Origin of the sequence: Psychrobacter sp. AOP7-A1-24, from assembly GCF_052376235.1 — a bacterium.
Taxonomy (GTDB): Bacteria; Pseudomonadota; Gammaproteobacteria; order Pseudomonadales; family Moraxellaceae; genus Psychrobacter.
This window is the reverse complement of sequence record NZ_JBQSVM010000017.1, coordinates 1-57671: the sequence shown is the minus strand read 5'-3', so window position 1 is coordinate 57671 and position 57671 is coordinate 1. Positions and strand designations below refer to the sequence as shown.

At 42.1% G+C, this 57671-nt stretch carries 53 protein-coding genes and 1 pseudogene (1 of these 54 running past the window's edge); 31 read left to right on the top strand and 23 right to left on the bottom strand.

The genetic code is table 11. The features are described 5' to 3' along the window. The 4 genes from ACT3QQ_RS07760 to ACT3QQ_RS07745 all read left to right on the top strand — a co-directional run. A protein-coding gene (locus ACT3QQ_RS07760) for an SDR family NAD(P)-dependent oxidoreductase (protein ID WP_444527551.1) crosses the window boundary here: on the top strand, positions 1-681 show its 3' portion. The gene continues 57 nt to the left of window position 1, outside the view; only the last 681 of its 738 coding nucleotides appear in the window; the start codon falls outside the window, past its left edge; it ends in the stop codon at positions 679-681. Between the two features lie 61 nt (positions 682-742). Further along, positions 743-2461, top strand: coding sequence for an NAD(P)/FAD-dependent oxidoreductase (locus ACT3QQ_RS07755; protein WP_444527550.1), 1719 nt, complete (start codon positions 743-745; stop codon positions 2459-2461). An 83-nt stretch (positions 2462-2544) separates the two neighbouring features. Then, positions 2545-3573: a DUF1365 domain-containing protein gene (locus ACT3QQ_RS07750; protein WP_444527549.1), complete on the top strand. Its 1029-nt coding sequence runs from the start codon at positions 2545-2547 to the stop codon at positions 3571-3573. 115 nt (positions 3574-3688) lie between these two features. Further along, complete coding sequence (locus ACT3QQ_RS07745; protein ID WP_444527548.1) at positions 3689-5143, top strand: class I SAM-dependent methyltransferase; 1455 nt, start codon at positions 3689-3691, stop codon at positions 5141-5143. Between the two features lie 101 nt (positions 5144-5244). Here the strand turns inward: ACT3QQ_RS07745 and ACT3QQ_RS07740 are convergent, their stop codons facing one another. Together ACT3QQ_RS07740 and ACT3QQ_RS07735 are read right to left on the bottom strand one after the other, a co-directional pair. Then, positions 5245-5757 carry an MFS transporter gene (locus ACT3QQ_RS07740; protein WP_444527561.1) on the bottom strand — a complete coding sequence of 171 codons (513 nt, stop codon included), beginning with the start codon at positions 5755-5757 and terminating at the stop codon, positions 5245-5247. After that, positions 5648-6238, bottom strand: coding sequence for an MFS transporter (locus ACT3QQ_RS07735; RefSeq protein ID WP_444527547.1), 591 nt, complete (start codon positions 6236-6238; stop codon positions 5648-5650). The genes ACT3QQ_RS07740 and ACT3QQ_RS07735 overlap by 110 nt, the downstream gene beginning before the upstream one ends. Before the next feature lie 105 nt (positions 6239-6343). Between ACT3QQ_RS07735 and ACT3QQ_RS07730 the strand changes: the two genes are divergently transcribed. From ACT3QQ_RS07730 to ACT3QQ_RS07710, 5 genes are all read left to right on the top strand, one after another. After that, positions 6344-7234, top strand: a complete 891-nt coding sequence (locus ACT3QQ_RS07730; protein ID WP_444527546.1) for a LysR family transcriptional regulator — start codon at positions 6344-6346, stop codon at positions 7232-7234. A 39-nt stretch (positions 7235-7273) separates the two neighbouring features. Next, entirely contained in the window at positions 7274-7684 is a 411-nt protein-coding gene (locus ACT3QQ_RS07725; protein ID WP_057760908.1) for a DUF2177 family protein, read from the top strand. Between the two features lie 151 nt (positions 7685-7835). Further along, a complete protein-coding gene (locus tag ACT3QQ_RS07720) occupies positions 7836-8387 on the top strand; it encodes an acyl-CoA thioesterase (RefSeq protein ID WP_444527545.1) in 552 nt (183 codons plus the stop codon). 177 nt (positions 8388-8564) lie between these two features. Further along, positions 8565-9665, top strand: coding sequence for a cation diffusion facilitator family transporter (locus tag ACT3QQ_RS07715; RefSeq protein ID WP_444527544.1), 1101 nt, complete (start codon positions 8565-8567; stop codon positions 9663-9665). Between the two features lie 130 nt (positions 9666-9795). Beyond that, positions 9796-10374 carry a DUF2059 domain-containing protein gene (locus tag ACT3QQ_RS07710; RefSeq protein ID WP_444521290.1) on the top strand — a complete coding sequence of 193 codons (579 nt, stop codon included), beginning with the start codon at positions 9796-9798 and terminating at the stop codon, positions 10372-10374. Positions 10375-10501: 127 nt separating this feature from the next. Here the strand turns inward: ACT3QQ_RS07710 and dps are convergent, their stop codons facing one another. Continuing rightward, a complete protein-coding gene (gene dps, locus ACT3QQ_RS07705; protein ID WP_444527543.1) occupies positions 10502-10984 on the bottom strand; it encodes a DNA starvation/stationary phase protection protein Dps in 483 nt (160 codons plus the stop codon). A gap of 469 nt (positions 10985-11453) precedes the next feature. Here dps and uvrB point away from each other — a divergent pair, with 469 nt between their 5' ends. From uvrB to ACT3QQ_RS07690, 3 genes are all read left to right on the top strand, one after another. After that, a complete protein-coding gene (uvrB, locus tag ACT3QQ_RS07700; protein WP_444527542.1) occupies positions 11454-13565 on the top strand; it encodes an excinuclease ABC subunit UvrB in 2112 nt (703 codons plus the stop codon). Between the two features lie 282 nt (positions 13566-13847). Further along, positions 13848-14900 (top strand): pyridoxal phosphate-dependent aminotransferase, encoded by a 1053-nt coding sequence (locus ACT3QQ_RS07695; protein ID WP_444527541.1) that lies wholly within the window; start codon positions 13848-13850, stop codon positions 14898-14900. A gap of 296 nt (positions 14901-15196) precedes the next feature. Beyond that, positions 15197-15574 (top strand): hypothetical protein, encoded by a 378-nt coding sequence (locus ACT3QQ_RS07690; protein ID WP_444527540.1) that lies wholly within the window; start codon positions 15197-15199, stop codon positions 15572-15574. Between the two features lie 101 nt (positions 15575-15675). On the opposite strand, the gene ACT3QQ_RS07685 is transcribed toward ACT3QQ_RS07690, so the two are convergent. Together ACT3QQ_RS07685 and ACT3QQ_RS07680 are read right to left on the bottom strand one after the other, a co-directional pair. Beyond that, on the bottom strand, positions 15676-16080 hold the full coding sequence (locus ACT3QQ_RS07685; protein WP_444527539.1) for a hypothetical protein: 405 nt from the start codon (positions 16078-16080) through the stop codon (positions 15676-15678). Positions 16081-16252: 172 nt separating this feature from the next. Beyond that, the gene (locus ACT3QQ_RS07680; RefSeq protein WP_444521297.1) at positions 16253-16768 is read right to left on the bottom strand and encodes a hypothetical protein; all 516 of its coding nucleotides are present in this window, start codon (positions 16766-16768) and stop codon (positions 16253-16255) included. A 317-nt stretch (positions 16769-17085) separates the two neighbouring features. On the opposite strand from ACT3QQ_RS07680, the gene recJ reads away from it, so the two are divergent. Continuing rightward, positions 17086-18915, top strand: coding sequence for a single-stranded-DNA-specific exonuclease RecJ (gene recJ / locus ACT3QQ_RS07675; RefSeq protein WP_444527538.1), 1830 nt, complete (start codon positions 17086-17088; stop codon positions 18913-18915). An 86-nt stretch (positions 18916-19001) separates the two neighbouring features. Here the strand turns inward: recJ and ACT3QQ_RS07670 are convergent, their stop codons facing one another. The 6 genes and pseudogenes from ACT3QQ_RS07670 to ACT3QQ_RS07645 all read right to left on the bottom strand — a co-directional run bounded on the left by ACT3QQ_RS07670 (position 19002) and on the right by ACT3QQ_RS07645 (position 23666). Then, positions 19002-19667: a trimeric intracellular cation channel family protein gene (locus tag ACT3QQ_RS07670; protein ID WP_444523222.1), complete on the bottom strand. Its 666-nt coding sequence runs from the start codon at positions 19665-19667 to the stop codon at positions 19002-19004. A gap of 75 nt (positions 19668-19742) precedes the next feature. After that, entirely contained in the window at positions 19743-20378 is a 636-nt protein-coding gene (locus ACT3QQ_RS07665) for a trimeric intracellular cation channel family protein (RefSeq protein WP_444527537.1), read from the bottom strand. 47 nt (positions 20379-20425) lie between these two features. Further along, positions 20426-20647: pseudogene (locus tag ACT3QQ_RS07660) on the bottom strand (multidrug resistance efflux transporter family protein); the annotation flags it as partial. Positions 20648-20703: 56 nt separating this feature from the next. After that, a complete protein-coding gene (queE, locus tag ACT3QQ_RS07655) occupies positions 20704-21435 on the bottom strand; it encodes a 7-carboxy-7-deazaguanine synthase QueE (protein WP_444527536.1) in 732 nt (243 codons plus the stop codon). 226 nt (positions 21436-21661) lie between these two features. Beyond that, entirely contained in the window at positions 21662-22483 is an 822-nt protein-coding gene (gene dapD, locus ACT3QQ_RS07650) for a 2,3,4,5-tetrahydropyridine-2,6-dicarboxylate N-succinyltransferase (RefSeq protein WP_444527535.1), read from the bottom strand. Between the two features lie 226 nt (positions 22484-22709). Continuing rightward, positions 22710-23666 (bottom strand): alpha/beta fold hydrolase, encoded by a 957-nt coding sequence (locus ACT3QQ_RS07645; RefSeq protein ID WP_444527534.1) that lies wholly within the window; start codon positions 23664-23666, stop codon positions 22710-22712. Positions 23667-24028: 362 nt separating this feature from the next. On the opposite strand from ACT3QQ_RS07645, the gene ACT3QQ_RS07640 reads away from it, so the two are divergent. The 6 genes from ACT3QQ_RS07640 (at position 24029) to ACT3QQ_RS07615 (ending at position 29994) form a co-directional block, all read left to right on the top strand. After that, the gene (locus tag ACT3QQ_RS07640; RefSeq protein WP_444527533.1) at positions 24029-25228 is read left to right on the top strand and encodes an FAD-dependent oxidoreductase; all 1200 of its coding nucleotides are present in this window, start codon (positions 24029-24031) and stop codon (positions 25226-25228) included. 232 nt (positions 25229-25460) lie between these two features. Beyond that, entirely contained in the window at positions 25461-26450 is a 990-nt protein-coding gene (gene arsS, locus ACT3QQ_RS07635; RefSeq protein WP_444527532.1) for an arsenosugar biosynthesis radical SAM (seleno)protein ArsS, read from the top strand. 78 nt (positions 26451-26528) lie between these two features. Beyond that, positions 26529-27350: a DUF547 domain-containing protein gene (locus ACT3QQ_RS07630; protein WP_444527531.1), complete on the top strand. Its 822-nt coding sequence runs from the start codon at positions 26529-26531 to the stop codon at positions 27348-27350. A gap of 34 nt (positions 27351-27384) precedes the next feature. After that, entirely contained in the window at positions 27385-28104 is a 720-nt protein-coding gene (locus ACT3QQ_RS07625; protein ID WP_444527560.1) for a TIGR04283 family arsenosugar biosynthesis glycosyltransferase, read from the top strand. A gap of 81 nt (positions 28105-28185) precedes the next feature. Then, entirely contained in the window at positions 28186-28842 is a 657-nt protein-coding gene (locus tag ACT3QQ_RS07620; RefSeq protein WP_444527530.1) for a TIGR04282 family arsenosugar biosynthesis glycosyltransferase, read from the top strand. Positions 28843-28950: 108 nt separating this feature from the next. Beyond that, positions 28951-29994 carry a methyltransferase domain-containing protein gene (locus ACT3QQ_RS07615; RefSeq protein ID WP_444527529.1) on the top strand — a complete coding sequence of 348 codons (1044 nt, stop codon included), beginning with the start codon at positions 28951-28953 and terminating at the stop codon, positions 29992-29994. A 160-nt stretch (positions 29995-30154) separates the two neighbouring features. Here the strand turns inward: ACT3QQ_RS07615 and mtnP are convergent, their stop codons facing one another. Continuing rightward, positions 30155-31048, bottom strand: coding sequence for an S-methyl-5'-thioadenosine phosphorylase (gene mtnP / locus ACT3QQ_RS07610; RefSeq protein WP_444527528.1), 894 nt, complete (start codon positions 31046-31048; stop codon positions 30155-30157). A 466-nt stretch (positions 31049-31514) separates the two neighbouring features. On the opposite strand from mtnP, the gene ACT3QQ_RS07605 reads away from it, so the two are divergent. The 3 genes from ACT3QQ_RS07605 to ACT3QQ_RS07595 are packed head-to-tail and all read left to right on the top strand — an operon-like array spanning position 31515 to position 35080. After that, on the top strand, positions 31515-32531 hold the full coding sequence (locus ACT3QQ_RS07605) for a TAXI family TRAP transporter solute-binding subunit (RefSeq protein WP_444527527.1): 1017 nt from the start codon (positions 31515-31517) through the stop codon (positions 32529-32531). Further along, a complete protein-coding gene (locus ACT3QQ_RS07600) occupies positions 32509-33072 on the top strand; it encodes a DUF1850 domain-containing protein (RefSeq protein WP_444527526.1) in 564 nt (187 codons plus the stop codon). The genes ACT3QQ_RS07605 and ACT3QQ_RS07600 overlap by 23 nt, the downstream gene beginning before the upstream one ends. Continuing rightward, positions 33044-35080 carry a TRAP transporter permease gene (locus ACT3QQ_RS07595; RefSeq protein WP_444527525.1) on the top strand — a complete coding sequence of 679 codons (2037 nt, stop codon included), beginning with the start codon at positions 33044-33046 and terminating at the stop codon, positions 35078-35080. The genes ACT3QQ_RS07600 and ACT3QQ_RS07595 overlap by 29 nt, the downstream gene beginning before the upstream one ends. A gap of 168 nt (positions 35081-35248) precedes the next feature. Here the strand turns inward: ACT3QQ_RS07595 and lipA are convergent, their stop codons facing one another. Next, positions 35249-36292: a lipoyl synthase gene (lipA, locus tag ACT3QQ_RS07590; RefSeq protein ID WP_444523237.1), complete on the bottom strand. Its 1044-nt coding sequence runs from the start codon at positions 36290-36292 to the stop codon at positions 35249-35251. 165 nt (positions 36293-36457) lie between these two features. Beyond that, positions 36458-36868: a carboxymuconolactone decarboxylase family protein gene (locus ACT3QQ_RS07585; protein WP_444527524.1), complete on the bottom strand. Its 411-nt coding sequence runs from the start codon at positions 36866-36868 to the stop codon at positions 36458-36460. Positions 36869-37255: 387 nt separating this feature from the next. On the opposite strand from ACT3QQ_RS07585, the gene acnB reads away from it, so the two are divergent. The 3 genes from acnB (at position 37256) to ACT3QQ_RS07570 (ending at position 41264) form a co-directional block, all read left to right on the top strand. Then, complete coding sequence (gene acnB, locus ACT3QQ_RS07580) at positions 37256-39859, top strand: bifunctional aconitate hydratase 2/2-methylisocitrate dehydratase (RefSeq protein WP_444521316.1); 2604 nt, start codon at positions 37256-37258, stop codon at positions 39857-39859. 325 nt (positions 39860-40184) lie between these two features. Then, positions 40185-40628, top strand: coding sequence for a DUF805 domain-containing protein (locus ACT3QQ_RS07575; protein WP_444527523.1), 444 nt, complete (start codon positions 40185-40187; stop codon positions 40626-40628). A 195-nt stretch (positions 40629-40823) separates the two neighbouring features. Next, positions 40824-41264 carry a PACE efflux transporter gene (locus ACT3QQ_RS07570; RefSeq protein WP_444527522.1) on the top strand — a complete coding sequence of 147 codons (441 nt, stop codon included), beginning with the start codon at positions 40824-40826 and terminating at the stop codon, positions 41262-41264. A 116-nt stretch (positions 41265-41380) separates the two neighbouring features. Here ACT3QQ_RS07570 and ACT3QQ_RS07565 read toward each other — a convergent pair whose 3' ends face one another. Continuing rightward, positions 41381-42178: an enoyl-CoA hydratase/isomerase family protein gene (locus ACT3QQ_RS07565; RefSeq protein ID WP_444527521.1), complete on the bottom strand. Its 798-nt coding sequence runs from the start codon at positions 42176-42178 to the stop codon at positions 41381-41383. Positions 42179-42516: 338 nt separating this feature from the next. On the opposite strand from ACT3QQ_RS07565, the gene ACT3QQ_RS07560 reads away from it, so the two are divergent. After that, positions 42517-43329: an alpha/beta fold hydrolase gene (locus ACT3QQ_RS07560; protein WP_444527520.1), complete on the top strand. Its 813-nt coding sequence runs from the start codon at positions 42517-42519 to the stop codon at positions 43327-43329. Between the two features lie 153 nt (positions 43330-43482). On the opposite strand, the gene ACT3QQ_RS07555 is transcribed toward ACT3QQ_RS07560, so the two are convergent. The 6 genes from ACT3QQ_RS07555 to ACT3QQ_RS07530 form a co-directional block, all read right to left on the bottom strand. Beyond that, on the bottom strand, positions 43483-44547 hold the full coding sequence (locus tag ACT3QQ_RS07555; protein WP_444521321.1) for an HpcH/HpaI aldolase/citrate lyase family protein: 1065 nt from the start codon (positions 44545-44547) through the stop codon (positions 43483-43485). 66 nt (positions 44548-44613) lie between these two features. Further along, entirely contained in the window at positions 44614-45780 is a 1167-nt protein-coding gene (locus ACT3QQ_RS07550) for a cysteine protease StiP domain-containing protein (protein WP_444527519.1), read from the bottom strand. A 98-nt stretch (positions 45781-45878) separates the two neighbouring features. Next, positions 45879-46691, bottom strand: a complete 813-nt coding sequence (locus ACT3QQ_RS07545) for an HAD hydrolase family protein (protein ID WP_444527518.1) — start codon at positions 46689-46691, stop codon at positions 45879-45881. Positions 46692-46733: 42 nt separating this feature from the next. After that, a complete protein-coding gene (locus ACT3QQ_RS07540) occupies positions 46734-48035 on the bottom strand; it encodes a phosphoribosyltransferase domain-containing protein (RefSeq protein WP_444527517.1) in 1302 nt (433 codons plus the stop codon). A gap of 42 nt (positions 48036-48077) precedes the next feature. Further along, positions 48078-48644: a S1 family peptidase gene (locus tag ACT3QQ_RS07535; RefSeq protein WP_444527516.1), complete on the bottom strand. Its 567-nt coding sequence runs from the start codon at positions 48642-48644 to the stop codon at positions 48078-48080. After that, positions 48619-49284, bottom strand: coding sequence for a hypothetical protein (locus ACT3QQ_RS07530; protein WP_444527515.1), 666 nt, complete (start codon positions 49282-49284; stop codon positions 48619-48621). The genes ACT3QQ_RS07535 and ACT3QQ_RS07530 overlap by 26 nt, the downstream gene beginning before the upstream one ends. A 710-nt stretch (positions 49285-49994) precedes the next feature. Between ACT3QQ_RS07530 and ACT3QQ_RS07525 the strand changes: the two genes are divergently transcribed. Beyond that, the gene (locus ACT3QQ_RS07525; RefSeq protein ID WP_444527514.1) at positions 49995-50702 is read left to right on the top strand and encodes a hypothetical protein; all 708 of its coding nucleotides are present in this window, start codon (positions 49995-49997) and stop codon (positions 50700-50702) included. Positions 50703-50826: 124 nt separating this feature from the next. Next, entirely contained in the window at positions 50827-51567 is a 741-nt protein-coding gene (locus ACT3QQ_RS07520; RefSeq protein ID WP_444521327.1) for an MHYT domain-containing protein, read from the top strand. Between the two features lie 129 nt (positions 51568-51696). On the opposite strand, the gene ACT3QQ_RS07515 is transcribed toward ACT3QQ_RS07520, so the two are convergent. After that, positions 51697-52836, bottom strand: a complete 1140-nt coding sequence (locus tag ACT3QQ_RS07515; protein WP_444527513.1) for an ATP-grasp domain-containing protein — start codon at positions 52834-52836, stop codon at positions 51697-51699. A 287-nt stretch (positions 52837-53123) separates the two neighbouring features. On the opposite strand from ACT3QQ_RS07515, the gene ACT3QQ_RS07510 reads away from it, so the two are divergent. From ACT3QQ_RS07510 to ACT3QQ_RS07500, 3 genes are all read left to right on the top strand, one after another. Further along, positions 53124-54380: a TerD family protein gene (locus ACT3QQ_RS07510; RefSeq protein ID WP_444527512.1), complete on the top strand. Its 1257-nt coding sequence runs from the start codon at positions 53124-53126 to the stop codon at positions 54378-54380. Between the two features lie 156 nt (positions 54381-54536). Continuing rightward, positions 54537-56252 (top strand): LytS/YhcK type 5TM receptor domain-containing protein, encoded by a 1716-nt coding sequence (locus ACT3QQ_RS07505; RefSeq protein WP_444527511.1) that lies wholly within the window; start codon positions 54537-54539, stop codon positions 56250-56252. Between the two features lie 12 nt (positions 56253-56264). Then, positions 56265-57002 carry a LytR/AlgR family response regulator transcription factor gene (locus ACT3QQ_RS07500; protein ID WP_444527510.1) on the top strand — a complete coding sequence of 246 codons (738 nt, stop codon included), beginning with the start codon at positions 56265-56267 and terminating at the stop codon, positions 57000-57002. Positions 57003-57067: 65 nt separating this feature from the next. Here ACT3QQ_RS07500 and ACT3QQ_RS07495 read toward each other — a convergent pair. Beyond that, positions 57068-57671 (bottom strand): Na+/H+ antiporter NhaC family protein (locus ACT3QQ_RS07495; RefSeq protein ID WP_444527509.1); only part of this gene is annotated, 604 nt, incomplete at its 5' end.

The window sequence follows — 57671 nt, the reverse complement described above, 5'->3', positions numbered from 1 at the left end:
GGTAAGCAGTTAGCAAAAGATTACTTGCTAGAAGATCATCATGTATATGCCGTCGGTCGTGATGACGAAGCGTTGGCGGAGCTTAAGGCGTTAGGCGCAGACACGATTGATTTGGATCTTATGGATCGAGAAAAGGTCATCGAAGCTTTTGAAAAAATCGATAATGTTGATCTAGCGATTTGCGGCGCTGGCATGTGTGAGTACCTAGATATGCCGAACTTTGATAGTAGTGCTTTTATGAAAGTCATGTCGGTAAACATGGGTACATTGTCCCATGCGATAGAAGGGGTATTACCAAAGCTAATAGCTTCGAAAGGTCGCTTGGTCGGTATCGGTTCAGCATCTGCTTATGTGCCTTTTGCGCGAGCTGAAGCTTATGGTAGTTCAAAAGCGGCTATCCACTATTTAATGAAGACTTTGCAGATTAGCCTTGCTCCGCATGATGTGTCAGTCAGCTTGGTTGTACCTGGTTTTGTCGAAACGCCTATGACTAAACAGAACGACTTTCCAATGCCGTTTATCCAGACGCCAGCGCAGGCAAGTCAAGCCATACGCGATGGTATTGAGGATGGACATGAGGTGATCGAATTCCCTAAAAAACTGACCATGCCATTAAAAGTACTAGGTACATTGCCTGATTTGGTCTGGCAGCAAGTTAGTGAAAAGCTTAATAAAAAATAATCTACTATTAATACAACTCTTAGTCACATAATGATAGAAAAATACAGAAGGGAATGCTTTTATGCCGTTTACTCGTTTCAAGCGTGCAAGTAACCAAAAAATTGCTACCAATGCTGCAACAGCTTCTGACCATCAGACCGCTCAAAAACGTATCGCTATCATCGGCTCAGGTGTATCAGGGCTGACATGCGCTCATTATCTAGGTATGCAACATGATGTAACGGTATTTGAAGCCAATGATTATATCGGCGGGCATGTAAATACGATTGATGTGGCACTACAAGATGGTAAAAAAGCAAAGAGCAGCAATATAGAGAGTAGTGCGATAGATACAGGGTTTATTGTTTTTAATGAGCGTACATACCCTAACTTCTTCCGTTTGCTTCATGAGTTGAAAGTGCCGTTTCAAGCGACGGATATGAGCTTTTCTGTCAAAAATACTGCCCGTCATTTTGAATATAATGGTCATACGCTTAATACTTTATTATCACAGCGTAAAAACGTACTTAATCCAAAATTCTGGCAGTTCATCAAAGATATCTTACAGTTCAATCAGCATATCAAACAGTTACGCCAAGATTATGATATTGCGCGCGCTCAAGGACAAGATGTCAGTAGCTATGCAGAACAAACGCTTGGCGGTTATCTAGCACAAAAGAAATATGGTCAGCTATTTACCGATAATTATCTACTGCCAATGGTTTCGGCCATTTGGTCAACCAGTTTAGATGAAGTACAAGAGTTTCCGTTGGTGTTTTTTGCACAGTTCTTCGATAACCATGGTTTGCTCGACGTGGTTAATCGTCCGCAGTGGTTTACGATAAAAGGCGGCTCAAAACAGTACGTCAATAAACTGATTCCACGCTTTATAAAAGCAGGCGGTAAAATACGAGTCAATAGCCCAGTACAGTCTGTGGTTCGTAATGGTGGGCAAGTAACTTTAACAGTGCAGGATAAAAATAACACTGACAGCCAAGTCGAAAACCTTGTATTTGACGAAGTCATCTTTGCCTGTCATGCCGATACTGCATTAAAGATTTTAAAAGATGCTAGCACTGAAGAATCTAACGTGTTAGGTCATTTCCGCTTTACTAAGAACACAGCAGTATTACATACCGATACCAGTGTCTTGCCTAAGAAGCCATTGGCATGGGCAAGCTGGAATTACTTAATAGATGAATCGGTCTCAGACAATGCTAAGGATGAGCAAGCGGCTGGAAACGCACAGATACCTACAAAGCCAGTGCTGACTTATCACATGAATATCCTGCAACGCTTGACCAAAAAACACAATTATTTGGTTACCCTAAACCCAGATGTAGACAATAAAAGCGTTGATGATAAACAGATAGTTAAGAGCATCGATTATAGTCATCCAGTGTTTGATCTTGCGATGATTGATGCACAGACCAAATGGTCGAATATCTCTAGTAACGGCTCACACACGCATTTCTGCGGAGCTTATTGGTTTAATGGCTTTCATGAAGATGGCGTACGTAGTGGTCTACGTGTCTGTCAGGCGCTTGGTTTTGATATTGATATAAAAGACGAGGTTGATCAAGCTCATTTACCTGACGCTGATAGCGCACATACGCCGTTCCGTTATAAAGACTTACCTGTAAAAGCGGATACCAAGTTACGTAGGCTGAATAAGCGCGAAGTCACCATAGCGACAACCAATCAGGAGTTGGTTGAGTATGCTGATCGTTTGCAGAATGCTACTGCTGATACGAGCCAACATAAGAAACGTGGTTTATTCGGTCGCCGTAAAGCCAAATAATATGATGTCTAATGTCGTTATATATTCTAAGTATTTCGAAATGTTCACTATATAAAAAGTACGCCGTACACAAGAGATTATTTATGACCACGTCCGCTCAAAATACCAATGCTATGCCAAGTCATGAGTCCTCTCATGATACAAAAGCATTGCCGCATCAGCTGTTTAAGGGCACGACATGGCACAGTCGGCTGCTACCTAGTGTGAATAAATTTGTTTACCCTTATCGCTACTGGGGCATCAATATTAGCGCGCTTGTAGCAGGACAGGAACTTCCTGAAATTAGCACATCAGCATTTGATGAGAGTAGGCTTCTAGGGAAACTACCACTACGGACAATATTATCGAAAAAGCTACTAGCGCAAAGTCTGCCTCTATTTTCAGCAAAGAAAAAGGCGCTGCAACGTTTCTGTCCTGATGATTATTTACAGCATACTGATATACAGAGTATTAATAGCCTAAGCAATGATAAAAATTTTAATAGCAATGTACAGTCTACTCAAGCACTAGAAAAACGTCTAAGCCAAGCATTTGAAAAGTATGCAGGTAGCACACCTGAAGGCGATATGTTGGGATTACTCGTCTGCCGTAATGCGGGCATGTACTTTAGCCCCGTTAATTTTTACTTAGGGTTTGATGCACAGCAAACACCTACTCATCTATTAGCTGAAGTGTCTAATACGCCATGGGACAAGCGCCATTACTACGGGTTTTTGTTAGAAGGAGAGGATACTGAGTTCTGTCATGATAAGAACTTTCATGTATCACCTTTTAACCCTATCGATCAGCTGTACCGTTGGCAGGTTACGGTAAAGCGTGCAAAGATGGACGAGCAACCTAATACTGGCTTGCAAGTTCGTATTGCTATCAATATCAGTGATAAGCGCGGTGAAGTTTTAAAAACTGGTATAAAAATATCAGGCGTACCAATGACGGAAGATGCTGTTCGTCATAGTCTGCGGAAAAATCCATTGATGAATATGACGTCTTTAACACGTATCTATTGGCATGCTTTCAAGCTCTATGCGATTAAAAAGGTGCCGTATATCAACTACGATGAGAAATTAGCTGTTAGCCAACAGAAAAGTAGCCAGAAGAGAGGCAGTAGTTAAAAAGATATCTTATAGTTCTAGCAGTTTTAAGTTTCAAGAATCCAAAAATCTCGTCAATGTAATACTAAAAATGAACCATTGAAAAATAAAGCATTTAAACAAGGATAAACACACGATGCCAGCACGACCGACCGATCGAGCACCAGTCACAAAACTAGAGAAATTAACTGCTCGTGTAAGTAAAGTAGTTAATGAAAGTGCTGTACTACAGCCAGTCAGCAATAGTGTGAATCACTTAGCTAGAAAGCTCATTTTTCGCGCGTTACAGCATGTTCAGTTTGGTAGCCTCACGCTGCTTGAAACATTCGATGAGCAGGAACATAAGACCAGTAGTTTTGGTAGAGTAGCTACTAATGACGCTAGTAGCTCGGCGGTTGGTCGCCATTCGCTACATGTAACATTACAGATTCATGATTCTGCTGTCTATCGCCAGCTATTACTTGGCGGCTCTATCGCACTAGCGGACAGCTATATCGATGGTGAGTGGGATACGAATGATCTAACAGGTTTGATTCGTTTGGCAGCTCGTAACTTAGCGGTGCTCAATAAATTAGAAAATCGTTTTGCGGGCATTAGTAAAGCATTTGAAAGAGCGAAGCATCAACTGCGTAGCAATGATAAATCTGGCTCCAAATCCAATATCCTAGCGCATTATGATTTGGGCAACGATATGTACGAGCGGTTTTTGGACGATACGATGATGTACTCATCAGCAGTCTACCCTATGCCTGACGTAACGCTTAGCGATGCTCAGCAACACAAGCTGTCGCTGATATGCCAACGTTTACAGCTTAGTGCTGATGATAATGTGATTGAAATCGGTACAGGGTGGGGTGGTTTTGCTATCTTTGCGGCCAAACATTACGGCTGCCATGTGACCACTACGACTATCTCTGATGCTCAGTATGATGAAGCACAGCGACGAGTCGAAGCGGCAGGACTGTCGGACAAGATTACACTGCTCAAACAAGACTACCGCGAGCTGACAGGTCAATATGACAAATTAGTCAGTATCGAGATGATTGAAGCGGTGGGGCATGAGTATTTACCAACTTTCTTTGCTAAGTGCAATAGTTTACTCAAGCCAACAGGACTCATGGTATTGCAGGCCATCACTTTTAATGATCAAAATTATCAAGAGTATATCGACTCGGTCGATTTTATCCAAACACATATCTTTCCAGGTGGTTGTTTGCTCTCAAACCAAGAGCTAACCACTCAGTTTACTGAACAGACCGACATGGTCGTCAAACAATTACATGATTACGGCTTTGATTATGCGTATACGCTGCGTGACTGGCGTGCTGCATTTATGGCGCAGCGTGCAGAGATTCAAGCGCTTGGCTATGACGATGCCTTTATCCGCCTATGGGAGTTTTACTTTTGCTATTGCGAAGGTGGCTTTTTGGAGCGCACGATAGGTGTGGTACAAGTCACTGCGGTGAAGCCTAACAACATTGATACGCTACATTTTTCTGATTTACCATCTGCCGTCTTAAATCACGAAACGGTTTTGAACGATGAGACTGTCTTCAACGATTCAGATACGTCAGCCATAGCGTCGGTATAAGTATGGTGATATAGATATGGTTTGTTCAAGACATTCATAAGGTCTCATACTGTACAAATAGTTTGAGACCCATGTGTTGCAAGATTATATATTGAAAAGTTCTACATCGAAAGGTTCGACGATGCTTGCAGGGTACGCTTATCACGTAGACCTGAATAGCGTGTTACCGCTAATGCCATTAAAGAGATGACAGCGCCGATCCAAGCCGTGTCTTGCAATGACATATTTTCAACCACGCTACCACCGATGATTGAGCCCAGTGCGATACCGATATTGAATGCAGCAATATTCAATCCAGAAGCGACATCGACGGCGTTTGGTGTATATTTTTCAGCTTGCTTGACCACGTAGATTTGTAGGCCCGGTACATTACCAAAGGCGAAAGCACCCCATACTAAGATAGTCAGCACCGCGGCAATCTTGGATTGCATAGTAAAGGTGAACAATAAAAGAATAACACTCAAGGCACTAAATATAATGCTAAGCGCGCTAATAGGGCCACGTTTATCTGCAAGTTTTCCGCCCCAAATATTGCCGATAGCAACAGACACGCCATATACGAGCATGATAAGACCAATGGCTGATGGCGCAAATTTGGTCTGCTGCTCTAAGATAGGGGCTAGATAGGTAAATGCCGTAAACGTACCACCATAGCCAAGGATTGTCATTAAATAAACTAACAGTAGTTGTGGTTTTACAATGACTTGCAATTGCGCTGGCCTCTTTTTCTTTACTGACAAGGCTAGTAGCAATCATGGAACCAATAGAGAAAAACACACCGTGTGCCAGACCGGTCAAGATGCGGGCGAGTATCAAAGTCTCATAACTGGGCGCTTGCCAAGCCAGTAAGTTACCCATGACAAACAGACCCATAAGGCTCATCAGTACTATTTTGCGATTCCAGCGGCCAGTGAGTGCGGTAAGTATAGGGGCACCGATGGCAACACCGACAGCATATAGGCTAACGAGCAACCCTGCTGAAGGTAAGCTCACGCCTAGATCGGCGGCAATAGTTGGTACCAATCCAACGATGACAAATTCGGTTGTCCCAATTGCAAATGCGCTTAGAGTAAGCGCCCATAAAGCGAGTGGCATAACGACATCCTAATAATTAAATGATGCGCGTAGTTTGACCGATTTATAGTTTGCAAAAAACAGCACAAATGACAAAATACCTTTGTCAATTTTGTAAAGGTAATCATGATGATGGGACATGCTAAAACAGAAGACATGGAGATATTTTTGACGGTAGTAGACACGGGTAGCTTTACTGGCGCTGCCAACTTATTAAATCAGCAGGTTGCCAAAGTATCTCGTGCGGTATCCAGACTCGAAGATACGCTGCAATGCACGCTATTAAATAGAACGACACGGCGCTTGGAGCTGACTGAGGAAGGACATGTCTTTATAAGATATGCGCGTGAGAGTCTAAATACGTTATATACCGGTGAAGAGGCGATTAAGCTGTTAAAACAAGCGCCGAGTGGGCATCTACGAATTGATGCCGCGAGCCCGTTTGTATTGCATCAACTGACGCCTTTGGTTGGTGATTTTGTGGCGCAGTATCCACACATTACTCTCGACCTTACCTCACATGACAATATTATTGATTTGCTTGAGCACAAGACGGATCTGGCTATCAGAATTGGCGACTTAAGAGACTCAAATCTGCATGCACGTCTATTAGGTAAAAGTAAGCTGCGACTAGTAGCCAGTCCTGAATACTTACACCAGCATAATGAAGTGACTCATATTGATGATTTGAGCACTCATAAATTAATTGGCTTCAACGATATGTCAAAGCTAAACAGTTGGCCACTAAAAAACCCAGTTAAACTGAATTTCCATATGACTGGCAGTAGCGGCGAGACCTTACGTCAGCTATGTTTAAATCATCAGGGCATTGCCTTACTGTCACACTTTATGATTAGTGAAGACTTGGAGTCTAGACGATTGGTTGAGGTATTGCCTGAGGCGATAGTCAGACCAAACAATCGTGAAGCCATACAGGCGGTATATTATAAAAACAGTGCCGTATCTTCGCGTATTCTGGCATTTTTAGACTTTATCCAACCAAGACTAACACTATAAATTTTATCCGTTTTTATTCATTTTATAAGAGGTAATATCATGGGTTACGTTTTTATTTATCTCGCTGCTGTGGTTATCTTTTTGGGTGTCGATGCTGTATGGCTAACGACTATGAAAGGGGCCTTTTACGAGTCGCGTATCGGGCATCTATTGGCGGATGAGCCAAACATGATGGCTGCTGGCGTGTTCTATATGTTTTATATATTGGCACTCTGTATTTTGGTTCTGTATCCACAAATAAAAGCAGGCGCATCTGTTGGTCATATCTTCTTGCTCGGCGGGCTGATTGGCTTGATGGCTTATGGGACATACGACTTTACCAATTTGGCACTGTATAAGGGCTTTACATTAGATACAGCGTTGGTTGACTTTGTATGGGGTGGTATTTTGACTGGTTCAGTGAGCGCCATAGTGGCATGGCTTGCGTATCGCTTCCACTGGTTAAGCTAGTGCTTATATTTTGGCTTATATAACGCTATTTAAATAGCCGCAATTTACACAATCTAGACTGTCTGATGACAGAGGGCTGTTTGTGCTATAAGGCGACCTGCTGTATAAATGGTAGATATAATAAATAAGTCTCAAACCATTAAGGAATATTATGCCGCAATACAATACCAGCTCAACTGCCAAAAAAGCGCCTTTAAATCATGAGCTATACATGTCAGTACTGATGACACCTGATATGGCGAATTTTATTGGTAATGTACATGGTGGGGATTTGCTCAAGATGCTTGATCAGGTCGCTTATGCTTGTGCCAGTCGCTATAGTGGTAACTATGTGGTGACACTGTCCGTCGATCAGGTGATGTTCCGTGAGCCGATATATGTGGGTGAGTTGGTCACTTTTGCAGCTAGCGTTAATTATGTGGGCAAGACTTCAATGGAAGTAGGTATCCGCGTCGAAGCAGAAGATGTACGTGGTCGTACCGTCCGTCATACCAACAGCTGTTACTTTACGATGGTGGCTATCGATGATAAAGGTAAGCCAACCGCAGTACCACCACTTGAGATTAAAAACAACCTGCAGCAATGCCGTGCTGATGCTGCGTTGGAGCGTAAGAATTTGCGTATGCAAAGCTCAAATCGACCAAGTTGCGATTTCGAAGAAGTTAATGAGCAGGTTGAAGAGCATGACGAAGTAAAAAAGTAGCCTAATTTATCTGAAATTATTTAAAGCTATCCAGCCTTACTGAATTAATAACTTATACAACGACTCACTAAAAAGACACTGATATTGTAGAGCAGCCACCTTAAGCTAATGTATGTTTTAAGCCATTCATCTATGGCAAAAACGCTACCATCAATACGTTACTTCAGTGAGTCTAGCATGAGTTTAAAGCCATCTATTGCTAATCCCCAGCACCATTCGCCAGCTTCTTCTAAAGCACAAGCACCTCGCTCGCGTGGGGTAGGCAATCATAAAATCCCAAATGACCCTGAACTAAAAAACACGCTCAATCAAAGCCCTGAAACCAATGATGAGCATTCAGGCTCACTCGTTACTGTGTTGATTGCGGTTGGGGCCAACCTTGTGATTGCAATCGCAAAAACAGTTGCGGCCTTTATGACTGGCTCAGCTTCTATGATTGCGGAAGCAGCTCACTCATGGGCGGATGCTGGTAACGGCACATTGCTCATCGTCGCAGAAAAAAAGTCCATCAAACCTGCTGATAAAAGTCATCCGTTAGGCTATGGCAAAGAGTCTTATGTTTGGTCGATGATTGCTGCTTTCGGTGTGTTTACGGCAGGCTCAATTGTCTCTATTTATACAGGTATCAAGGAATGGAATGCTACTGAGTCTGAGACTAACTATACAATTGGCTTTATTGTATTGGCAGTGGCATTTGTGCTCGAAGGAATCTCATTGGTTCAGGCGTACAGACAAAGTAAAAAGCATGGTGAGGCACTTGATATCAGTGCACTTGGCTATGTCGTAGATACTTCTAATCCAACATTGCGCGGTGTGTTCTTTGAAGATTTAGCAGCGGTTATCGGTTTGGTGATTGCCGCTGCTGCCATGGGTATGCATGCGTATACAGGTGAGCCATATTGGGATGCGTTAGGGTCTATCATTGTCGGTCTACTACTGGGCATCGTCGCCATATTTTTGATCAGTCGTAACCGTGATTTTTTAGTTGGACATAGAGTCACTGACCGTATGCATGAATACGTTTTAAGTGAGCTGCTCAATCATCCAGATATCGATAGTGTGTCCTACCTGCACTTAGAGTGGGTCGGCCCGAAAAAGATATTTATGGTGGCGGCAGTAGACATAGCAGGTAATCAAAAAGAAGAGCATATTGCTCAGAAGTTTGAAGAAATTGAAAACCTATTTAGAAGTAATCCAGTGTTTCAAGAGGCTATCTTGACACTGTCAGAACCTAACGCAGATATTTTGACTTTACCTGATATAGTCACTCCACTATAGAAGTGTGGTAATGTTAACCTCGCTTAAAATATTCAATGTACATCTACCCTCGGTTACCTTATACTACCTTTAAATTTAATCAACTATAGTCTACTAAAAAACAGCTAATAAACCATAAGGCAATAATGATATGAGAACTTTATTTAAGAGCGCTACACTGAAGAACACTGTATTCGCTATATCGTTAAGTATTAGTGCTGTCAGTTTAATGGCGGTGCCAACGATATCGGTACAAGCGGCAGTACCAACGGATGCTTCTCTATTAAAGCTCATTGAGGTGACTAAAGTCGTTGAGATGATGAATGACATGTCTAGTGACAGTGGGATCACAGATCAAGTGACGCAATCTATATTGTCTTCACTGCCTACTGACAATTTGAGTATGGAGCAGCATCAAAGTTTAGAAGCTATAGTTAGTAAATATAGTCAGGAAATGATAGATGGTAGTAATAGAGCCTCTATGAATCAACAAATCGTCGACCTATATGTCCAAACTGCTAAGCAGCATTTTAATCAAGAAGAAGTTGATGCGCAGATAGATTTTTATAGTAGTAAAACGGGCCAAAATATTATTGATAAACAGCCAGATATGATGAAAGACTATATGGCACAAGTAATGCCTATTGTTATGGAATCTACTATGAAAAAGGTACGAGATATTATGCCAAAAATGGCTGCAGATATTAAAGCTCTTAAACTTGACGAGTAGCTTAGACTTGTTAATAAGGAATTTTATCTGTCTAAAATTTCGTGATTCACAAAAATTATAAGCACGAAAAAGCCGTCAACTATGACGGCTTTTTTATAACTTTAATAAGTATTCAGTTCAAGTGTTATTAGTTCTTTGGTGAGTTTGCCCCAATGAACCATGCATCTTTGTCGATAATACGACTTGCTTCTGTAAATAAGTCAGCGGTGTCTTCATCACCTGCATCGCCAGCAGTAGCAATTGCTTCACGCAAAGTTTCTGCGACTTTCTTGTAGCGGCTAGTTAGCTCACGAACATGCTGATCTACTTCAGCGATGTCAGTTGGGTAGTCGTTTAAGATAGACTCTTTTACTACTCGACTCGCCAAACCGTTAGGCTGACCACCCAAGATCACGATGCGTTCTGCAATAGTATCCGATACTTCAAGAATACGCTCTGATGTTTCGTCTAACAGTTGATGCACACCAATGAAACCTTTACCTTGCAGGTTCCAATGGCACTGCTTGCCATCTAGCGTTAAATCGATAACGTTTGCTAGGTTAGCGTTTAACAAATCAATCATTTTTTTTGCAGTTTCGTCTGAAATACCACTTGCGTAACGTTCTCTCATAATTTACTCCATCATTTATTTAAAATTATTATATTGAATAAAAGTTCAATGTGTTTTTGTTGGTCTTCTATTTGATGACAGTCAGTGTAAAACTAATCATATGAATTGCTATATAGCTATTAATTCACTTGTATTGAAAAGTCATCAACTTGTTAATTCAAGAACGATAATAGCAGCTTAAATCAATGTTGGAACCCTTGAGTTTTAGGCTTTGTTAGGTGGTCGTGTAACGAGTTTGTTAACCATGAAAAACTTTGTAAATTTATCGAATACTGTGTGCGCTTTTTACAACGACGTAAGTTTTATCCGCTAATATTGAGCTTTATCTCCTAATAAACAGTACATCTATACACTTATATTTTGGGTAGTGAGACAGCGTTTTAAACATAAGATGAGACTCCTTATTCTCCTTTAAAAACCGCTACTCAGGCCCCATATTGTTATAAACCTTAAGAAGAAGAAAGCCATTATGCGAATGCCTGAACCACGCTCATCGCGTCAGTTAAATCAATTGGCCACTCAGCTCCAAGGCGAAGCTGAAATTAGTGGTGTTAATGCGTCAGGGACGCAAATATCGAGTCGTGCCTTTGAGATGGTTACCGACTTTGAGCCAGCCGGTGATCAGCCGCAAGCCATCAAAAAACTGGTTAACGGTATTAATTCAGACATGGACGAGCAGTTGTTGTTGGGTGTGACTGGTTCTGGTAAGACCTATACTATGGCGAAGGTCATCTCTGAGACGCAGCGTCCGACTATTATCATGGCACATAACAAAACACTTGCCGCGCAGCTATATGGTGAGTTCAAATCGTTTTTCCCTAATAATGCTGTTGAATACTTTGTCAGCTACTATGACTATTATCAGCCAGAAGCGTATGTCGCTGCCAGTGACACTTTTATCGAAAAAGACAGTGCTATTAACGATCATATTGATCAGATGCGCCTGTCCGCCACGCGTGCTTTATTAGAGCGTCGTGATGCGATTATTGTCGCTTCGGTATCGTGTATCTATGGTTTGGGTGATCCAGAAAGCTACCTAAAAATGCTGCTGCATGTTGTCGTGGGCGACAACATCGACCGTACGGCGACTATTAAGCGTTTGGTTGAGATGCAATACACACGTAATGAGCTAGACTTCGGCCGTGGTACGTATCGCTTGCGTGGAGAGCTATTAGATATATATCCTGCTGAGTCTGAGCAGTTAGCGGTGCGCGTGCATTTATTTGATAATGAAGTTGAAAAAATTACGTGGTTTGATCCATTAACGGGTAAGACGGTACGCAGTGTGCCGCGTATTACTATTTACCCGAAATCGCATTATGTGACGCCGCGCAATAAATTAGAAGCTGCCAGTCATACGATTCGTGAAGAGCTAGAACCACGATTAGAGTACTTTCGCGACAATAATAAGCTAATTGAAGCGCAGCGCCTTAAAGAGCGTACCCAGTATGATCTTGAGATGATTCAGCAGCTTGGTTACTGTAACGGGATCGAAAACTATTCACAGCATCTCTCTGGTCGTCCATCGGGAGAAGCGCCGCCGACGTTGTTTGATTATATTCCAGAAGATGCCTTGCTGTTCCTTGACGAGTCACACGTGACTGTTTCCCAGATTGGCGCGATGTATAAAGGCGATAGATCACGCAAAGAAAACTTGGTCAATTATGGTTTTAGATTACCAAGTGCGATGAATAACCGCCCAATGAAGTTTGAAGAGTGGGAACGTATTAAACCCAAAACCATTTATGTCAGTGCTACGCCAGCCCTATACGAGCTTGAGAATAGCGAGCAAGTGGTTGAACAGGTCGTCCGTCCGACTGGTTTGATTGACCCTGAGATTGAGATACGTCCCGTCTTGACGCAAGTCGATGATGTGTTGTCAGAGATTACCAAACGCCGTGAGAAAGACGAGCGTGTACTGATTACTACATTGACTAAGCGCATGTCGGAAGATTTAACCAGTTACCTTAAAGAATACGATGTAAAAGTCGCGTATCTACATTCGGACATCGACACTGTTGAGCGTATGCAGATTATTCATGAGCTCCGTACAGGCGTGCATGATGTATTGGTCGGCATTAACTTACTGCGTGAAGGCTTGGATATGCCTGAAGTGTCACTGGTAGCGATATTTGATGCCGATAAAGAAGGCTTCTTACGTTCTGAGCGTTCACTTATTCAGACCATTGGTCGTGCCGCACGTCATTTGAATGGTAAAGCTATTCTCTACGCTGATCGTATTACACCAAGTATGCAAAAGGCGATAGATGAGACCGATCGTCGCCGTGACAAGCAGATTGCCTTCAACCTTGAGCATAATATTACGCCAAAAGGTGCTCGCCGTAGTATTACGGATAAGATTGATACAGGTGAAAGCTTGGATGCCAACGACAACCAAGCTATCCCAGTTAAGAGTAACTTGCCAGATGTCGATATCAATATCTTACGTAGTCCTGATTTGCTTGCGAAAGAAATTAAACGATTAGAAAAGCAAATGCAGCAAATGTCGCGTGACCTGAAGTTTGAAGAAGCAGCAAAAACGCGTGATAAAGTGCTTGAGTTAAAAGCACATTTAATTTGATAGATTAGGACAGATACAGAAAAAGTGAGGTACTTAGGAAGTATCTCACTTTTTTTATGATTTATTGAATATTGGAGTGCGCAGAATGCTTGTAATACAGCGCATTGCCACTTACCATATTCGCATAAAACTCACCATCCATACAATATTCCAAAAATTTAAGTCGCAAGCGAAAAATCTGAGCGCGAGTAAGGCGCTAGTGATGCTTGCTGTTCTCATAGATCACATTGTCAACACAGACTAAATTTTTGGAATGGACATAATCTAGGCGTATTATTCATTGTGCTTACCAACAACTTAATAGAATTAAATTCTAACGAAAACTCACTCGGCATGTCAGATGCTGCCAAACAAGCCGTTATCGACTCTTTAGACATTGGCTTTCGTTATCCTGATGACCAGCGTGCGGCACTGATTACTAAGGTCGCTAAGATAAATGGTGTGTCGGAGAGCCAAATCTCACTGGGCAGTGGCTCTAGTGAAAATATCCGTACCGTCGTCCAAATGCTACAACATAAAGCATTGGTAGAAGGCAAAAAAATTCAAGTCATCGTGCCGCATCCAACTTTTGCCTATGCTGAGTTATATGCGATATCTATTGATGTGCCTGTGGTAAAAGTACCACTGACTACTGAAAATTATGACTTTGACTTACAAAGCATGCAAAAAGTCGCTGATGACTTTGATGGGATTAGCTTGTTTTATTTATGCAATCCAAATAATCCAACTTCGACTATTACGGACACAGTAAAGCTCAAAAAATGGGTAGAAAGTGCGCCAGACAACCATTATTTTTTACTAGACGAGGCTTATTCAGAGTATGTGACTGATCCAAGTTTTGAAAGTGGTATTGAGTGGGTAAGGCAACAACGTTCAGAGAATCTTATTATCGTACGTACTTTTTCAAAATTATGTGCACTTGCTGGCATGCGTGTCGGCTATGCAGTTGCTAACCCGAAAATGATTACCAAACTAGAGGCTTTTATCTCGATTGATAATACCAATTTGTCAGGCGCTGTCGCTGCGTTAGCGACTTTGGATGATGACGCGTTTTTGGCATTGAGCTTGCGGACGACCAATCAATCGCGTCAGATGGTTGAGCAAACATTGGATGAGCTTGGTTTACGTTACTTGCCCTCGCAGGCGAGCTTTGTATTTCATGAGATAAAAGGCGATGTACAAACCTATATCGATAGGATGCGCGAACATGGGATTGCGGTTGGACGTGAATTTGCGCCTATTGTTGGTTTTAATCGTTTAACGCTTGGTAGACCTGATGAGATGGCAGTATTTGTAGAGGTACTCAAATCATTTCGTGAGAAGGGCTGGGTCTAATTCAGTCAGTCAATGCAGTTCGATAATATGAAAGGGGGGTGCTAACTGGCAGCGCTCTTTTTTAGGTATATTTTTATAGACCTATTTTGCTGAACATATATTGAAGCTAAGATTAACCACACATTTTTACCAACATCAAACGCAGTTTTACATATCGCCCCTTAAATAATCTGATGCTATCTTATAGGATGACTGAGTAAAGCATGACCCGTTAATCACACAGATGAATATTGGATAGCAGCCACAGTGCTCGACATGCTCACGTATCTTATAATTATAAAGTTAGGGATGTATCTATGTTTGATATCAAATCGTTTTTTAAACGAGAAGTAGAAAAAAAACTCATTGATGTAGATGATTACATTTTTATGCCAGAACGTGTAGAGATGGAAATCGAAGGCGGACTATTAAATTGCGTGTTGAACAGTGATGGACGCGTAGATATTTTTTATAGTAAAGATGGCGTCACTGAGGTTGGTTCAGCTTCGCGTAAGCATCCGTTTACTGCATTTGAAAAAGAGCTATATCACGGTATTTACGATGATGTCATCCATGATTTAATCAAGGAAGTAGACAAAATTATCGAGAGCTCTTCGAAATACTTCCGCCGCAGCCAAGCATTGCCTCTCACTGCTTCTATAACGTCTCAACCGTCTGAGACAAACAAGTTTTAGGCTCATCAGTAGAATTAAAACATTAGCAATAAAAAGGGTGCGCTATGTATAACGCACCCTTTTTATTACTTTTTATTTTTATGAATAACGCAATTTACCTTCTATTGCACAAAGCTTGTATAGCAACTTTGGATAGATTTTGCGACCACTTCTGATACTAACTGGGTGCGATAGCTTGAGTCAATAGCGGCATTGCCCAATTCAACGATAGTGACTTGCTGAGGCGCTTGCTCACTCACACATCCACAAACATTGGTTTTAACCGTTTCTTGCTGTGCTTCAGTCATTGCAGCACTTGCTACACGCCATGCGTTTTGGTTTTCAATTTCGCTACGACATTGCGTATCAATCGCTGATGTTAATACATTCATACCAATGCTACTTGCAGTTGTTATGGCTGTGTTAGCACTAGTGCTGCCACCTGTAGTCGTACCAGTACCCGTTGATGTACAGCCAGCTAGAGCAAGAGTGGCAAGCATAGCGGTTGAAGCCAAAAGTTTTTTCATGGGTTAACTCCTCAGAGTAGTTGATAGTTTTGGACGTTCATCTTATCAGTAAAACCTATTAATGACATCATTAACCCATGGCTCATACCATTTTCTAATCGTAGAATCAAAAAAACCAGCTAAGTAATTACCTAGCTGGTTTAATAGGGAATAAGTAAGCTATCTATCTCTTTTATACGTTTTTACCGTGTTCCTTTTGCTGAATATCTTTTGCCAACTTATAGCATTCGTTGATATGGTCATTAGCGATTTTTTTAAAAATCGTATAGCCCATGGTTGCAGCAACCAGTTGACCACCAAGTGGGATAAATTTAGTCACTTGTTTGGCGGCGATACGACCACCGAAACCTTGAATGGTTTTTTTGACGATACCGCGTGTCGCCATTAGACCAGCGAAATCTACGGTACGATCTTTTACTGCGCTCCAATGCACTTCACGTGACTCTAGATTAATGGCTGATTGACGGTCTTCAATGAGACCAAAGCGCTCACTAATCTCTGGAATTAATTGGGTCAACATGCCCGCATCGACTGCAACATCAAAAAATGGTACTGGAACAACAGCTACACCAGCAGAAACTCTAGCGCGTTTTTTTACCATTCCCTGACATTCTTTTTTAATTTTATCAAGATCTAGGTTAGGGTCGATAGTATTTGGAAGTTTTTCAGCAACTGGTGTGGTTTTCATAAAGCGTCCTTATAAATAATTAAAATATAGATGATAAAAAGTTCAATAGATAACAAATTTTTCAGTTGCTTACTATTCTATGGATTTATGCGTGGCTTACAATCATTGCTTTGTAGCAAAATGAATGAAATTACTCACACTGTGCACCTTTTTTGTAAGTAATGAAGTGAAGTTGGTTTATACAAGCTATAGAAATAGCCGTATCAATTATCGCTAATTTACGGTCATTACTTAACAGATTGTACAATGCTTAATGATATACAAAGGTAGTATAAATTGTCATTGTGACCCTCTACTAAAGCCAGTAGAATACGCTCATGCTAAATTTAACCCCCCGTTATACCAGCACTCGCATCGACGAGTTGCCCGCCGCGCTGCAACCACTTGCCGCTGAATCATTCACGCTTGCCCGTTTGTATGCAGGGCGAGGTATCACAACGCCTGATGAGCTGACGACCAGTTTAGCTGGTCTATTGCCTGCTGAGGCCCTGCACGGTGTCACTGAAGCTGTGTGTTTATTAGACCTGGCGATTGACGAGCGTCAGCGTATTCTAATCGTTGGTGATTTTGACTGTGATGGTGCAACCAGTACAGCACTAATGATGCGCGCGCTCACGAAGATGGGTGCAGTCGTTGATTTCCTAGTGCCAGATCGCTTTAAGTACGGTTATGGTCTGACGCCAGAGATTGTCGAGTTAGGTGTTGAGACTTTCCAACCAGACGTGATAGTAACAGTTGATAATGGCATCTCAAGTCATGAAGGGGTAGCGCGTGCCCAAGCTGATGGTATCACAGTGATTATCACTGATCATCATCTCACGACCAAAGAGACGCCACCTGCGGAAGCGGTGGTCAATCCCAATCAGTTATATTGTGATTTTGCTAGTAAGGCACTGGTCGGAGTCGGAGTCGCATTTTATGTGCTCGGACGGTTAGCAAAGCTACGCCGTGAAGCTGGCAAGTCTACGGTACAGGTTAGCCAATATCTGGATTTGGTCGCCCTTGGCACGATTGCAGATGTTGGGGTATTGGATAAAAATAATCGTATCTTGGTACATCACGGATTATCAGCCATTCGTCAAGGCCGCTGCTGTATGGGGATATTGGCATTGCTTGAGCAAGCTGGCCGTGATCCTAAACAGCTTCATGCACAGGATTTTGGTTTTGTGTTGGGCCCACGTATCAATGCCGCTGGGCGCATGGATAATATGCGTATCGGTATCGAGTGCTTATTAACAGAAGACTGGAGTACGGCACAACGTTTGGCACAAGAGCTTGAGCAGTTGAATCGCACACGTCGTCATGTAGAGGGCGAGATGCGTGCGCAAGCTGATAGTATCGTACAAGCATTGGCTACTGAAGACGATAGTACGAGTAGTGCCAGCAATGATAATGCCAGTAACGATGAGACAATCGTTCAAGTTGTCTCTACTGCTAAAGCGAGCAATAGAGGCGCGCGTAGTATTATTCTATATAAAGACGACTGGCATCAAGGAGTCATCGGTATTGTCGCTGGTCGATTGAAAGAGAGTCACTATCTACCCAGTATCGTTTTTGCGCCAGCAGACACTGAGCATACAGATGAAGACAGCGTCATCAAAGGTTCAGCACGGTCTATCCCAGGTATACACATTCGTGATGCGATTGAACAAGTTGCTGAGCGCCACCCTGACTTAATCAGTCATTTCGGCGGGCACGCGATGGCAGCAGGTCTGACCTTAAAGCGCCGTAACTTTGAGGCATTTGTCACAGCCTTTAACGAAGTAATGGCTCAAATGGATGATGAGGTCTTTGCAGAGCAAAAATTCACCGATGGACCTTTGCAAGCGAGCGACTTTAGCTTATGGTTTGCTGAGCATTTAGCTGATGCCAGTATTTGGGGTCATGGATTTGCGCCACCTATATTTGACGGTGTGTTTGAAGTTTTGAGCTTTAAGGTTTTAAAAGACAAACATCTTAAGCTATCACTGCGCTATCCAGACGTTCAATATCCGATAGAAGCAATTTGCTTTAATTTTGACAATGAAGCTTGGGATTACCGTGCTAAGCAAGTCCATTTGTTATTTCAGCTAGATATCAATGAATGGAATAGCAAGCAAAGTTTACAGCTGATGGTCAAAGACTTGGCTGTGGTAGAGCAAGGCTAAGTCAACAATGCTAAAACGACAATACTAGACGCGCTCAAATATGGGCGCGTTGGCATTCTCATTCTTCACACCTATTTAGGCTAGTGTCAGTATTTCCATTCTATTGTTGGAAACTGCCAATCGTAACGAATAGCCAGCATACGCAAGGTAAAAATCGTACTCATCGTAGAAATGTCAGCTACCCAATTTGTAACGCCTAATTGCCTTAGAGCAAAGTACAAAACACCACCTGTTAACGCCGCAGTGATGTAAATCTCTTGCTGTAGTACCAACGGAATCTCGTTGCAAATCATATCGCGAATGATACCACCAACCACGATGGTAATCACACCCAGTAATAGTGCCACTGGCACATTGGCGCCCATGTCATCAGCAATCTTGATACCTATTAGCGTAAAAGCTGACAAACCAATGGTATCGGAGAGTTTGAGGAATTTATCCACGCGTCTTGAGTTTGGATGAAAAAATATCTGCATCGCTAGCGAAGAGATCGTAATAAGGGTCAGGTAGCTCATATCTACCATCCAAAATAATGGATGACGATCTAGAATAACATCGCGTACTGTGCCGCCACCGATAGCGGTGACAATAGACACGAGCAGACAGCCGAAGACATCAAAGTTTTTGTGTTTGGCAAGTATCGTGCCTGAGATACTACAGGCGATAATACCGATCATATCAAATAAATATATCAAAGAGCCTGGGTCAAAAGTAGTGATCAGTACGGTAGGATCCAATACGATAGCCAACATGGGCAGTTCTCATTATTTTCAATTATCGTTAGTCAAACAAAAGCTACCTAAGCAGAGCTTTGCTCAATTAATCAATCAATCTACAAGACGTATAGAGGGCAAATGCCAGTCGAACCTAAGCGCTAGCATACGTACCGCAAATATGACAAATAACATAATAAATTCGTTGATACTGGCACTTACCCCAAAATACTGTAAGCACAAATAAGTCACCGACCCTGCGATACTGGCAGTAATATAAATCTCACGCTGTAGCACTAGAGGTATCTCATTACAGATGATATCACGCAGTAGACCACCAATAATGGCGGTCCAGACCCCCATCATAATAGCAATGAGAGGTGACATGTCTAGGGTTAGGGCCACCTTAAAACCAATCACACTAAAAGCTGCCAGTCCAATGGCATCGAAAAGCTTCAACGCATTATCAATCTTATGATAAAGGTGAAAGAAAATTTGTAAGATAAGAGAGGTCACCGTGATAACGATCACGTAATTAAGGTCGGTCATCCAAAATAGAGGGTGACGATCTAGAGCCATATCACGTAATGTGCCACCGCCGATAGCATTAACCATCGCCACTAAGATACAACCAGCGATATCAAAACCTTTATGCTGCGCCAGCAACGTCCCTGCAATGGCGCACGCAACAACGCCAACCATGTCCAATAAATATAATAGAATATCGGGAAAAATCAAAGCATTAACCATGGTTATATTGCCAAATCGTGATTATCAAAATGGTAGGGGTTGTTGTTTTAGCCATCTTTTGCAAACAGTATCAGTCCGATAATAATCAGCACGATACCGACTAAACCTAAGGGAAGTGGATTACCCAGCAGAATCATACCACCGACTAAAGCAAAGATGATCTCACTTGCTTGAGTTGAGTCAACGCCAGCAACTTCGCTTGAGGTTACTGCTTGCTCACGTGTATATAAGGACAGACTGGTTGCAGCCACGCCTGATAGCAGACCAACTGATTGCCAATAAGGTAGCTAATCTATGGCACTCTAGGTGTTCACACTTCGTATTTTTACTTGCCTTTAGCGTCTGCCCAAATAATTTTGTGTAGTTGCAGCTGAAAACGTACTGGCAAGGCATCAGCTAACATCCATTCCGCCAGTTCTCGCGCTAGTACAGGTACTTCAGGGCTGAGCTGTTCATCGACATCATCTGCGACATTAAACATTGGTGAGAACCACACCGTACCGACCAACTCGTTTAGCTTATGCTCGGTCAATTTAGCTTTTGCCCAGTCATAATCCTTACGATTCATAATGACGAACTTGATTTGGTCATGCTCGGTGAGATAGTTGAGATTTGACCATAAGTTTTTATCGACTTCGCCTGAGCTTGGCGTTTTAAGGTCCATCACCTTGCTGACTGCTGGCGGTACGTTTTCTACTGTGAGTGCGCCTGCTGTCTCAAGAGATATCTCGTAGCTATCACTCAGCAAACGTGTCATCAGCTCAATAGCATTCGGCTGTGCTAATGGCTCACCACCAGTCAGACAGATGCGCTTACAAGGATAGCCTTTGATAGTTTCTATGATGGTTTCTAATGATTGGCGTTCGCCGCCAGTAAAAGCATACTCGGTATCACAATAGACGCAGCGCAGCGGACAGCCCGTTAGACGCACAAATATCGTCGGCAAGCCTGAGGTGATTGCTTCACCTTGTAAGGAATAAAAAATCTCAGTCAGGCGCAATCCTGCTTCGGGGTCAGTGACAGGAATAGCGGCGGTGCGTAATAATGATTCACTCATAATATTTCAAATACAGTTAAAGGTCGATAAGGCGATAAAGCATTTATCAATCGTAATAAAAAAGGCAGGGGATTGTACGGATGGTTTTGTGTTTGCATAAAGCAAAACTAAAAGAGGATTATAACGTAACACGTTATATTAAGCTGCAAAAAAGATGCTGGAGTCATTCTCCAGCATCTTCATATAAAACAATATTATTCAATAAACAACGGTACGTGCTAAATATTTAGGCTAAGCGTAATAGCTCATTTACTGATGTTTTTGCACGAGTTTGCGCATCAACTTTTTTCACGATAATTGCAGCGTATAAGCTGTGCGTGCCATCTTCTGACGGTAAACTACCTGGTACGACAACAGAACCTGCTGGTACACGGCCACGATGGATCTCGCCAGTTTCGCGATCATAGATGCGAGTTGATTGACCGATGTAGACACCCATAGAGATGACAGCACCTTCTTCTACGATGACGCCTTCAACGATTTCAGAACGTGCACCGATGAAGCAGTTGTCTTCGATGATAGTAGGGTTTGCTTGCAATGGCTCTAATACGCCACCAATGCCAACGCCACCTGATAGATGGACGTTTTTACCGATTTGAGCACACGAACCAACAGTCGCCCATGTATCTACCATGGCGCCTTGGTCAACATAAGCACCGATATTGACATACGATGGCATTAATACCGCACCAGCTGCGATGAAAGATCCTTTACGAGCGATTGCTGGCGGCACAACACGTACGCCAGCTTCTTTGAACTGTGCCTCTGTCCAATCAGCAAACTTAGTCGGTACTTTGTCATAGAACTGCACATGCTCGCCAGCAGCTTGAACGTAGTTGTCGTTTAGACGGAAAGACAGTAATACCGCTTTTTTCGCCCATTGGTTGACAACCCATTCGCCATCTTTCTTTTCTGCAACGCGCAGGCTGCCATTATCTAATTGCTCAAGTACTTGTTCAACAGCGTCGCGTACATCTTGTGGCATAGTGCTTGGGCTATACTCGTTACGATTTTCAAAGGCTTGTTCGATGGTTTGTTGTAATGACATAAAAAAATCCTAAAATAAATGAAAGGGAGATTAATCTTAATGTTATGGTTACTGACTTATATGACCCAGCCTGAAGTAAAACTCAAGGTATGGCTCGGTCCAAAAACTTGCTCGCTGTATTGTCGCCAATTTGGCCGCTTTTAGCAAACGCGTTGAAGACCTTATTGTGACAATATTGAATGAGTTGTTTTTAGATGTCTTCTTAAAGCAACTCATTTATCATGATTTAATCGCCAGTCGTATTGGTCTCTATCCATTCTAAAATATCTTGATAGACAGTTTGTTTGTCTTTTTCGTGCAACACTTCATGGCGCATATTAGGGTATAGCTGGATATCGACATGACTGAAATTAAGCTTGTCCAAACGCGTGACAACCCTGCGTATACCGCGACCCATTTCACCGATTGGATCATCTTCACCGCTAATAAACAGCATCGGGAAGTTTTTGGCAATAGTAGTAGCCCAGTTTTTATTCAATCCAGTATCCATGAGCGTAAACAACGTCATAAAACCATTATTGGTAAAGTCAAAACCAGTTTGAGGGTCGGCTTCATAGGCTTCAATGTTTGCAGTATTTTCACTGAGCCACGCAAACTGTGAGGACGAGTTGCGATCAGGTAGTTGGCTATTGAGAACTTTGTTCATTACTTTAGCAAATATTGTATTCGGCTGTTTTGGTGCGACTTTGGCCAGTAGTTTATTAATGGGTAATAAAACCTTGGCCAGTGGGTTAGCATTTGCTGAACCCATTAAGATGGCGCCTGTAAAGTTGTGCGCATGATGTTTGAGTACATTACGCACGATAAACGACCCCATCGAGTGACCCATTACAAAATGTGGCACATCTGGATGACGGTCTTTTAGGCTATCTGCCATCACAATCACATCCTTTAGTAACGACTGTACTGGATGTTCTTCACCAAAAAACCCGAGATCGGTCTCGGTCTTGATAGTCTGTCCATGACCTAAATGATCGTAAGTTGCCACAGCAATACCATTGTCTGCCAAAAACTGTGCAAAATCACTATAGCGACCGCTGTGCTCTGCCATGCCATGCACAATCAGTAAAGTTGCGCTAATGTCGACGTCTTTGTTACTTGGTTCAAAAAAATCATGATGCAAGTAGTGAATATTATCAGAAGACAAAATATGGTCGTTACTGGTATCGGTGTTGGTACTCATGTAAGGTTCCTTGATTACTTATAATTTTCATTAATGGTTTTGACAATGTTTCTCAAATAATGGGTCAAGTAGCGCAATTTATCATGCGGCTCTTATAGTGTCCTATTGTACTGGGCGATGATAAATAATTTCACCTTATTTTATGATTTTAATTCAGTGATACAAAATATCGTTCTCGCAATAGCGAACAACGCAGTGACTATTGTTGAATCTGTATAAACCACATAATTCATTTACGCTCTTGCTGTGTACCCGCAACAGATTTGTCTTATTCATATGATACTTTTAAATGAGTTTTTAAAGTCATTTATATTAATAATCGTTCTATTAAACACTAACTAACCGCCTTGATAAAATCATCTATGACAAAATTTTCATCGAAAAAAATACTACTATTGGCAGGGGCAGGTCATGCTCATATTGGCATGTTGCGCCGCCTTAGCGCAGAACGCTTAAAGCAAACCGATACTACAGATGCAGACATTCATTTGATTAGTGAGCAGCCACAAACAATCTATTCTGGCATGTTACCTGGTTGGATGGCAGGGCATTATCAGTTGCATGATATCAGTATCGATATCAAATCGCTTTGTGTACGAGCAGGTGTGCGCTTCGTTCAGCAGTCGCTCGTTCAAGTAAACGCAGCCTCTAATAAAGTGGTGACGACTGGCGATGAACAAACGGATTTGGCCTATGATGTGTTGTCTCTAAATACGGGTGCAGATACGGACATGCGTTGGCTGTATGATCAAAATGATCACAGAAACAATGGTAACAATAGAGAGTTTGATACTGGTACTGTAGGTAGCGATGCTAATACTGACGTGATTGCCATACGACCCTTATCGACCTTTATCATTCAATGGCAGCAGATTCTAAAGGATGCTCAACAATCTGAAAATTATCAATTGGCTATTATCGGAGCAGGCGCGGCGGCAATAGAATTGGTCATGGCTGCCCAAGTTGCGCTACAGAAAATCAATCGTAATCATCAAGTGACATTAGTATGCGGTGAGAATCTTTTATCAGGGTTTAACTCGGGCTTTCGTCAGCGAGTGATTAAGCAGTTACATCGCCATGGTATTACGATAATTCGAGAACGAGCAACCGATTATTGTGATGGCAAACTGTCGACCACTCATAAATCATTGCCTATCAATGCTGTCATTGCTGCGACTGGCGTCATAGGGTCGGCATGGACTGACTCTACGGATTTGGAAATCAAGGGAAATGGATTTATCGCGGTAAACCATAAACAGCAGAGCGTCTCTCATTCTAATGTGTTTGCTGTCGGGGATGTGGCGACACGAGTCGATAAATACGTGGCGCATTCAGGGGTACACTCAGTACATGGTGGTGCCGTCGAAGCCGATAACTTATTGGCCTATCTAAAAGATAGCGTGATGAAAGGCTATCAGCCAAAGACTCGCACGCTATACCTGCTATCTTGCGGTGATAAATACGCTATTGGTAGTTGGGGTAACGTCAACCTACAAGGTCGCTGGGTATGGCATCTTAAGAAGTATATTGATAAGCGTTTTATCGAAGCTGATAAGGACTAAAGAAGGTTAATGCTTATTTGGAATAAAAGATAAAATCCATATGTTTAGTTGTCAATAGTTATTGATAATCAGGTATGATTGATTAGATAAACCGTAAAGTAGGTAAATAATTCTTAAGCTGTAAATTTTTAAAATAAACAGTAAAAGCAATGTGTTACCTTCTTTATTCATAAAATTCAATTTATATTGCTATCCTTTTTTAGTTGTACTGCTAACAGGATTTTAGACCACTATGAAATCAACTATCGATTTACTTGAGCATACTGATTTTCCAGCGATAAAACGACGCCAACTAACGATATTGCAAGTCAATATGGGCTACTTATGTAATATGTCTTGCGTACATTGTCACGTGGCCGCCAGCCCTTATCGTACCGAGATGATGTCACGTGAGTTGGTTGAGTTGATACCAGAGGTATTGCAAGCACAAAACATCGATACGCTTGATTTGACGGGCGGTGCGCCTGAGATGCACGAGGATTTTAAGTATTTGGTTAAGGCTGCTCGAGCCTTGGGTGTCAAAGTGATAGACCGCTGTAATCTGACAATCCTCATGGAGGAAGGTTATGAGAATATGGCACAGTTTTTAGCAGATAACCACGTTGAAGTGGTGGCATCTTTGCCTTGTTATTCCCTAGAGAATGTAGATAAGCAGCGCGGTAAAGGCGCATTTGACGACAGTATATTGGGATTACAAAAGCTCAATCAGTTGGGTTATGGCAAGCCTGATTCGGATTTAACGTTAAACTTAGTCTACAACCCACAAGGTGCGACACTACCACCCAATCAAGAGCAGCTCGAAGCGGATTATAAGCATGAGCTAAAAGCGCATTTTGATATTGAGTTTAATCATCTTTTTGCCTTAACCAATATGCCTATTCAGCGTTTTGGCGCGGTTTTATTGGCAAAAAAACAGTTCCATCCGTACATGGATTTGCTCAAAGCCAACTATATGGCTGCTAATTTGGCCGAGGTTATGTGTCGCTCGACCATTAGTGTTAATTGGTTGGGTGAGCTATTTGATTGTGATTTCAATCAGCAGTTAGAAATTCCTGTACCAAACAAGTCACGGCGACATCTAAGTGATTTGTTAACGCAAAATCCTTCTGGTGATGACATTGCCATTGCGGATCATTGCTATGGTTGTACAGCAGGACAGGGAAGTAGCTGTGGTGGTGCATTAGAAGAAGCAGTAGAGCCCGCGCTAATAGACACGCCTTAGCGGTTTTAATATAAGTACTTTTAAAGTAAACAAAAAACAACCTAGACAAAAACAATCAGTGTAAACGGAGTAAGCCTTATGTCAGTATTTAATTTTTCAGCGAAGACGTTGTTCGCACAACCAGTGATTGCCACGACTATTTTATTAGCAAGCGTGGCCGCTCATGCTGACTTTAACCATCAGAGCTGGGATAGCTTATTAAATAAGCACGTGACCATGACCAATGGTGGTAAAGCTTCAGTGGTCAACTATGCTGGCATGAAGGCAGATAAAAGTAAGCTGACAAGCTATCTAGAGGCAACAAGCAAGGTATCTAAATCAGAGTTCAATCGTTGGAGTAAAAACGAGCAGTTGGCATTTTTAATTAATGTTTATAACGCTGGTACGGTTGATTTGGTATTGACGAAATATCCAAACGTCAAATCTATTAAAGATATTGGCGGATTATTAGGGTCGCCATGGAAGCAAGATTTTGTTTCGGTACTCGGCAAGACGCGCTCACTTGATGATATCGAGCACAATCTGATTCGTGGTTCTAAACGCTACAACGATCCGCGCATTCACTTTGCGGTCAATTGTGCCAGTATTGGTTGTCCTGCTCTGCAAGATGATGCCTTTACCGGCAAGCGCTTAGACAGTCAATTAGAGCAGGCAACTTCTAAGTTTTTGGCCGACAGGAGCCGCAACAGTCTTAAAGGCAATACGCTAAGAGTGTCGCCAATTTTTAAATGGTATAAAGAAGATTTTGCAACCAATTGGCGTGGCACAAAAAACTTGGCAGGGTTTTTGGGTCGTTATAGCTCGTCATTAGGGTTGAGTAAAGCTCAGACAGCAGATCTCAAGCAAGGCAAAATAAAAATAAGCTATACCGATTACAACTGGAATTTGAATAAAAAATAAATCAGTTTCTAATCCTTATTAGTTGATTGACGTGATGGTATATTCATTGAACCTCTCTATCATCGTTCCTTTATTAAATGAAGCGGATAACTTGCCTAAGCTCGTGGCTCACATAGCTAGCCTCGATCCGGCACCGCAGCAGGTAATATTGGTCGATGGAGGTTCGGTAGATGACTCAGTTACGGTCGCCAACCGCTTGCTCAAACGTACAGAGGCTGCTCAATCAGCCATCAAATGGCATGTTGTTGACTCTACAGTTGGGCGCGCACAGCAAATGAATGTGGGCGCTATGTTAGCCACGGGTGATATGTTGCTATTCTTACATGCCGATACCGAGCTGCCAGTTGACGCGGTAGATAATGTTCAACAAGCAATGGCTAAATATGACTGGGGGCGTTTTGATGTGCGCTTAGATAGCCGTGATCCATTGTTAAAAATCGTGGGACTAATGATAAACCAGCGCTCACGCCTAATGAGGATGGCCACTGGCGATCAAGCAATATTTATCAAAAAATCTGTATTCGAGCAGATTGGTGGCTATCCTAATCAGTCATTAATGGAAGATATCGAGCTGTGTAAACGGCTAAAAAAGATTGCTCGACCAGCTTGTCTAAAAAGTAAAGTGACGACCTCAGCGAGGCGTTGGCAGCAGCATGGCACGTGGCGGACGATTTTTTTGATGTGGCAGCTGCGCTTTGATTATTGGCGCGGCGTATCGCCTGACGTTTTAAAGCAACGCTACTACAAGTCGTAAAGTTATTTGTTTTATTAATATGATAGGTAAGATAAGAGAGAGTCCATACTAATGCATTCGATCGATTGAGAGACAGTTATAGTGACAACTGATTCATTTGCAGGACATCAGGATACTTGCATCATTATTTTTGCAAAGTATCCAGCGCCCAATAAGGCAAAAACCCGTTTGCAGCCAGCGTTAGGGGTAGAAGGTGCTGCACGTATGGCGAGGCAGTTGCTGCTACATAGTATTGATCAGGCTATTGATACTGGTTTTTCCGTTGAGTTATGCGTGAGTCCAGTACCAACAGATTCATGCTGGCAAGCATTTGATTTGCCCAACTCGCTGCGCTGGTCTGCTCAGACTGATGGTGACTTGGGTTTGCGCATGTTGGTGGCCAGTCAGCTCGCACTGCAACATTTTAAAAAGGTTGTGTTAGTTGGTACGGACTGTCCTAGCCTCACGGTATCGTGTATTCAAACAGCGGTAAAGCAGCTAGATCAACATGATGCGGTCATGGTTCCAGCGACTGATGGTGGTTATGTGTTGTTGGGGTTCACGCAAGTTGATGAAAGCCTGTTTTCGGACATTATCTGGAGCACTGCCAGTGTAGCCGCCGTCACTAAGCAGCGTATAGCAGCATTAGGTTGGACACTGGCGCTATTTGATCCTTTGCATGATATTGATGAGCCGAAAGATCTAAAACATTTACCGTCAGGCTGGCTAGATTTCCATATCAAAGTCGATGGCAGTTGATAATAGATAATTGACAGTTAGGTTAATAAATTCACTAAGGTAGTTGTATATTCTAAGATCGTTTAATAAGTCTTTTAACCGGATGGTACATTCAATAAGGATATTGTTATGCATGACGTCGTACAGGATTATTATGGTAAAGAGTTACAGAGTACCGATGATTTAAAGACTTCAGCTTGTTGTGATATTAGCAATATGCCTGAATGGCTCAAACCGCTACTGGCAAATATCCACGATGAGGTATTGAGTCGTTACTATGGCTGTGGTTTGGTATGTCCAGCATTGCTGGAAGGCTGCCGAATTTTAGACTTGGGCAGTGGCTCAGGTCGAGATGTCTATGCATTAGCACAACTGGTTGGCGAGAGTGGGCACGTAGTCGGTGTCGATATGACCGATGAGCAGCTGGCCGTTGCCAAACAGCATCAAGCTTATCATGTCGATAAGTTTGGCTATGATAATGTGACATTTTTGCATGGTTATATCGAGAAGCTAGATGAGTTAGATCTGGCGGCTGGTAGCTTTGATATTATCGTCTCAAATTGCGTTATTAATCTATCACCAGATAAAGCGGCAGTCATGGCCAGTGTGCAGCGTCTGCTTAAGCCTGGCGGTGAGTTTTATTTTTCTGACGTCTATGCCGATCGCCGCATCCCGCAACACCTAATCGAAGATCCAGTTTTATATGGAGAGTGTTTGAGTGGCGCATTGTATTGGAAGGATTTTAACCGTTTGTCACGAGATGCAGGATTCTTAGATCCTCGCCTAGTTGAAGATCGCCCACTTGAGATTATAGATCCTGTGTTGGCAGCTAAAATTGGTGATATTCAGTTTTTCTCTGCAACTTACCGCTTATTTAAAATTGACTCGCTTGAGGATGCTTGCGAAGATCATGGACAAGCGGTGATATACAAAGGAACGATCGAGCAATCTCCGCATCGGTTTGATCTCGATAAACATCATGCTATCGAAGCTGGCCGCGTGTTCCCAGTATGCGGAAACACATTTCGAATGCTACAAGAATCACGTTTTGCGCCGCATTTTGAGTTTATCGGTGATGACAGTCGTCACTACGGTATTTTTGCAGGTTGCGGTGAGCTAATGCCGTTTAATCAACCTATGATATCGGCAACTGGCGTAGGCGGTTGTTGCTAATATCAAAGTTGTGTATTTAGTATATATTTCAAAAACACATACTAAATCAAAAAAAGGCCATTATTTCAGATAATGGCCTTTTTTTGATACGACTAAAGACAGCCTATTAAAATTAAACCGATTAATAGCAGTCATTCAAAATGAAGAATAGGCATCCAGATTATGTCAGCAAGGCGGCCAGTCTGATCCTGGTATGCTCGTCCATCGTATCTATAGGTGTGACCAATGCCTGCGCAAGGGCGTTGTGAGCGATTGAATCGGGCAGTTCAGCGGCAATCAAAGCGACTGCTTCCCGTATCACTTTTTGTGCATTATCCGCATTTTTCATTAGGTTCTTTATGGCATAGTCGGCACTGACGGCTTCTTCAGTCGGATGCCAACAGTCAAAGTCTGTCACAAGAGCTAACGTAGCATAAGCAATACTGGCCTCACGAGCCAATTTGGCTTCTGGCATATTTGTCATACCAATGATATCTGCTTGCATCTGACGATACCATTCCGACTCTGCCCGAGTTGAGAACTGAGGGCCTTCGATACAGATATAAGTTGCTTTAGAATGGATGGTGCCTTCTACAATATCTGCTTGGTCATAAGCGCGCGTCAAGAGTTCTGCTAAAGCTGGACATAGTGGGTCTGCCATTGACACATGAGCGACGGCACCCTCACCGAAGAAGGTACTCACTCGGTGTTTGGTCATATCAATCATTTGATCAGGCACGACCATGTCCAATGGCTTAAGATGCGCTTGCAATGAGCCAACTGCTGATACAGAAACGATATAGCGTACCCCTAGAGCTTTTAGCGCATAGATATTGGCTCGATAAGGCACCTCGGATGGGGTTAGTCTATGGCCCTGACCATGCCGTGTCAGAAACGCGATAGTCATTCCTTCTAATTCACCCAAGACAATATCATCAGAGGGGCTGCCGTAAGGCGTCTGTATCGTCACACTACGTTTATTGGTCAGTGATGACATTTGATAGAGACCGCTACCACCGATGATAGCAATATCAGCAGATAATGGTGCCAGTACTTCCGTGTTAGGTATTGTCATAAGGACTATCCAAATGGGTTGATAAAAGAGAGGCACAAACTAGCGCCGTGTAATACCTATGAACCAAAAAATAGGTTAGATAAAATATAGCAGAACTTTTGTCCTTGTGGTTATAAATTGAAAGTTCTTATTGAGTTGACCTAGATAAAATATCCTCAAAAATACTGCATTATAGCGGTACTTATTAGATATCGATAAAGGTTTACAATAGCGTGGATTCTTGTAATAATATTGAATTATTGAAACAATGTTTTGCATAGCAAAACAAATGGACGTTAGTCAAATCAGTAAATAATGAGCATTTTCTCAGACAGCCTTAAATATAAGATATTGAAAGAAAAAGAGAAAGTAAGCCAAGGTTTATTTATTGATAGAATTACTATATTATTACTCGTCTGTAACGTATTTATGTATAAATACGAATATTGTCAAACGTATAAAATCGATTATTTCAAGGATGAATTCCATGCTTAACTCTTTAAAGTCTCCATTGCTATTGTCAGCTATGCTAAGTGCCACGCTAGGTCTGGCAGCATGTTCAGAAAGCAGTGAGAGTACTGCCACAGAAAGTACTGCAACCGATAGCGCTGCTACTACAGCAGATAAGCTAGATACAAAATTCCTTACCATCGCTACTGGTGGTGCATCTGGTCCTTACAACATCATTGGCACTTCATTGTCTGAAGTCTATGTCAAAACTTTTGGGGTAAACTCAAAAACGCAAACTACTGGCGCATCAGTTGAAAACGTCAATCTATTGACCCAAGGCAAGGTCGACATGGTCTTGGCACTAAGTGACGTGGTTACGGATGCTGTCGAAGGCAAAAACAACTTTGAGCAGCCAATTACTAACATTCAACAGATTGCTGTTCTATACCCTAACGTCGTACAAATCGTGACCTCAAAGGACTCTGGCATCAAAAATATTGAAGATCTACGAGGCAAGCGTATTGCTGTAGGTGATCAAGGTTCTGGTACCGAAGTAAATGCTCGTACTTTACTTGAAGGGTTTGGTATCACATATGATGATGTTACTGTTGATTATCTAGGCTTTGCTGAAGCCGCTGATGGTATGAAAGCAGGTAAAATTGAAGCGGCATTCTTTAGTAGTGGTCTACCAAATTCATCTTTGATGGAGCTAGAGCAGGGCTTGGATTTACAGATTGTCACTATCAACCAAGACACGTTAAAAGAAATTATTGCGACCAAGCCTTACTTCAAAACCTTTGAGATTCCAGCCGATACTTATGGTAACGAAGTAGCGATTCCAACTGCAGCAATCATGAATGCACTATTGGTTAGCTCTGACTTATCTGAAGATGATGGTTATAAATTAACCAAAGCATTGTTTGAAAACTTGGACGGTCTAAAGACAGCTCACCAAGCGGCCAATGATATTAGTTTAGAAACTGCTAATAATGGTATGGTCGCTCCAATTCATCCTGGCGCTAAAAAGTACTATGATGAACAAGCAGCCAAATAATTCGCTATGGCTATCAACTGGCGCGGCATTTATTGCCGCGCTGGTTTTTTTTACGCTATGGACAGGCTTTACGCTTCAGTCTGTCGTTGAAGTGCGAGTCGCAGGTGTAGATGGTGCTGACGATAAAGTTTGTTACTTTGTCGAGCCTGAGTTTCAGCTACGTTGGATACATTCAGTAGAAAAACAGTGGTGGGAAGAGCAGTATCAACGCATAGACGGCAGTAGTCCAGAGAATGCTGAGCTGTTACTCACTACTACTTATTTCGAAGCATTCGGTGCGGGGACACCCTCTACCGAAACGCTTGCTCCTATACAAAAGCCTGGCTATCTGGGTTATCAAATCAACGAAAAGCTACCTCGCCTTAATTGGGTCATATCTAGACTGACCAAGGGTGAAATAGATTATGGTGGCCATCGTTTCTTGATTCACCAGTGGGTACCAGACTATTCAGAAGTAGTAATCATGCCCAAGACGTATGATTTAATTGATAGATTTAAAAAGGACTTTTGTCATGAACTCCCAAGTGACGGATCAAGGTAGTGTGAATACTACGCCAGATGCTGACATTGATAAAGATGCTGATGCTGTCAACCGAGCGGTATTGGAAAAATATGACCGAGAGTCAATCACGCGCCATATTACTCAAGGACCAGTAAAATATTTTATTGCTGGTATTTGTATCCTTTACTCACTCTTTCACTTGTATATCACCTTTAATCCGATGCCAGCTTTACTTCAGCGCTCTGTACACGTGGCTGTTGGTTTTGCATTGATATTCCTAATTTTTCCAGCTAGCAAGAAAAGCAGCCGTAAGCGAGTCGCATGGTATGACTGGATATGGTTTGTTCTATCTTTGTCTGGTATGGGTTACCTCATTTATGAGTATCAAGATATTGTGACCTCACGCGGCGGTATGGCAAATCAGATGGATGTGATATTTTCACTGATCACTGTGGTCTGCGTATTAGAAGGCAGTCGCCGTATCACAGGTTGGATTTTACCAATCTTAGCAGGCATATTTTTGGCCTATCCATTTGTCAGTCACATGGATTTTATGCCAGACAGGCTTTTGACCCGCCCTTATGATATGGGTGATATCTTCGGTCAGTTATTCCTAAAGACGGAAGGTTTGTACTCTGTTGCGATTGGTGCATCGGTCACCTTTATTTTCTTGTTCATCCTTTTCGGAGCGTTTCTAGCACGTTCGGGAATGGGGCAGTTGTTTAATGATTTGGCATTGGCAATTGCCGGTCATAAAAAAGGCGGTCCTGCAAAAGTAGCGGTAATTTCTAGTGGTTTTATGGGCAGTATCAATGGCTCAGCTTTATCAAATGTCGTTAGTACGGGTGCCTTTACCATTCCGTTGATGAAAAAAGTCGGCTATCACAAAGATTTTGCAGGTGCGGTGGAAGCGAGTGCTTCAGTTGGTGGTCAGATTTTACCACCGATTATGGGTGCTAGTGCGTTCATTATGGCTGAGACGACAGGCTTGCCGTATAGTACGATTGCCTTGGCGGCACTGTTGCCAGCTGTGCTGTACTATGTAGGCGTAATTGCTCAGGTGCATTTCCGCGCTGGACGTCGCGATCTAAAAGGTATTGCCAAAGACAGCTTACCAGCAGTAAAAGAAGTGTTAAAAGCACGCGGTCACATGCTACTGCCGATTGTTTTCTTGATTTTCTTATTAATCAGAAACGTGCCTGTGGGTTACGCAGCGGCTTATACCATTGGCTTTACTGTGCTAATTAGTATGCTACGTGCTGAGACTCGCATGGGATTGTCCGATATTTTAGGCGCATTAGAAGATGGAGCACGTCAGTCGCTAGCAGTAATGGCTGCTTGTGCGGTCGTTGGTATTATCATTGGGGTTGTGAGCTTGACCAGCTTTGGTACAGTAATGACCTCATCTATTGTAACGCTAGGCGCAGGATCACTATTCTTCACGCTTATTTTAACGATGCTAGCGTCAATGGTATTAGGCATGGGACTACCTTCTATTCCTGCCTATATCATTACGGCAACGATGGCTGCTCCAGCACTGGCAGGTTTTGATATTCCAATCTTGTCAGCGCACATGTTTGTTTTCTATTTTGGCATCTTTGCCAATATTACACCGCCTGTGTGTCTCGCTGCCTTTGCGGGTGCGGGTATATCCGGTGGTGATCCGATGAAGACAGGATTCTTGTCCCTCAAACTTGCATTGGCTGGCTTTATCGTGCCGTTCATGTTTATTTATAATCCAACGATGTTGATGATAGACCCAACAGGTTTGGCAGTAACAGCAAAAGATTTCCCATTGCCGCCAATTGTGGAAATCATTACGGTAGTAGTGACGTCGATAACTGGGGTGCTTGCGTTAAGCTCAGCGCTTGAAGGGTACTTCAGAGGCGGTATGAATACGGTGACGCGTGTTATCTTGACGATTGGTGCTTTACTATTGATCTATCCTGAGATGGTCACAGGTATTATCGGTGGGGTGATTGTTCTTGGTATTGCTGTATTTAATATAAAAACAGCTGGAAAGCCGACGCCAACTTTAACCGTGTAAAGTATTGGGTGTGAATCTTTTATAAAACTATTAAAGCTAAAAAAAGGGTGAATAACAAATTTGTTATTCACCCTTTTTATATTGCTAGCAACTATCTTAGTAGATGTTTTAGCGACAGTTATTCACAAGCAATTTCACACCACTGTATTGCCAAATTAGCCTCTAAGGTTAGCAGCCAAGTTTGCCTTCAGCTTCTAGCGCTTTTTTACTACGGATAGGTGCTGGGCAATCTTCGCCATAATATTGACGATCTGCAAAGTAGCTTGAGCGTACCATTGGACCTGCCCAGATGCTAAAGAAGCCAATCTTTTTGCCGTAGTCCATATAGCGCTGGAACTCGTCTGGATGGACATAGCGATCGACAGGTGCATGGTTTTTACTAGGCTGTAGATACTGACCAATCGTAATCATATCCACATCATGTGCTTTTAGATCATCGAGTAGTGCATAAACCTCTTCTTCGGTTTCACCCAAGCCAACCATAAAGCCACACTTGGTTGCGATATCAGGACGGCGTTCTTTATAAATCTTAAGCAAATCTAGTGAATGCTGATAGTCAGAGCCTGGACGGAAAGCTTTGTACAAACGTGGCACAGTTTCAATATTGTGGTTAAATACATCTGGCGCTGTCTCTGTCAGTAAATCCAACGCAATATCCATACGTCCACGGAAATCTGGTACTAGAATTTCAATCAAGCAGTTTGGGCTAAGCGCTCTTGATTCATTTAGAACTTCTACAAAATGTCCAGCACCGCCATCTTTGAGATCATCACGATCGACAGAGGTAATTACTGCATACTTAAGCTGTAGGCCTTCGATAGTCTCAGCGGTGTGACGAGGCTCATCCTTGTCTAGCTCATTCGGACGACCATGGCCGACATCACAGAATGGGCAGCGACGAGTACAGATATCACCCATGATCATAAAGGTCGCTGTACCATCAGCGAAGCACTGTGGCAGGTTAGGGCAGGCTGCTTCCTCACAGACAGTATAGAGCTTTTGTTCACGTAAGGTTGCTTTGATACGAGCCACTTCAGCAGGCGAGGACATTTTTACCCGAATCCAATCAGGCTTTTTCTTTGCCTCAACAGTCGGGATGACCTTAATTGGGATACGTGCAACTTTGTCATAGCCACGCAGCTTTTCACCTTGAATGGCTTTTTTTGGTTTGGCCCTAGCAGTAGGTACATGTGTTTGTACGGCAGTTGTCATAATAGAGTTATCTCTTAACCCTTTATATTATAAGGGTTTATGGAATTGTCAGAATGTTTTATGAGTGCAGATATTATAGCAGAAATTTGGTCGTCAACTTTTAAACAATATTGTTAAGATTACGATTTCGTTAAGGTTACTACGATTGCTTTGACGACCATAGTTTTAAATATCTATATCAATTTCCATCTCATTCAGTACATCTATGGCGGCGCGAAATGCTTCTTGAGTGGCGGGTGCACCGCAATACGGCAAGCTGTGCATCAGCACCTCTCTAATCTCAGCGACACTAGCGCCATTATTAATGGCGCCGCGTATATGACCTTTCAACTCGCTTGGGCTTTTTTGGGCGATTAAAAAGGCAATGGTGATTAATGAGCGATACTTGCGCGGCAATACTGAGTCATCTTGCCAAGTACTGCCCCAAGCATGTTCGATAATCCAGTCTTGTAGCGGCTGGGTAAACCCTGTGGCAGCATCAAGTGAGCGTTTCACGTGTTGCGCACCCATGACCTCGGTACGTACCTTGAGACCATTGTCATAATTAGTATTATTGTCCGTATTGCTATCACTCATACCGTCTCCTTAATATTGTGTCAACTCGACTGCTAATGAATCGATATTGCTACGTTTTTTTAAGCCAGATGTTGTTGAAGTTATTCGTTACAAAAGCGTATAACAGTCATATGGTGACTTTTAGTCATAAAGCAAGTGCTTATTGATAAGCGTAAACAGGCAAATACCAGTTATAATAAGCGCTACAATCATATTATTGATGGCACTATTTTTATAATAAATGTTCAATATGGCCTTACTATGCGCCTTTTCAGAGCTGAGCCATTAACATTTAAAGCGTTTTAAGATATGATTGCACGGATAATTATTCCCTATAGTATATAGACGAAGGCTGTCATGCTGACTACCCACGTAATGTGCTAAACCCAACTGACGAGGACGACTATTGTGTTAGAAGCTTATCGTAAACATGTCGAAGAACGTGCTGAGCTAGGAACTGTACCCCTACCACTGAACGAGAAACAAGTGGTAGAGTTGGTTGAATTGCTAAAAACCCCACCTGCAGGCGAAGATGCATTCTTGATGAACCTGCTAGAAAACCGTATCCCTGCTGGTGTTGACCAAGCGGCATACGTTAAGGCAGCGTTTTTGGCTGCGATCTTAAAAGGTGAAACATCATCACCTCTTATCAGCAAGAAAAAAGCGGTCGAAATCCTAGGTACGATGCAAGGTGGCTATAACGTACAGCCACTAGTTGCTGCACTAGATGATAGCGAAGTTGCTCAAGACGCTGCTGAAGCCTTGAAAAAGACGTTGCTAGTATTTGATGCGTTCAATGATGTGACTGAAAAAGCAGAAGCTGGCAACGCTATTGCTAAAGAAGTGATCCAGTCTTGGGCTGACGCAGAATGGTTCTTGAACCGCGCTGAAGTACCAGCAAAAACCACTTACACGACGTTTAAAGTAACTGGCGAGACCAATACGGATGACTTGTCACCTGCACAAGACGCATGGAGCCGTCCTGATATTCCATTGCATTCACTAGCCATGCACAAAAACTCTCGCGACGGCATCAATGCTGACGAAGAGGGCGTTGTTGGCCCAATGAAGCAAATCGAAGAGCTGAAGCAAAAAGGCCATCAGTTGGCGTATGTTGGTGATGTCGTTGGTACGGGTTCTAGCCGTAAGTCTGCAACCAACTCAGTATTGTGGTTAATGGGTGAAGACATCCCTAACGTGCCAAACAAACGTGGTGGCGGTCTAGTATTGGGTAACAACATTGCTCCTATCTTCTTCAATACAATGGAAGATTCTGGCGCATTACCAATCGAAAAAGTTGCTGTCGATAACCTAAACATGGGCGATGTATTTGACATCTATCCATACGAAGGCAAAATCACTAAGCATGATTCTGATGAAGTATTATCAACGTTTGAATTGAACTCACCAACGTTGCTTGATGAAGTTCGTGCTGGTGGCCGTATTCCATTGATCGTTGGTCGTGGTCTGACTAACCGTGCCCGTGAGTACATGGGCCTTGGTCATTCAGATGTCTTTGCTAAGCCAGAAGAGCCAGCTGATACTGGTAAAGGCTTCACGCTAGCACAGAAAATGGTTGGTAAAGCTTGTGGTCTAGAAGGCGTACGTCCTGGTATGTACTGTGAGCCTAAAATGACAACTGTCGGTTCTCAGGATACAACTGGTCCAATGACGCGTGATGAGCTAAAAGATTTAGCATGTTTGGGTTTCCAAGCGGATCTAGTGATGCAGTCATTCTGTCACACCGCTGCTTATCCAAAGCCAGTTGACGTTGAGACTCAACACACACTACCTGACTTTATCATGAACCGTGGCGGCGTAAGCTTGCGTCCAGGTGATGGTATCATTCACTCATGGTTGAACCGTATGCTACTTCCAGATACCGTGGGTACTGGTGGTGACTCGCATACTCGTTTCCCAATGGGTATCTCGTTCCCAGCGGGTTCTGGTCTAGTTGCTTTCGCAGCTGCAACTGGTGTAATGCCACTTGATATGCCTGAATCTGTCCGTGTTCGTTTTGTTGGTGAGCGTCAAGCTGGTATCACTCTACGTGACCTAGTACATGCGATTCCTTATCAAGCGATCAAAGAAGGTTACTTGACGGTTGATAAGAAAGGTAAAATCAACGAGTTCAACGGTCGTATTCTTGAGATCGAAGGTCTAGAAGACTTGACCGCTGAGCAAGCGTTCGAACTATCTGATGCATCAGCTGAGCGTAGTGCTGCTGGCTGTACTATCACATTGTCTGAAGACTCAGTGACTGAGTACCTAAACTCAAACATCACGCTGCTTAAGTGGATGATTTCAGAAGGCTATGGCGATGCACGTACTATTAGTCGCCGCGTTGAGCAGATGCAAGAGTGGTTGGCTAACCCAAGCCTCATGCGTGCTGACGACGATGCTGAATACGCTATCGACATCACTATCGATATGAGCGAGATTAAAGAGCCTATCCTATGCTGCCCGAACGATCCAGATGATGCTAAGACACTAGCCGACGTCGCTGGCGACACCATTGATGAAGTATTCATTGGTTCATGTATGACCAACATCGGTCATTTCCGTGCCGCTGGTAAATTGCTACAAGACGTACCAGCAGGTAGCCTGAAAACTCGTCTATGGATTGCACCACCTACCAAGATGGATGCACGCCAGTTGATGGAAGAAGGCTACTACAATGTTTACGCTCAAGCTGGCGCTCGTACTGAAATGCCAGGTTGTTCACTATGTATGGGTAACCAAGCACGTATCGCACCGAAATCTACTGCGGTATCGACCTCAACTCGTAACTTCCCGAACCGTCTAGGTCAAGGCGCTAACGTATACCTAGCTTCTGCAGAGCTTGCAGCAGTCGCAGCGGTACTTGGTAAACTGCCGACTAACGATGAGTATCAGCAGTATGCTGGTATGCTAAACAGCATGGGTGATGAAGTCTATCAATACATGAACTTCGACCGTATGGAAGACTATACTGAAGAAGCAGACAAAATCAACGTTGCTCAGTTGACCTAGTCTTGAGTATATAAGCTTTCAAGATTAGAAGCTGAATACGTAAAAGTTTATACTTAAAAATAAAAGAACCCTGTATCGTCATGATGCGGGGTTTTTTGTTAAAAAACCTAAGATAAATATATTTGATTCGATTTAAAAGAGAGACAAGGCAACCGAGTACAGATGTATATGTGTTACTTCAAGCGAGGTTGACGCTGTCACTCTTTTATAGAGGATTGACGATAGTATTTATTTACAAACTTTTATTGGGTATCTATAATCAAAGCTAATTGTTAATGACATTAATTGACAATTTCTACCTTTCACGACTGAGACAAAAAGCCCTATGGAAAATAATATCAAGCTTGATAAATCGACACCGCCGCCACTGCCTAGATCTACGATGGCTAACAATCATAGTGCTGAAGCGAACTATGGCATCATTGACTGGTTTAAAAAGGGTATGAGAAATTATACAAATTTTTCGGGCCGCGCTCGCCGTAAAGAGTATTGGTATTTTTTCCTAGTACAAGTGGGTGTGATGATTGCGGCAATGCTTCTAGACGCAATAGTATTTAGCTCAGAGACAGGTTTGTTTTACATAGTGGCCGTGCTTGGTTTATTTTTGCCTGGTCTTGCCGTAACTATTCGCCGCTTACATGATACTAGCCGCTCAGGATGGTGGTTCCTGATAGGGATAGTGCCACTGATAGGTTCTATTATATTATTGGTATTTTTAGTAAGTGATACCAAACCTGAAACCAATAAATGGGGTCTGCCAGAAAAATAGTCTGGACTCAAACAGGTGCTAAACATTAATAAAGCTGCTTACGTCTGTTTACAAATGTGCTCAATGATTTTTTGACCTATTTTCTGTATAATGTATGGGCAGGCAGAAACCGTGGCTATGCACTTGACCTCTCTTTTCTAACTCGGGACGGACCGATACTTTGATACGCACTTATGTGCTTTGGAGTCTTGGTTGATGACCTTATCACCACTTAAACGTCGCTTAGTTTATGTGACAGCTTTTGAAATCATCGCGATTATCTTATCTACTCTAATATTGATGAAACTCAGTCATAGCGACGCATCAGAGTCCCTACCTGTGGCTGTATTGATGTCGGTGGCAGCCGTCGTTTGGAACTTTATATATAATACTGCTTTCGAAGCGTGGGAACGTCGCAGGCGTATTGTACGTCGTACGTTATGGATACGCAGTGCTCATGCTCTCGGCTTTGAAGGCGGGCTAGTATTGATCTGCTTGCCACTGTATATGATTTGGTACGATGTTGGTCTAGTAAAAGCCTTTATGATGGAAGTCGCGCTATTGCTGTTTTTCTTAATTTATACTTTTACGTTTACTCTGATTTTTGACAAGGTGTTCACTTTGCCTAATCATTCCAAACCTGCGACCGCTTCTTAATTAAAGATATTGACTAAAAAAGGGCTACCATATTGGCAGCCCTTTTCTTACGGTATCACTATAGATTGTCTAATCAAAACAAGTTCAGCTGTCCGATTGAGTAGTTTACTGACGTGTTATTTACCTTGATAGACAGGCTTACGCTTTTCGATAAAGGCGCTAACCCCTTCGATAAAGTCATCAGTTTTTGCCATCGTGGTCTGTTGTTCAACTTCCATATTTAACGCATCGCTCAAACCAGCAAAAGCATGTACATTGAAACTCTCTTTCATAGATGCCAAGGCTTTACCTGGTAGCTGGCTCAATCGTAGCGCCAATGCTTGTACGGTGGCTTCTAGCTCGTTAATACTTACCACGTTGTTCACTAGATTTAAACGCGCCATATCTTCTGCTTTGAGTTTATCACCCAGCATCACAAGTTCAGTAGCTTTTGCTGCACCGACCAATTGGTTTAATAAGTAAATTCCACCCGCATCTGGAACTAGGCCGATATTAACAAACGCTTGTACGAACTTTGCATTGTCTGCGGCAATACGAAAGTCACAAGTAAGGGCTAAGTTCATGCCCGCACCAGCCACAGCGCCTTCTAGTTTGGCAATAATCGGTTTATGGATATGACGTAGTTTTAAGCTGACTTCGCCTGCACCTTCTACCATACCTTTTAATTTATTTGAGATAACATCTTTATCTAATCCTTCAGACAACATCTCTTTGATATCACCACCGCTTGAGAAGTTACCACCGGCTCCTTGCAAAACAATCACCCGTACTTGATCATCTGTAGCTGCTTTATCCAGCGCTGTTAGTACGTTGTTTTTTAGGGGTGTGCCAAAAGCGTTTAAGCTTTTTGGATCATTAAAAGTAATGGTAGCAATATGACCTTCAACTTGATAATCGACGAGAGACTGTGACATTCGATATTTCCTTATTTTAAATGACGGTTTTAATATTTTGTATCAATGATAATAGTATGAAATAAAGATAAAATGATTCAATGCTGATTACTATAGCAGCTTGTTAAAATTATAAAAGCGTGTTTTGTGGGCGCTTAAGACACATCTACAGGCTGGTAAACTTTACTATTCTATCGTAAAAACTGATGCTGTCTAATGGGACAAAACGACTGGCTCGTAAAAAGGCTATGACCTAAAGGGCCAATAGATTATGCTAATATGCCAGGTTGAGCATCAAAGAGTCGTAAAAGACACAAGGGTACGCTCGAATTTTTCATTGATCAAACAAGGATGTGGTTATGCCAACTATTACTGTAAATAACGCTGATATCTATTACGAGGACAGTGCACCGAACGACACACAAAAGCCCGTTATCGTATTTGCCCATGGTCTACTGTGGAGCTCACAGATGTACGACAAGCAAGTAGAGCATTTTCATGCAGACTATCGTTGTATTGCTTTTGATTTTCGCGGGCAAGGTCAGTCGCAGATTACCAAGTCTGGCTATGATATGGAGACGCTGACTGAGGATACGATCGGCTTACTTGCAGCGCTTGGTATTGATAAATGTCACTTTGTTGGGCTATCTATGGGTGGGTTCGTGGCTCAGCGTATCGCGCTCAAGCGCCCTGAGTTGTTATTGTCATTAACGCTGCTAGAAACCTCTGCTGATCCTGAAGATCCAAATAACGTGCCACAGTACCGTAAACTGGTCAAAGCCATTCGTTGGTTAGGTATGAAGCGTGTAAGTAATAAAGTGATGCCAATCATGTTTGGCAGTACGTTTTTGGCAGACAAGCTGCGCAAATCTGACCGTAAGCAGTGGCTGACAATGCTACAAAGTAATCGCAAGGGCGGCGTGGTTAAAGCAACAATGGGCGTTATTGAGCGTACAGGTACTTATGAGCAATTAGGTGATATTACAACGCCGACATTGATCGTGGTTGGTGATGAAGATGCCGCCACGCCCTATGCCAAATCTGAACGCATGCATTTTGCTATCGCTGGATCCAAGCTCGCTATTATCAAAGGTGCGGGTCATACATCGACAGTAGAAGAGCCTGATCAAGTGAATCAAGTACTACGTCAGTTTTTAGAAAGTTGTGCTTAATATAGGTATCGCTCGAGCGCTTTAAAGCTCATATCTATAAAAACTCCTAAGCAAATATCTATATAAAAAAGCCGCTACCTGTTATTTGATAGCGGCTTTTTGCATGGTGCAAGTTGTTAGACGATAGACAGCTTTCTGTATCAACAATGATAGTTACATTCGTGAGCTGTACTGGCTATGCCCGTCATTAATAGTTCCAAAAGCTTCTGCACGATTGACAATTTCAGTTGCCCAAGCGCGGTGTGTTGCAGGTTCTAACATCGTATTATTGTATTTAAACACCGCCTTGGCCTCAGAGTGAAGGATCGCTTGCGCTTCATCAAGTGTACTCAACGGCACACAGTAAGCCTGTTGTACTAGGGCGATTTGGCTTGGGTGAATGACAGTTTTGCCCACCATACCTAAGCTGACATCTCGGTTCAATTCCTGCATAAACAGTGTCGGCTGATCCAAGTATTCAAATACTGGCGCGGTAAGGTAAAAACCATGCGGCACAAAACAGCCCAGCATTTGATATGCTAACGTGCCGATAGGTGAATCATAAACAATGCTGTTTTTCGGGCGACGTAAGCGCAATGCTGCAAATAAGTCATTACCACCGATACGCAATGCAAAAACTGGCTGGCTAAATGCTTCTTTAAAAGCGATGGCAAGCTCCTGATTATGATGCGGATTAAACAGTGCTGCAGTTTCAAGCGTCGGCATAAGTAACTGATCTACTTTTAGGTTCTGACAAGCCATACGCCAGTTAGAGAGGCTATACATATCAACTTTTGGCATAACAAAACCATCGATTAAATCGATATGAGTATAATCAGCCAATTGCTGTAGCATCATTGGGCTACGTGGACGTATAAAGACTAGTGGACGGGTAGGGTGCTGAGCATGAACCTTTGCTGATTTAGATGGCGCATTGATGCTATTCACATGCTCTGCCCATGTCTCGAGCAGGGTTCGCAAACGCTCAAGCGCCAACTCGACGTCCTGCTGACTGACTGCATCCTCTAAACAAATAATAATACTATTAATCGTTGGTAACTTGTCACGCTTGATTACTTGCCAGATATCTTGCCGAGTTGCAGGCATGTATAGGCTTGCCCCTAGCTGGTATGGGTGGTGCGTACACGGTTTGATCATCGCATGACGCTCAGTAATCAGATGTGCGTAAGATTGGGTATCACTGTAAAAGTCCGACTTGCGGTTTTGAATATCTGACATAGTTGGCATCATAAGTAGAGGGTAGTAAGAGAATAAAAAAGAAAGTATTTAATATTGCTAAGCATACTAATTATCTTTGGAGCGTTGTTTGATAAGAGTGATGGCTTGATAAGGCAGTATTTTATCACCTAATACACTGATAGTAATGTTTCGTTGTGCACATAAATGGCGTAGCAGTACGGTATCAGGATGCTCAGCCGTGGCGAGTAATATACGTTCGGGATCACGGCGCAATATGGCACGTGTTGCCTCGGCAATAGTCGGCTTAATACGGTTACGATTACTGATATCATAGTCTACTGCCAGTGCCTCTATTAACGCAGCAGTCTGGTAGCGTGGCTGCTGATAGGTCGGTAAACATACTGGATTTATAGCCAATGAGCGTCTTGCTGTATCAATATGGTCGATGAACGCCAAGCTGTGGTCTACTTCAATTAAGTCATCATAGAAAACACTACGATGCAGGCCTGATAACGGCTCTGTATATAAGCTCCGCGAAATCAACCCCGATACGGTGCTATTTAACAAACCCGACGGGATTAGCCAGTCTTCTTCACTTGCTGCCAACCAAGCAACGCCAGCAGGATCTGCAAGAGTAAGTAACGGAATGACGTCAGCGCCTTGATGGAAGATGTTGGCAAAATTAACATGAGTAGAATCGCTAAACGTTTCTAGACTACGAGCTAATTCTTGATAAATAGCGCCTTTACCTGTCCAACCATCAACGAATACAATCGGACTGTTTGGATAGGCTTCCAATAGCATTTGCAGGGCCACAGGATCAAGACCACGGTCTCGAATGATACTGATGCCATAATGTATACTTGGCAGGTGATAGCTACTATCTGTATCTGACAGTGCACGTTGTAATAATACGCCGATTGGTAGACCAGCTCGTACCAAACTGACCAAAACCAGTGGATGCTCATCACTCACGTTTTGCTGAAAAACATGATGTAGCGTATGAGATAAATGAGCGATATCGGTCGCGGTTCTTGTTGACCCTTGTTCTAATGCTTGTATGTATAGCTGCTCATGCATTGCAGTAGGTGCTTGCTCTAAAGTCAGCATGTCAGAGTAATGGCGTTGCCCGCTTTGGATAAGCGCTTCTTTTTGACTGACCGGCACATCAGCCACCGCATCTTTATCCACCATATCGAGTAGGACAGTCACGTCGTTTGCAAGATAGCTGCCTGAGCCATAGTTTTTTAAATTGGCTCTTTTTGTCTGCATATTAGGTAAAGTCATAGTATAAATAATAGCACTCGTGATAATAACAGTTGATTTGCGTGGCTGCGGTTTAAACTGCTGGTTTAGCCGGACGGTTTAAGCTAGTACTGATTATGTAATTGGCCATGGTTAGGCATGCCGTACCAGTCCAATAACTGTAAGAAAGGTAGATCAGCTAAACTATCACCAAAACCAAAACTCGGACGCTGATGGTCTAAATGATGCTCTAATAGAAATTCCACGGCATGGCGTTTATGTACCGCATGAGGCAATATCGCTAGGTTATTGGCATTCACATGTACATAGAAGTCTTGATCAAAATCACGTATCAAATTTGGTAGTTTCTCAGCCAAATCTATGAGCGCTTGATGGTCTTTTTGCGCATGTTTAATAGCCAGATAAATCGTCAACTCGTCATCAACAGTACCATTGTCGAAGCTATCAATATGCGGTGTGAATACCAGATGACTTTGAACGTTTTTACTATGATTAGCAAATAGCTGGCTGAGTTGATTCAATTTATTCTGCAATGGCGCAAGCTTATTATACATATACTGCTGCCAACTGCTCAGAAGATCTCCGTCAGGCGTTAAAATAATCGCCCCATGGGTCAATACTTGCCAGCTATCAAAAGGCAATTTGACACGTTTGATCTCACTACGATCTCGTGCTGTTACTACGATTAATTCAGTACTAGCAAGTAACCAGTTAAAAAAGGTTACTTGGCGCTGGCTCATAAAGCTTAGCGGCTCGTTTTGCTTATTGACCGTCGCACATGCCAAGCTTTCAGGTTCAGTAGTGGGCAAGTCCCAAGCGTCAATTTTACGCTGGGTTTGAAATAATGTGTCGTCCAAATCCATCAAAGCATAAGGCTTTATAATATCTGGGCTGGCTGTGAAAAATGGGGTAGTCATGACATTGTCCATAAATAATAGGTTTGAAAGTGATAGAGCAGTTTAATGACTAGGACTCACCACCAGCACGTTATCCAAACCTCGCCACATAGCATCCACACTATCAGCTGATGTCTCCACGCACAATACAATCAAATCCCAATTGCTAGGCTCAACGTTGTAAACAAAATTGGTCATACCAAGTCCGTAGTTATCGCTAAAGCTCAGCATCGTGGTTATTGCGCCACCAAGGGCAATTGGTGAACGGGTTAACGCACTAAAGTTAACGATAGGATTCATGTCAGAGTTGAGCTTTTTGGACTCTATCTCAATCCATTCTGCCAACAAAAAAGGCAACCAAACAAATTCATTGCTACCCAATACTAAGATTTTTTTTGGTAGCTGAGTAGCATCGAAATTTTCTCGGCTATTGAAGTGCGTAAAAGCAGTTTGGAAGTTCGAAAGATAGTTGCGAAACCCCTCCGTACTATCTAGTGTTGGAAGTCTGCCCCAATTACCAGTATGACCAAGCGCTTGACTGCCAGCAGCAGTGGTATCAACCGATGGCATGGTAATAGGTTCAGGATTGGGTGCATCTGTCCATTGCCATGCGCCAGACAGCAAATGATGGCGATGAAACTCAATACCAGCGAGACGATCCGCCATACGTGCAGGCTTAGCATTCGACTGTGAATTGGGTTTTTCTTGATCTAATGACCAGTCGACCAATGTTGTTAGGTGCACTTGCTCTAACTGGGTCAGTCCTGCGTTACGCAGCGCAGTGACGACATTAACGCAGGTATTACCCGTTGATGCTTCATCATCGACCATGATCAGCGTTTTACTGGCCAGTAGCTGCGATTGAGTAACGCTATCTTTGCTTTGGTAAATCAAATGCTGGCTAGCATGACTATGGTCTTCACAAAATGTCGTTAGCAAGGAGTCGGTACCGTTCGGATCACTACTTTCGCCGTGCTGTGCATGACGAGTAGAGTTCAATAGTAGCGCTTGAGGATAGCGCGTTTGTAGCGCTTGATGAACACCAGCAGATAGACCCACAGCAGTCTCTGCCATACCAATGACTAGAATAGGTTGAGGTAAATCGCTAGGTACTAAGTTTGCCAAGTCGGTGAAAGCACTACGCATGATATTAGGCACTACTGGAATATGTCGACCTAGCACTTTTGATACAAATAAAAACGCACGTTTTGGATTAATACGTTGGGCAAATCCGAGTAAATCTTCTAATTGATAACTGTCGCGTTTTTCAGCGCCATTTTTATTGATAGCTGAGTTAGTTTGATAAGTCAGATCTAGCGTACCACGGGGTAGGGTGATGGTCGTACTGTGTTGCTCATTTAACATTTATTTTCCTTGGCACTTTTATTTATATGTCGTTGTAGATTTTTAACCCTGACAGCCAACTAGCCATAAGGCACTGCGACTTTGCTTACTTAACTGAGGTGTTGTGAGAGGCGTAGCGCTTGTTAAATCAGTCGTGTTCTTTAAACTGATGCCAGCGCTCGCCAGTAGGGCAGATAATAACTGAAATTTCACCGCATAGTTCATGTTTTGTGCATGCTCATGAACTAGGCTTGATGTGACCATGCCGACCACCTCTCCAGTCGGTAGTAATAAAGGACTACCACTAGAACCGGGCTGAATAGGCGCAGTGAATTGTATATGACGGATATCGTTATTGAATCCTGTCAATCCTGAGATGCAGCCTTGGGTAACTTGTAGTTGGCTACTCAGTCCTGATAACGGAAACCCCAGTGTGGTAATGGTCTCACTCAATATATCAACACATTGCTGCGCCAATGGGAGGTAGCTAGGCAAAGGATCGCTAACTCTAATAATCGCTGAATCGCTCCCGATATCGTTGAGCACGACTTGTGCCTCGCGATCAGGCTGACCTTGCTGACGTATGCCAACCATCGCTGCTGACTCAATTACATGATAGCAGGTGAGCAAATGATGTTCCCGTCCAAGTCTCACCTACTTGTATTTGACGAGGAGGGCGAGCGTCATTATTTGGCTGAATATGCTGCTGCTGTGGAGCTTCTTGAATAAGTGCATGTGTACTAGGTGGACGAACATCTAAGCTAACCTGTACGTGATGCTCAAGGCTTGCTAAACCTTGCGTTGATGCCTCACCAAGCGCCCGACACTTAAATTGTCCATTACGCTGATATATCTCTAATATAATCGCTGCTTTGACATGCCGCTCGTTTGTTGTGAAGTTATAGTAAATATCACCGTTGTTAAGCGTAAGACCTACGTCGTTTAACTCTACCGCTGGCAAGTTTAGGCTTGGATCATGATAAACATAAGCAATCAGCTGCAAGAAATTAACGTCTTGCTGATCAAATAACTGGGGCAAATCTAACTGCCATACGCTTGAATTATCTTTATTATCAAGCTGTGCCCATTCTTTGGGCTCATGCAGATAAGCAGGACTGCAAGCTGCTTTGCGACTAGCATCTAATGGTAACCATAATAGCCCAAGTTGCTGGCCAAATTTAAGCGTATTACCAGTAGAAAATGCGATCGAACATTTTGTATTTGTGATAACAGTATTAGCACCTAGTATTAACTCAACTTGCTTCGACATTAAATTTCCTTGGCTTCTTCTAGCGCTTATGGTTATCTTTATTATTTAATGAGCTCATTATTATGACTAAAACCTGACTGCATAAAGGGTTTTAATTTTACTTTAAACTTATTTTTGCAAAAAGAAAAATTTAACACAATGCTTAATAAATAATTAAGAATAATTATACAATCAAGATTTAAGTAGTTTGGAAATATCTTTCAGTTGTTTATTAATTTTAATAAATAACTATATGACTCAATAGTCTAGCCATTTGTCGGCTGATGTAGCCATTTATCGGACGAAGTAATATATTGTATTGCCACAAAACAAAATTCCAGTAATAATACAATCAAAATCTATTGCTGTTTAGTAACTTTATCGTGAGCAAGTGTTATCTGAAAAGTTTGAAAACAGTATTTGGTTCAAACTTGTTTATTTCAATTTTATTTTCGAGATTATTGCTATTTTCTAATTGATAAGCTCTTAATAATTAGCGCGCTTGTCTGCCTGATAATTATAAAATTAACGTTTTGTCTACTGTCTCTATTCCATCTCTTATAATACAAAAGATATATAAAAATTGTTGTGTGGTTGAAGTCTGCATATGTTTTATATTGTGAGAAAGCCAGTCGGGCGAACTTTTGAAACGTTATTTATATTTATTAATTGGTTATCTAGATAGCTTGATATAAAAAAGTGTAGCAGTATTTTAAGAAAAGGAGTGCTCTGTGAAATTCTCTTGTGCATTAGAAACGTCTTCTGAACGTATTCGTTTGGTCAATGTTATTTCGCCGCTCATCAAAGCGGGTTATCAGCTGGTTTCTCAAAGACAAGAAGCTTCAGAGAATGGTGGTAATATCATTCATGTGATCGCAAGAAGTTTGGGGTCTAAGACACAGGAAGATTTAATCGATGACTTGTCTTCGATTGAGGGATGTACACTCTTTAATTTAGAAATAGATGAAGAAGGGGGTTCATCAGCCGCGCCTGCAAAAAAAGTCTTAGATGAAAAAAGTGTCTTATCAGCTATTGGTGCCTACTATCCTAAGATAGCAGATATTGTCAGTCAGTATGAGGATAGTTTGCCTATTGAGCGACGTGTAACTGCATTACAGGAGTTAGGTCGTAAGGTTGGCGGCGGTATTTACCAACGCGATTATTCACTTGGTAGCCCGCTTAAGATGCCTACTACTATCACTCGTGAGCTTGTGCCAGCTTTAAAAAAACTGTCTAAAGTTAAGGCAAAGAACAATGTTATATATTTAATAAAATGTTCATTTTGTAAGTCAGCAGACCATACTCATTCAGGTTGTCATTTCATCGTAGGTTATATAGAGGGCTTTTTGGCAAGTAATCCTGCTATAGATGTGATTCAAGTTGAAGAAACTAATTGCGGTGCAGGCAGTACCAATATATGTGAATTTACCATTGGGTAGAAAAAATAATACATAGATAGTTTTATATCTATGCGAAACAAAAACAATGAGCGAATGACACACTGTGTTGCGATAAAAGTAAGGTTATTTGGCTCAACTCTTATGATAGATAAAAGGCAAAAAAATGATGGAAGTTGAATATAACTTACTCTTGGTGTTGGTCTCATACGCCATTGCAGTGTTTGGTTCTTATGTTGGCTTAAACCTTGCCATCCGAGTCCCTTCCGCTAAGCCAGGTACAGATTTATATTTTTGGGTGGCGCTATCTTCGATTGCCATTGGTGGTGCGATTTGGTCTATGCACTATATCGGTATGATGGCAGTGGATATGAAAATGCCTGTGACGTATGACCTGGGTCTAACAATTGTCTCAATGCTGCTCGCGGTCTGTTTCGTTGCTGTTGGTATCATTATCGTAGGCCGTGGTGAATCAAGCGTTGCCAAGTTGATTGGTGGCGGTGTCCTTACTGGACTTGGTATTGCAGCTATGCACTACACAGGTATGGCCTCTATGCAAATGGACGCTACCATGACATACAATATCCCGTTACTTATTTTATCAATTGTAATTGCTATTGCAGCTGCTATCGCTGCGTTATGGTTGGCATTTAATCTACGTGGTACATCACAGCGCTTTGGTAGCGCCTTCATTATGGGGCTTGCAGTATGTGGTATGCATTATACTGGTATAGCCGCGATGGAAATGACAATGACTGATCATGTGATGCCCATGGACTATACGCATGCAGGTGCCATTTCTTCATCGATTATAATTTTCATTGGTTCAGCAGTTGTATTGAGTTTACTATGGGTCATTGCTTCCAAAAATGCGCCTAAGCAAGCAACTCTAGTGTTTGGTGAATAGTTCAAAGCACTCATTTTTAATAATGCTTAAAAGTGAAGATAATAAAAAAGGTTTTTAGATTCATATCTAAAAACCTTTTTTATGCCTGTTGAAATCATTTGCCAACTAAATATATGCTTAGTTAATCATTTACTCAGCATCTTTTTCGATTTTGACACTCATCATAACAGAGCGTATTTGACATGGTTCAATACGCTGAACATTCTCCTCCAAGTTAGGTCTCTCTGACAATCCCAACCAATAAGAAAATCCAACTTGTGTCAGGTCAATTCCACTATGAGAGGTATAACCAATACCACCTGATGGGCGGCTATTAATCTCAAGAACACGGTGCTGACCGCTACTGTCCGCTTTGGTTTGTACACTGACGATGCCATCACAGCCAAAAGCTCTAATCAATGGGATTACGACATCCATGACAGACTGCTCGTAACCAATGTGTTGTATCTTTCCTGTTTTATGACGAGTGACAGCAGCTAGAACTTCACCATATTCACAGACGACATCAATAGAGTATTCTTGCCCTGATAAGTAAGGCATTAAGAGCATTGGAATAGGGCGCTCACGTACCATTTGGCTGTTGGTATAGGCGTTAACAAATTGTGCAGTGTTGATTTTTTTCCCTTCAGTGAAGTATAAGTGTTCAAAGCTATCATACGCAGTGCTATCTGCTTTACCCGTATCTAATCGCCAAAACCCTTGTGCAAAAATACCGACAACAGGTTTAACGCATAGAGGTTGGTCACCATGCTCAGCTAGTAAGGCCTCAAGCTCTACGGCATTGTCAAAACGCCATGCGTCTGCCACTGGGATATTGTGAGTATGACAATGCTGCATAAAAGCAAATTTATCATCGATTGACTCTAGTGCCGCCACGCTGGTTGCTCCCGTTAATAAGCGAATACCAGCAGCGTCGAATTTCTCACGATGTGCTTCATAATCAATACCATTGCGCCCAGTCAGTAGTACTTTTACATTGTGCTTTTGCGCGTGTTCCAATACGAACTGCCAGCGCGGTATGGCAGGTTCGCTAGTCGTGTGAGTCTCAGTATCTACGGTTGAGTTAGATGGCTCGCGATAAACCATATCGGCGAATTCAAAAATCTCGGGTCTGTCATGACGGTGTGAAGCAATAACTTGGAAAGGGGTGGTTGATTTGCTCTTTAGAGCTTGTAAGCTCTCCAACATATCACGCTGGCTAGATTGACCTTCAGCTAACCAGGCTGCTACTGGTGTTGAGGGATTACTATTGTCAGCAAGGTTATCCATAATTTTCTCAGCATTATCATCAGGTGTAGGGAATGGGCAGTTTAATGTTGCTCTCGCAATCTAGTAGTAATATTAGAAAAGGTGTACGGTTCAATAGAACGTATTATATACGAATGATAGGCGTTATAAATGTCTCTGATGGAATAGGCGTAGAGACTTGTAAGAATGACTTTCTCGCTTATATCACAATTGTCTGGTTAAAAAATATTCATAATATCCATGCTACTATATGATGATAGTCAGCATGAAAATGACCACAGCATGATAAATAATCTAAAGGACGTATGATGAGTCAAAACCAACCTCAGAAATTGATTGCAGGTGCCAATGCGCCATTACCAACTGACAATATTAGTATTCGTATTTTAAGCCAAAACGCCATTGATTGTGCTGCTTATCGTCTGACTACTGACGGCAAAGTACGCGGTGATGGTGATATGGTATTTTATGGTCAGACACGTAGTGATGATGGTAGCGTTAGCTTCCGTGGACATGACAGTGATGGATTTTTTGATGTTAACTTGTCTGCACAGCCTGCAAGTATTGAAAAAATAGCACTTGCGTTTTCTAGTGCGCAAACGCTTGCACAAGTGGGTGATGTCGATATTCAAGTGCTGCAAGGCAGTCAGGTGCTGATGACTTGTCAGCTGAATAGTACTGGACGTAATGAAAAGGCGATTATATTGGCTGAATGTTACCGCAGACAAGGGAGCTGGAAATTTAGATTTATTGCGCAAGGGTTCAATGGTGGGTTGAAGCCACTATCTGAACACTTCGGCGTTGAGATTGCTGATGAAACACCACCTCAGAACCAGTCTCAACCTATCAACACCCAGCGACCAATTGATACGCAAAAAGCGCGTAGTGCACCTCAGACAAGTACGCCGCCACCAATTCCAGCCAGTCCTTCGATTAACTTAAGTAAAATAACTTTAACTAAAAATCAATCTAGCATCAATCTGAAAAAACGTGATGACTTTGGCAAAATATCCGTCAACCTAAACTGGAACCAACGCCCAGAAACTAATCAGCAAGCGCCCAAAAAGGGCTTACTAGGAGATCTGTTTAAGCAGCATCAATCAAGTGGTATCGATCTAGATGTCGGCGCCATGATTCATCTAAAAAATGGTGAAAAAACCCTTATTCAAGCATTGGGCAATCGCTTTGGCAGTTTGCAATCAGCACCTTACGTCTGCTTACGTGCGGATGATAGAACGGGGCAGGTGAGCGGCGGTGAATGGCTGGATATTAATGGTCAACAATGGTCGCAGATTGAAGAGGTGTTTATCTTTGCATTTATTTACGAAGGCGCACCCAACTGGGAAAAAACCGATGGGGTCGTGACTATTCATGTACCAGATCAATCACCGATTGAGACACGTTTGACTGAGGGTGCTGGTAATCTACCGATGTGTGCCATTGCGCGTTTGGTTAATCAGCAAGGTAGTATCAACGTTGAGCGTATCAACCAATACTTTAAAGGTCACCAAGAAATGGACAAGGCGTTTAATTGGGGCTTTAGCTGGAAGCGTGGACGTAAGTAAGCGCTTCAGCTTTATGTGACATACCGATTATGATTGTCGTCTAGTGAGAAATGTGATGGTCATAATCAGCTTAATTCTTACGTGTCAAAAGGTTTATATCCACTATAGAAATGAGAGAGTTTGATGTGGGAAATACTGATACAAATGCTATTAAGAATGACCCTTATTATCACTATTGCTTTTTTAATAACTAGATTATCTATCTTTAGAAAAATGATTTACCACCGAGTTGGAATATTTGACTTATTTTTCTTAACAGTAATATTTGGTATGTTTGGAGTAATCGGTAATTATACAGCTCTTGTTGTAGAACCAGGAAATCATACCATTATATCTGACTTATGGAACCCTACTCTTCAATCAAACAATGCAGTAGTGGACACACGAAATATTGGCATCATCATCGGTGGGTTTTTTGCAGGTCCAATAGTTGGGGTAGGAGCATCTCTACTTGCAGGAGCCCATCGCTTATTAATGGGCGGCTTTATCAGTAGCGCTACTTTTTGGGTAACCATTTTAGGCGGTTGCCTTGCAGGATGGTTTGGTTATAAGTGGCGCGGAGTAGGTTTAATCAAGCCCAAATATATGTTTTTTATTAGTATTGGTATTTTAACCATTCAAATTTTAGTCATTCCAGTCTTAACTGCCGATCATACGACTGCTCTTACATTAATTAGTTTTACAGGTCCCCCAATTATTATTATAAATAGTATTGGCATATGGATTTGTGCGATGATTTTTTATAATGCCATACAAGAAGAAGAACGAACGAGAGCAAATCAAACGGTCAAAACATTCTCAATTGCTGACCAAACCTTTTCTTTATTTCGATCAGGTTTGAATGAAGACTCGGCTAAAAAAAGCACAGAAATTATTAAGAAATTAACTGCTGTAGAGCATGTAGCGATTACTAGAGGGCTACGTGAACTGGCTTATACTGGAGAAGCAACCAATCAAAAGAGAAATGATAAAGAAGAACTGGTTTCGCGTAAGTCAGTTTTAGCAACGGGAAAATCCGTATTAAATGAATCAAAGTCAAAATGGCTATTTTCCAATAAACCTAGTAGTAGAGCTTCTGTGGTAGTGCCATTTTGCGTAAAAAATAAGGTAATTGGTACTCTTAGTTTTTATTATAAAAGCTCAGCACACATTACTTCCGTCGAAAAAGAGTTGATCGAAGGGTTAGGGAAACTATTCTCAAATCAGTTAGAGCTGGGTGAGATTGAGCGTCATAAACAGCTACTACAGAATGCAAAAATAGAATCACTGCAATCGCAACTACAGCCCCATTTTCTATTCAATGCTCTTAATACTATCGTCGCTTTATGTAGAATTGATCCGATGCTGGCGCGAGATTTATTAGTGCATTTGTCAACTTATCTACGAAATAATTTGACAGGTATTGGCGATTTTTTGGTTCCTGTTCGTAAGGAAATGGATAATGTACAGGCATATTTGGCTATTGAGCAAGCTCGCTTTCCAGACAAGGTGACGATGCGTATAGAGATAGATTCCGATTTAATGGATTATCTTATTCCTCCATTTATTATTCAACCCTTAGTTGAAAACGCGATAAAGCACGGTGGATTTAAAAGAATACAAGCAAAAGGTGTGGTTTGTATTGAAATTAAAAAAGTGTCAGAGATCTTAATTTCAATCAAAGTTTCTGACAATGGCGTTGGTATTGAATCAAACCGAATAGTGGATCTGGGTGAGCGTGTTGTAACCTCGTCTAGAGATGGGAGTGGTACTGCACTTTTTAATATAAAAGAACGACTGACGGCGTTGTATAGTCAAGAGGTCCGCTTTAATGTAGATAGTGAGATTGGTATAGGAACTAGTGTTTCAATTATATTACCAGCTAAAAACTAGGGAAGAGTGCGGATGAATGTGTATGTTATTGAAGATGAGATATTAGCTAGGCAAGAGCTGATTTATCTTTTACATGATACAGGAAAGGTAAAAGTGATCGGTGAGGCAGAAGACATGCATCAGGCATTATGGGATATTAATGAGAAACAACCTGACGCTGTGTTTTTGGATATAGAGCTTGAAAATGGTAACGGCCTTGATCTTGCAAAGCAGTTCAATAATATGAAAAAACGTCCTATGGTTGTATTCGTAACTGCTTATGGTGAGTACGCATTAGACGCCTTTGAGCTTGATGCTATAGATTATATTGTTAAGCCCGTTGATAAAGTCAGGCTACAAAAAACGGTGGACAAGTTAGTAGAATTGAATAGTAAGTCTCATTTAGAAAATAATGTTGAGCTTGTATATTCAGTAAATAAAGAGAAAAAACATAGTATTACGGTAAGAGAAACTGATCGAATTATTGTCATCGATACGAAAGATATTTTATATATTGGTACTGAAAATCGTCAAGTTTATATTCAAACCCTAGAAAAAAAATACCTAACAAACACCTTGCTTTATAAAGTGAAGGAAAAACTTGGAAATAATTTTATCCAAGTGCATAGAGGCTATATCGTTAATATCAAACAAATAGCAGTTTTAGAGCCTTGGTTCAATCGAACTTATTTAATTGTACTAAAAAATGGCTCTAAAATTTCGGTAAGTCGCTCATACGTTAAAGCAATTAAAAAAGCGCTTGGATTGTAATATGAATAACAGGAATAAATGTTCTCTATCCCTGTTACTTGAGAATCATATAATTTAACTATTCATCATGACCAACCAATAATCTGAGCGATAACTAGTGCGCCAATGGCAATCATGGCCCAAACTGCAAAAATAGGTAAGAAAAAGCGTAACCATTTTTGATAAGGAACACCAGCGATAACTAATGCTGCCATAAAATACCCACTAGTTGGGAAAAGGACATGAGTAAAGCCATCACCAAGTTGATAGGCTAGAACAGCCGTCTGTCTGGTCACTCCAACGATATCAGCGAGAGGTGCCATAATTGGCATTGTAACAAGAGCTTGTCCACTGCCAGAAGAGATTACGAAATTAATTGCTGTTTGGACAAAGTACATGCCGACAGCTGCTAACTCAGGAGGTAAGTCTCCAACTAATACTCCTAAAGAATATACAAGTGTGTCCATGACATTGCCATCTTCTAAGACTACAGCGACTGCGCGAGCCAAGCCAACAATGAATGCTCCCATCAATACATCTTTAAAGCCTTGGTTGAACCCAGCGCATATTTCGCTAAGCTTAAGACCAGCAATCGTTCCAACCACAATGCCCATAATAATAAATAGTCCAGACATCTCTATCATGAACCAACCTTGCTTAAGTACGCCGTATACTAGTACTGCAGATAGA

Bases quoted from the DNA above. Each gene is read 5' to 3' on its own strand.
- ACT3QQ_RS07670 (WP_444523222.1), bottom strand. From the start codon at position 19,667: ATGTTGGCTATCGTATTGGATCCTACCGTACTGATCACTACTTTTGAC.
- lipA (WP_444523237.1), bottom strand. From the start codon at position 36,292: ATGACAACTGCCGTACAAACACATGTACCTACTGCTAGGGCCAAACCA.
- ACT3QQ_RS07550 (WP_444527519.1), bottom strand. From the start codon at position 45,780: ATGCAGACAAAAAGAGCCAATTTAAAAAACTATGGCTCAGGCAGCTAT.
- ACT3QQ_RS07665 (WP_444527537.1), bottom strand. From the start codon at position 20,378: ATGGTTAATGCTTTGATTTTTCCCGATATTCTATTATATTTATTGGAC.
- ACT3QQ_RS07605 (WP_444527527.1), top strand. From the start codon at position 31,515: ATGCTTAACTCTTTAAAGTCTCCATTGCTATTGTCAGCTATGCTAAGT.
- ACT3QQ_RS07715 (WP_444527544.1), top strand. From the start codon at position 8,565: ATGAGTTTAAAGCCATCTATTGCTAATCCCCAGCACCATTCGCCAGCT.
- ACT3QQ_RS07745 (WP_444527548.1), top strand. From the start codon at position 3,689: ATGCCAGCACGACCGACCGATCGAGCACCAGTCACAAAACTAGAGAAA.
- ACT3QQ_RS07690 (WP_444527540.1), top strand. From the start codon at position 15,197: ATGTTTGATATCAAATCGTTTTTTAAACGAGAAGTAGAAAAAAAACTC.
- uvrB (WP_444527542.1), top strand. From the start codon at position 11,454: ATGCGAATGCCTGAACCACGCTCATCGCGTCAGTTAAATCAATTGGCC.
- ACT3QQ_RS07725 (WP_057760908.1), top strand. From the start codon at position 7,274: ATGGGTTACGTTTTTATTTATCTCGCTGCTGTGGTTATCTTTTTGGGT.
- ACT3QQ_RS07640 (WP_444527533.1), top strand. From the start codon at position 24,029: ATGACAAAATTTTCATCGAAAAAAATACTACTATTGGCAGGGGCAGGT.
- ACT3QQ_RS07595 (WP_444527525.1), top strand. From the start codon at position 33,044: ATGAACTCCCAAGTGACGGATCAAGGTAGTGTGAATACTACGCCAGAT.
- ACT3QQ_RS07685 (WP_444527539.1), bottom strand. From the start codon at position 16,080: ATGAAAAAACTTTTGGCTTCAACCGCTATGCTTGCCACTCTTGCTCTA.
- mtnP (WP_444527528.1), bottom strand. From the start codon at position 31,048: ATGACAATACCTAACACGGAAGTACTGGCACCATTATCTGCTGATATT.
- ACT3QQ_RS07570 (WP_444527522.1), top strand. From the start codon at position 40,824: ATGACCTTATCACCACTTAAACGTCGCTTAGTTTATGTGACAGCTTTT.
- ACT3QQ_RS07500 (WP_444527510.1), top strand. From the start codon at position 56,265: ATGAATGTGTATGTTATTGAAGATGAGATATTAGCTAGGCAAGAGCTG.
- queE (WP_444527536.1), bottom strand. From the start codon at position 21,435: ATGAGTGAATCATTATTACGCACCGCCGCTATTCCTGTCACTGACCCC.
- ACT3QQ_RS07710 (WP_444521290.1), top strand. From the start codon at position 9,796: ATGAGAACTTTATTTAAGAGCGCTACACTGAAGAACACTGTATTCGCT.
- ACT3QQ_RS07555 (WP_444521321.1), bottom strand. From the start codon at position 44,547: ATGTCAGATATTCAAAACCGCAAGTCGGACTTTTACAGTGATACCCAA.
- ACT3QQ_RS07720 (WP_444527545.1), top strand. From the start codon at position 7,836: ATGCCGCAATACAATACCAGCTCAACTGCCAAAAAAGCGCCTTTAAAT.
- ACT3QQ_RS07730 (WP_444527546.1), top strand. From the start codon at position 6,344: ATGATGATGGGACATGCTAAAACAGAAGACATGGAGATATTTTTGACG.
- ACT3QQ_RS07540 (WP_444527517.1), bottom strand. From the start codon at position 48,035: ATGTTAAATGAGCAACACAGTACGACCATCACCCTACCCCGTGGTACG.
- ACT3QQ_RS07585 (WP_444527524.1), bottom strand. From the start codon at position 36,868: ATGAGTGATAGCAATACGGACAATAATACTAATTATGACAATGGTCTC.
- ACT3QQ_RS07565 (WP_444527521.1), bottom strand. From the start codon at position 42,178: ATGTCACAGTCTCTCGTCGATTATCAAGTTGAAGGTCATATTGCTACC.
- ACT3QQ_RS07615 (WP_444527529.1), top strand. From the start codon at position 28,951: ATGCATGACGTCGTACAGGATTATTATGGTAAAGAGTTACAGAGTACC.
- ACT3QQ_RS07645 (WP_444527534.1), bottom strand. From the start codon at position 23,666: ATGAGTACCAACACCGATACCAGTAACGACCATATTTTGTCTTCTGAT.
- ACT3QQ_RS07515 (WP_444527513.1), bottom strand. From the start codon at position 52,836: ATGGATAACCTTGCTGACAATAGTAATCCCTCAACACCAGTAGCAGCC.
- dps (WP_444527543.1), bottom strand. From the start codon at position 10,984: ATGAGAGAACGTTACGCAAGTGGTATTTCAGACGAAACTGCAAAAAAA.
- ACT3QQ_RS07530 (WP_444527515.1), bottom strand. From the start codon at position 49,284: ATGTCGAAGCAAGTTGAGTTAATACTAGGTGCTAATACTGTTATCACA.
- recJ (WP_444527538.1), top strand. From the start codon at position 17,086: ATGCTAAATTTAACCCCCCGTTATACCAGCACTCGCATCGACGAGTTG.
- ACT3QQ_RS07505 (WP_444527511.1), top strand. From the start codon at position 54,537: ATGACCCTTATTATCACTATTGCTTTTTTAATAACTAGATTATCTATC.
- ACT3QQ_RS07560 (WP_444527520.1), top strand. From the start codon at position 42,517: ATGCCAACTATTACTGTAAATAACGCTGATATCTATTACGAGGACAGT.
- ACT3QQ_RS07680 (WP_444521297.1), bottom strand. From the start codon at position 16,768: ATGAAAACCACACCAGTTGCTGAAAAACTTCCAAATACTATCGACCCT.
- ACT3QQ_RS07520 (WP_444521327.1), top strand. From the start codon at position 50,827: ATGATGGAAGTTGAATATAACTTACTCTTGGTGTTGGTCTCATACGCC.
- ACT3QQ_RS07575 (WP_444527523.1), top strand. From the start codon at position 40,185: ATGGAAAATAATATCAAGCTTGATAAATCGACACCGCCGCCACTGCCT.
- ACT3QQ_RS07630 (WP_444527531.1), top strand. From the start codon at position 26,529: ATGTCAGTATTTAATTTTTCAGCGAAGACGTTGTTCGCACAACCAGTG.
- ACT3QQ_RS07600 (WP_444527526.1), top strand. From the start codon at position 32,509: ATGATGAACAAGCAGCCAAATAATTCGCTATGGCTATCAACTGGCGCG.
- arsS (WP_444527532.1), top strand. From the start codon at position 25,461: ATGAAATCAACTATCGATTTACTTGAGCATACTGATTTTCCAGCGATA.
- dapD (WP_444527535.1), bottom strand. From the start codon at position 22,483: ATGTCATTACAACAAACCATCGAACAAGCCTTTGAAAATCGTAACGAG.
- ACT3QQ_RS07755 (WP_444527550.1), top strand. From the start codon at position 743: ATGCCGTTTACTCGTTTCAAGCGTGCAAGTAACCAAAAAATTGCTACC.
- ACT3QQ_RS07545 (WP_444527518.1), bottom strand. From the start codon at position 46,691: ATGACTACCCCATTTTTCACAGCCAGCCCAGATATTATAAAGCCTTAT.
- ACT3QQ_RS07625 (WP_444527560.1), top strand. From the start codon at position 27,385: ATGGTATATTCATTGAACCTCTCTATCATCGTTCCTTTATTAAATGAA.
- ACT3QQ_RS07510 (WP_444527512.1), top strand. From the start codon at position 53,124: ATGAGTCAAAACCAACCTCAGAAATTGATTGCAGGTGCCAATGCGCCA.
- ACT3QQ_RS07735 (WP_444527547.1), bottom strand. From the start codon at position 6,238: ATGCCACTCGCTTTATGGGCGCTTACTCTAAGCGCATTTGCAATTGGG.
- ACT3QQ_RS07750 (WP_444527549.1), top strand. From the start codon at position 2,545: ATGACCACGTCCGCTCAAAATACCAATGCTATGCCAAGTCATGAGTCC.